Annotated in this window: 48 protein-coding genes, 2 tRNA genes, 1 other RNA gene and 1 pseudogene (2 of these 52 cut by a window edge); 26 read left to right on the forward strand and 26 right to left on the reverse strand. The window is 67.7% G+C overall.

The features are described 5' to 3' along the window. Together pheA and HW274_RS00685 are read left to right on the forward strand one after the other, a co-directional pair. Nucleotides 1-864, forward strand: the 3' portion of a protein-coding gene (gene pheA, locus HW274_RS00680) for a prephenate dehydratase (protein ID WP_185988978.1). 81 nt of this gene lie to the left of the window's left edge; the window shows 864 of its 945 coding nt (coding positions 82-945); its start codon lies off the left edge, out of view; its stop codon occupies nt 862-864. 282 nt (nt 865-1146) lie between these two features. Beyond that, nucleotides 1147-1704: a low molecular weight protein-tyrosine-phosphatase gene (locus tag HW274_RS00685; RefSeq protein ID WP_185989536.1), complete on the forward strand. Its 558-nt coding sequence runs from the start codon at nt 1147-1149 to the stop codon at nt 1702-1704. Nucleotides 1705-1728: 24 nt separating this feature from the next. Here the strand turns inward: HW274_RS00685 and HW274_RS00690 are convergent, their stop codons facing one another. Continuing rightward, nucleotides 1729-2724, reverse strand: coding sequence for an alpha/beta hydrolase (locus HW274_RS00690; RefSeq protein ID WP_010613221.1), 996 nt, complete (start codon nt 2722-2724; stop codon nt 1729-1731). Nucleotides 2725-2923: 199 nt separating this feature from the next. Between HW274_RS00690 and HW274_RS00695 the strand changes: the two genes are divergently transcribed. From HW274_RS00695 to HW274_RS00705, 3 genes are all read left to right on the forward strand, one after another. Beyond that, entirely contained in the window at nt 2924-4087 is a 1164-nt protein-coding gene (locus tag HW274_RS00695) for a methionine ABC transporter ATP-binding protein (protein ID WP_185989537.1), read from the forward strand. Further along, nucleotides 4084-4800 carry a methionine ABC transporter permease gene (locus tag HW274_RS00700; protein WP_075254464.1) on the forward strand — a complete coding sequence of 239 codons (717 nt, stop codon included), beginning with the start codon at nt 4084-4086 and terminating at the stop codon, nt 4798-4800. The genes HW274_RS00695 and HW274_RS00700 overlap by 4 nt, the downstream gene beginning before the upstream one ends. 128 nt (nt 4801-4928) lie before the next feature. After that, nucleotides 4929-5786 (forward strand): MetQ/NlpA family ABC transporter substrate-binding protein, encoded by an 858-nt coding sequence (locus HW274_RS00705; RefSeq protein ID WP_075254463.1) that lies wholly within the window; start codon nt 4929-4931, stop codon nt 5784-5786. Nucleotides 5787-6194: 408 nt separating this feature from the next. Here the strand turns inward: HW274_RS00705 and HW274_RS00710 are convergent, their stop codons facing one another. Then, complete coding sequence (locus HW274_RS00710) at nt 6195-6419, reverse strand: hypothetical protein (RefSeq protein WP_185988979.1); 225 nt, start codon at nt 6417-6419, stop codon at nt 6195-6197. Between HW274_RS00710 and HW274_RS00715 the strand changes: the two genes are divergently transcribed. The 4 genes from HW274_RS00715 (at nt 6399) to HW274_RS00730 (ending at nt 10639) form a co-directional block, all read left to right on the forward strand. Then, nucleotides 6399-7118: an ABC transporter ATP-binding protein gene (locus HW274_RS00715; RefSeq protein ID WP_185988980.1), complete on the forward strand. Its 720-nt coding sequence runs from the start codon at nt 6399-6401 to the stop codon at nt 7116-7118. The two genes, HW274_RS00710 and HW274_RS00715, sit on opposite strands and share 21 nt — an antisense overlap. Next, entirely contained in the window at nt 7115-8506 is a 1392-nt protein-coding gene (locus HW274_RS00720) for an FtsX-like permease family protein (protein WP_185988981.1), read from the forward strand. The genes HW274_RS00715 and HW274_RS00720 overlap by 4 nt, the downstream gene beginning before the upstream one ends. A 132-nt stretch (nt 8507-8638) precedes the next feature. Further along, nucleotides 8639-9943, forward strand: a complete 1305-nt coding sequence (locus HW274_RS00725; RefSeq protein WP_260679127.1) for a sensor histidine kinase — start codon at nt 8639-8641, stop codon at nt 9941-9943. 3 nt (nt 9944-9946) lie between these two features. Next, the gene (locus HW274_RS00730; protein WP_185988982.1) at nt 9947-10639 is read left to right on the forward strand and encodes a response regulator transcription factor; all 693 of its coding nucleotides are present in this window, start codon (nt 9947-9949) and stop codon (nt 10637-10639) included. A gap of 420 nt (nt 10640-11059) precedes the next feature. On the opposite strand, the gene HW274_RS00735 is transcribed toward HW274_RS00730, so the two are convergent. The 5 genes from HW274_RS00735 to HW274_RS00755 are packed head-to-tail and all read right to left on the reverse strand — an operon-like array spanning nt 11060 to nt 19408. Then, on the reverse strand, nt 11060-12661 hold the full coding sequence (locus tag HW274_RS00735; protein ID WP_185988983.1) for an RNA-directed DNA polymerase: 1602 nt from the start codon (nt 12659-12661) through the stop codon (nt 11060-11062). A gap of 31 nt (nt 12662-12692) precedes the next feature. Continuing rightward, the gene (locus HW274_RS00740) at nt 12693-15743 is read right to left on the reverse strand and encodes a type I restriction endonuclease subunit R (protein ID WP_185988984.1); all 3051 of its coding nucleotides are present in this window, start codon (nt 15741-15743) and stop codon (nt 12693-12695) included. Next, nucleotides 15740-16696, reverse strand: coding sequence for a GIY-YIG nuclease family protein (locus tag HW274_RS00745; RefSeq protein ID WP_185988985.1), 957 nt, complete (start codon nt 16694-16696; stop codon nt 15740-15742). The genes HW274_RS00740 and HW274_RS00745 overlap by 4 nt, the downstream gene beginning before the upstream one ends. A 4-nt stretch (nt 16697-16700) precedes the next feature. Further along, on the reverse strand, nt 16701-17852 hold the full coding sequence (locus HW274_RS00750; protein ID WP_185988986.1) for a restriction endonuclease subunit S: 1152 nt from the start codon (nt 17850-17852) through the stop codon (nt 16701-16703). Then, complete coding sequence (locus HW274_RS00755; protein WP_075254457.1) at nt 17849-19408, reverse strand: type I restriction-modification system subunit M; 1560 nt, start codon at nt 19406-19408, stop codon at nt 17849-17851. Before HW274_RS00755 ends, HW274_RS00750 begins: the two co-directional genes overlap by 4 nt. A 648-nt stretch (nt 19409-20056) precedes the next feature. Here HW274_RS00755 and HW274_RS00760 point away from each other — a divergent pair. Then, nucleotides 20057-20827 carry an MT-A70 family methyltransferase gene (locus tag HW274_RS00760; RefSeq protein ID WP_260679128.1) on the forward strand — a complete coding sequence of 257 codons (771 nt, stop codon included), beginning with the start codon at nt 20057-20059 and terminating at the stop codon, nt 20825-20827. A 130-nt stretch (nt 20828-20957) separates the two neighbouring features. Here the strand turns inward: HW274_RS00760 and HW274_RS00765 are convergent, their stop codons facing one another. From HW274_RS00765 to HW274_RS00780, 4 genes are all read right to left on the reverse strand, one after another. Then, the gene (locus HW274_RS00765) at nt 20958-22976 is read right to left on the reverse strand and encodes a hypothetical protein (protein ID WP_075254455.1); all 2019 of its coding nucleotides are present in this window, start codon (nt 22974-22976) and stop codon (nt 20958-20960) included. A 100-nt stretch (nt 22977-23076) separates the two neighbouring features. After that, nucleotides 23077-23715 (reverse strand): uracil phosphoribosyltransferase, encoded by a 639-nt coding sequence (gene upp, locus HW274_RS00770; RefSeq protein WP_003788190.1) that lies wholly within the window; start codon nt 23713-23715, stop codon nt 23077-23079. A gap of 605 nt (nt 23716-24320) precedes the next feature. Continuing rightward, nucleotides 24321-25214: a response regulator transcription factor gene (locus tag HW274_RS00775; protein ID WP_075254454.1), complete on the reverse strand. Its 894-nt coding sequence runs from the start codon at nt 25212-25214 to the stop codon at nt 24321-24323. Nucleotides 25215-25228: 14 nt separating this feature from the next. Further along, nucleotides 25229-26464 carry a sensor histidine kinase gene (locus HW274_RS00780; RefSeq protein ID WP_256692496.1) on the reverse strand — a complete coding sequence of 412 codons (1236 nt, stop codon included), beginning with the start codon at nt 26462-26464 and terminating at the stop codon, nt 25229-25231. A 428-nt stretch (nt 26465-26892) separates the two neighbouring features. On the opposite strand from HW274_RS00780, the gene HW274_RS12695 reads away from it, so the two are divergent. The 3 genes and pseudogenes from HW274_RS12695 (at nt 26893) to HW274_RS00795 (ending at nt 29651) form a co-directional block, all read left to right on the forward strand. Then, a complete protein-coding gene (locus HW274_RS12695) occupies nt 26893-27234 on the forward strand; it encodes a hypothetical protein (protein ID WP_075254452.1) in 342 nt (113 codons plus the stop codon). Continuing rightward, nucleotides 27231-27853 (forward strand): annotated as a pseudogene (locus tag HW274_RS00790) (ABC transporter ATP-binding protein); the annotation flags it as partial. The gene HW274_RS12695 and the pseudogene HW274_RS00790, both read left to right, overlap by 4 nt. 934 nt (nt 27854-28787) lie before the next feature. Continuing rightward, nucleotides 28788-29651, forward strand: coding sequence for an aldo/keto reductase (locus HW274_RS00795; protein ID WP_185988987.1), 864 nt, complete (start codon nt 28788-28790; stop codon nt 29649-29651). A 295-nt stretch (nt 29652-29946) separates the two neighbouring features. On the opposite strand, the gene betT is transcribed toward HW274_RS00795, so the two are convergent. Further along, entirely contained in the window at nt 29947-32181 is a 2235-nt protein-coding gene (gene betT, locus HW274_RS00800) for a choline BCCT transporter BetT (protein WP_185988988.1), read from the reverse strand. A gap of 156 nt (nt 32182-32337) precedes the next feature. Between betT and HW274_RS00805 the strand changes: the two genes are divergently transcribed. The 3 genes from HW274_RS00805 to HW274_RS00815 all read left to right on the forward strand — a co-directional run bounded on the left by HW274_RS00805 (nt 32338) and on the right by HW274_RS00815 (nt 33932). Then, nucleotides 32338-32931: a nucleoside deaminase gene (locus tag HW274_RS00805; RefSeq protein WP_185988989.1), complete on the forward strand. Its 594-nt coding sequence runs from the start codon at nt 32338-32340 to the stop codon at nt 32929-32931. Between the two features lie 122 nt (nt 32932-33053). Beyond that, nucleotides 33054-33142, forward strand: a tRNA-Ser gene (locus tag HW274_RS00810). Nucleotides 33143-33470: 328 nt separating this feature from the next. Beyond that, nucleotides 33471-33932: a nuclear transport factor 2 family protein gene (locus tag HW274_RS00815; RefSeq protein ID WP_185988990.1), complete on the forward strand. Its 462-nt coding sequence runs from the start codon at nt 33471-33473 to the stop codon at nt 33930-33932. A 204-nt stretch (nt 33933-34136) separates the two neighbouring features. Here the strand turns inward: HW274_RS00815 and HW274_RS12895 are convergent, their stop codons facing one another. Continuing rightward, nucleotides 34137-37046, reverse strand: coding sequence for an ATP-dependent RNA helicase (locus tag HW274_RS12895; RefSeq protein ID WP_185988991.1), 2910 nt, complete (start codon nt 37044-37046; stop codon nt 34137-34139). 143 nt (nt 37047-37189) lie between these two features. Beyond that, on the reverse strand, nt 37190-37558 hold the full coding sequence (locus HW274_RS00825; RefSeq protein ID WP_185988992.1) for a hypothetical protein: 369 nt from the start codon (nt 37556-37558) through the stop codon (nt 37190-37192). A 350-nt stretch (nt 37559-37908) separates the two neighbouring features. On the opposite strand from HW274_RS00825, the gene HW274_RS00830 reads away from it, so the two are divergent. The 6 genes from HW274_RS00830 to HW274_RS00855 all read left to right on the forward strand — a co-directional run bounded on the left by HW274_RS00830 (nt 37909) and on the right by HW274_RS00855 (nt 41739). Next, complete coding sequence (locus HW274_RS00830; RefSeq protein WP_260679129.1) at nt 37909-38304, forward strand: PTS sugar transporter; 396 nt, start codon at nt 37909-37911, stop codon at nt 38302-38304. Nucleotides 38305-38340: 36 nt separating this feature from the next. Beyond that, nucleotides 38341-38529, forward strand: a complete 189-nt coding sequence (locus tag HW274_RS00835; RefSeq protein WP_070658705.1) for a helix-turn-helix transcriptional regulator — start codon at nt 38341-38343, stop codon at nt 38527-38529. Between the two features lie 130 nt (nt 38530-38659). Then, nucleotides 38660-39034 (forward strand): hypothetical protein, encoded by a 375-nt coding sequence (locus tag HW274_RS00840; protein WP_075404701.1) that lies wholly within the window; start codon nt 38660-38662, stop codon nt 39032-39034. A gap of 247 nt (nt 39035-39281) precedes the next feature. Further along, nucleotides 39282-40103 (forward strand): purine-nucleoside phosphorylase, encoded by an 822-nt coding sequence (locus HW274_RS00845; protein ID WP_185988993.1) that lies wholly within the window; start codon nt 39282-39284, stop codon nt 40101-40103. Between the two features lie 67 nt (nt 40104-40170). Next, complete coding sequence (locus HW274_RS00850) at nt 40171-40905, forward strand: glutamine amidotransferase (RefSeq protein WP_185988994.1); 735 nt, start codon at nt 40171-40173, stop codon at nt 40903-40905. Between the two features lie 147 nt (nt 40906-41052). Next, a complete protein-coding gene (locus HW274_RS00855; RefSeq protein WP_185988995.1) occupies nt 41053-41739 on the forward strand; it encodes an SDR family oxidoreductase in 687 nt (228 codons plus the stop codon). Between the two features lie 193 nt (nt 41740-41932). Here HW274_RS00855 and HW274_RS00860 read toward each other — a convergent pair whose 3' ends face one another. From HW274_RS00860 to HW274_RS00880, 5 genes are all read right to left on the reverse strand, one after another. Then, the gene (locus HW274_RS00860) at nt 41933-42235 is read right to left on the reverse strand and encodes a hypothetical protein (protein ID WP_185988996.1); all 303 of its coding nucleotides are present in this window, start codon (nt 42233-42235) and stop codon (nt 41933-41935) included. 159 nt (nt 42236-42394) lie between these two features. Beyond that, nucleotides 42395-43204: a hypothetical protein gene (locus tag HW274_RS00865; protein ID WP_256692492.1), complete on the reverse strand. Its 810-nt coding sequence runs from the start codon at nt 43202-43204 to the stop codon at nt 42395-42397. Between the two features lie 669 nt (nt 43205-43873). Further along, nucleotides 43874-45322 carry an annexin A7 gene (locus HW274_RS00870; protein WP_075254438.1) on the reverse strand — a complete coding sequence of 483 codons (1449 nt, stop codon included), beginning with the start codon at nt 45320-45322 and terminating at the stop codon, nt 43874-43876. 90 nt (nt 45323-45412) lie between these two features. Continuing rightward, entirely contained in the window at nt 45413-46150 is a 738-nt protein-coding gene (locus tag HW274_RS00875; RefSeq protein ID WP_075254437.1) for a glutamine amidotransferase-related protein, read from the reverse strand. A gap of 46 nt (nt 46151-46196) precedes the next feature. After that, nucleotides 46197-46580, reverse strand: coding sequence for a DUF4190 domain-containing protein (locus HW274_RS00880; protein ID WP_185988997.1), 384 nt, complete (start codon nt 46578-46580; stop codon nt 46197-46199). Nucleotides 46581-46821: 241 nt separating this feature from the next. On the opposite strand from HW274_RS00880, the gene HW274_RS00885 reads away from it, so the two are divergent. Then, nucleotides 46822-48270, forward strand: coding sequence for a uracil-xanthine permease family protein (locus HW274_RS00885; RefSeq protein WP_185988998.1), 1449 nt, complete (start codon nt 46822-46824; stop codon nt 48268-48270). A 455-nt stretch (nt 48271-48725) separates the two neighbouring features. Here the strand turns inward: HW274_RS00885 and HW274_RS00890 are convergent, their stop codons facing one another. Continuing rightward, nucleotides 48726-49301 carry a LytR C-terminal domain-containing protein gene (locus tag HW274_RS00890; protein WP_081376246.1) on the reverse strand — a complete coding sequence of 192 codons (576 nt, stop codon included), beginning with the start codon at nt 49299-49301 and terminating at the stop codon, nt 48726-48728. A gap of 155 nt (nt 49302-49456) precedes the next feature. Continuing rightward, entirely contained in the window at nt 49457-49795 is a 339-nt protein-coding gene (locus tag HW274_RS00895; RefSeq protein ID WP_003788121.1) for a hypothetical protein, read from the reverse strand. Between the two features lie 389 nt (nt 49796-50184). Here HW274_RS00895 and HW274_RS00900 point away from each other — a divergent pair, with 389 nt between their 5' ends. Next, complete coding sequence (locus HW274_RS00900; protein WP_185988999.1) at nt 50185-51279, forward strand: hypothetical protein; 1095 nt, start codon at nt 50185-50187, stop codon at nt 51277-51279. A gap of 68 nt (nt 51280-51347) precedes the next feature. Here the strand turns inward: HW274_RS00900 and HW274_RS00905 are convergent, their stop codons facing one another. From HW274_RS00905 to HW274_RS00920, 4 genes are all read right to left on the reverse strand, one after another. Beyond that, on the reverse strand, nt 51348-52055 hold the full coding sequence (locus HW274_RS00905; protein WP_185989000.1) for a TetR/AcrR family transcriptional regulator: 708 nt from the start codon (nt 52053-52055) through the stop codon (nt 51348-51350). A gap of 211 nt (nt 52056-52266) precedes the next feature. After that, the gene (locus tag HW274_RS00910; RefSeq protein ID WP_185989001.1) at nt 52267-52737 is read right to left on the reverse strand and encodes a septum formation family protein; all 471 of its coding nucleotides are present in this window, start codon (nt 52735-52737) and stop codon (nt 52267-52269) included. Between the two features lie 246 nt (nt 52738-52983). Further along, nucleotides 52984-53595 carry a septum formation family protein gene (locus tag HW274_RS00915; RefSeq protein WP_185989002.1) on the reverse strand — a complete coding sequence of 204 codons (612 nt, stop codon included), beginning with the start codon at nt 53593-53595 and terminating at the stop codon, nt 52984-52986. 120 nt (nt 53596-53715) lie between these two features. Beyond that, a tRNA-Ser gene (locus tag HW274_RS00920) sits at nt 53716-53803 on the reverse strand. Between the two features lie 278 nt (nt 53804-54081). Between HW274_RS00920 and ffs the strand changes: the two genes are divergently transcribed. Then, nucleotides 54082-54176, forward strand: an RNA gene (ffs, locus tag HW274_RS00925) — signal recognition particle sRNA small type. Nucleotides 54177-54265: 89 nt separating this feature from the next. Here ffs and HW274_RS00930 read toward each other — a convergent pair. Then, a complete protein-coding gene (locus tag HW274_RS00930) occupies nt 54266-54772 on the reverse strand; it encodes a carbonic anhydrase (RefSeq protein WP_185989003.1) in 507 nt (168 codons plus the stop codon). A 111-nt stretch (nt 54773-54883) separates the two neighbouring features. Between HW274_RS00930 and HW274_RS12715 the strand changes: the two genes are divergently transcribed. Further along, nucleotides 54884-57325, forward strand: the 5' portion of a protein-coding gene (locus HW274_RS12715) for a DNA polymerase III subunit gamma and tau (RefSeq protein WP_260679132.1). Its footprint extends 1287 nt past the window's final position; only the first 2442 of its 3729 coding nucleotides appear in the window; its start codon is at nt 54884-54886; the stop codon falls past the right edge of the window.

Raw genomic sequence — 57325 nt, forward strand, 5'->3', positions numbered from 1 at the left:
GTCGACGTCGAGCTCGACCCCTGCCCGGACGTGCCCACCGCCCTGGACCACCTACGCGAGCGCACGGTAGAGGCCGCCGTCGTGCCCATTGAGAACTCCGTCGAGGGCGGGGTCAACGCCACGCTGGACAACCTCGTGGCCTCCACGCCCCTGGTCATCGCCGCCGAGATGGCCGTGCCGATCACCTTCGTCCTGGCCGGCCGCCCCGGCACCCGCCTGGAGGACGTGCGCGCCATCTCCACCCACCCGCACGCCTGGGCCCAGTGCCGCGGCTGGGTCCACCAGAACCTGCCCGAGGCCGTGTACGTGGCCGGAACCTCCACCTCAGCGCCCGCCCGCGCGCTGGCCACCACCGAGGGGGACACCGGCTTCCAGGCCGTCCTGTGCAACCCGTTGGCCGCCGAGCAGTACGGGCTGGAGGTCATCGCCGGGGGCGTGGCGGACAACCCCGACGCCGTGACCCGCTTCGTCAAGGTGACCCGGCCCGGCCGCGTGGGTGAGCCCACCGGCGCCGACAAGACCACCCTGCTCGTCCACCTCCCGCACGACCGCTCCGGCGCCCTGCTGGACATGCTCGAGCAGTTCAGCGCCCGCGGCGTCAACCTCTCGCGCATCGAGTCTCGGCCCGTGGGCGACTCCCTAGGGCGCTACCGCTTCTCCATCGACGTCGAGGGGCACGTGCGCGAGGAGCGGGTCCAGGCCGCCCTCATCGGGCTGCACCGCACCTGCCCGGTGGTGCGGTTCCTGGGCTCCTACCCGCGGCTGGACGCCCGCCCGACGGCGGTCCTGGCCGGCACCAGCGACAAGGACTTCGTCGTGGCCCGCTCCTGGGTCGCCGACGTCCTCGACGGCCGCGCGCTCTAGCCGAGGCCCGAGCAGCCGCCTCGTGCCGACGTCGCGTTCGTACGTTATGTCGCGCGTTCGAGGGGTAGAGGATACGAACGCGCGACCTACCCTACGAACGCGCGGACGCTTCAGCTCGGTTGACCTCGGTGGACAGCCGACCGCGGCGTGCGCAAGGCTCGGGATGTGAGCTCCTCCGACGCCAGCACCGAGACGACCGCCCCTGCCTCCGCCTCTTTCGCCACCTCCACTGCGCCCGCCGCGCTGCCCGGCCGCCGCGGCGCCGGCCCCTACCGCGTCATCATGGTGTGCACCGGCAACATCTGCCGCTCCGCCATGGCCGAGGTCGTCCTGCGCGACCGCCTCGCCGCCGCCGGCATCCCCGACTCCGGGTCGGGTGGCGTGACCGTCACCTCCGCCGGCGTCTCCGATGAGGAACGCGGCAACCCCATCGACTCCCGGGCCCGCCGCGTCCTGACCGAGGCCGGCTACGGCGTCGGCGCCGACGACGTCTCGCGCGCCACGGCCATCGCCATCGCCTCCCACACCGCCCACCGCGTCACCGACGCCGAGATCACCGAGGCCGACCTCCTGCTGGCCATGACCGACTCCCACTGGAACGTCCTCCAGCGCCGCGCCGTGGGCCTGGGAGTCGAGCCCGACCGCATCCGCATGTACCGCGAGCTCGACCCGGCCTCCGCCCAGCAGGCCGAGTCGGTCGCCGCGGGCGGGTCCTCCCCCAGCGTCCTCAACGTGCCCGACCCCTGGTACGGCACCATGGCCGACTTCCTCGACACTCTGGAGGTCGTCGAACGGGTCAGCGACGAGCTCGCCGAGCAGCTCACCGCGCCCCGTGACTGAGGCTCAGCGACTCAGTTCAGGCGCTCAGTGCAGGCGATTGTCCAGCCAGCGCATAACGGCCTGAAGGTACTCGGCGCGCGCCAGCGGCCCGGACAGGGCCAGGTCGTGGACGCCCTCGGGGATCTGGCGGACGGTCACGTCGTCGCCCAGGTACTGGGAGCGGTCGATGATCTGCTCCACGTCGAGGACGACGTCGGAGCGCTGCGCCTCCTCCAGGCTCGCCTTGACGCCGCCACTGGCCGTTGAGCAGCACACGAGGATCGGCACCCGGATCCCCAGCCCGTGGTGGACCTCGCGCTGCAGACGCCGAATCCCCGCCAGGAACCCGGCCCGCACCGGGAAGGACGGCGCCGGCTTGAGCGCCAGGTCCCAGTCCCACTCGCCGCGCCAGCGCCGGTGCAGGGCCGCCACGTAGTTGTCCTCATCGCCGCTGCCCGGCTCACCGATGACGCGCTCGGGGTCCCGCCGCGAGAGGAGGTCCACGAAGGCCGAGCCGTAGGAGCGCACCAGGGCCGACCCGCGCAGGTCCAGCCACGGGGAGTTGAGGACGAGCGCATCCACGGTCCCGGGGTGGTCGGCCGCCCAGATGACCGCCTGCAGCCCGCCGGTCGAGTGCCCGTTGAGGACGACGACGTCGTGCCCGTGCTCGGAGCGGATGATGCGCAGGGCCTCGGCGATCTCCTCGTCATGGACGCGCAGGTCGCGCACGTCGTGCGGGGAGGGGTGTCCGACGCCGGCCCGCCCGCAGGCCCGCAGGTCCAGCGCGTAGAACTCGAAGCCGGCGTCGAGATAGGCCTGGGCCAGGTGCGTCTGAAAGAAGTAGTCGCTGCGGCCGTGCAGGTAGAGGACCGCGCGCGAGTGCCGGGGTCGGCTGGCCCGGCCGGCCGCCTCGCGCTGGAAGACGAGCACGGCGTGGTCGGCGCCGGGCGCCTTCGTGGGTGACTCGGTCACCGGGATACGGCGGGCCACCCACGGCTCTCCCAGGATGTCGGGGGCGGTCGGCTCTGAGGTCGCACTCATGAGCAGATCCAAACACGTTGCCCTGTGCGGCGCGAGTAGCGGCGCCGACACGCGACCTGGGAATAGCCAGGATGTTGCGGGAGCGCCGGTGGCGGGTGGGCTGACGGCCGGGTCGAGAGGTGTCGAGTGGAGGGAGTGACCTCGGTCCCTTGAAGGTGGCCTCGCTTGCGTCACGAAGGTGGCGCTGCGTAAGTTACTCGTGGCCATCCAGAGCAACCGAGAGACCTGGCTCGACGACATTGCAGCAACCCCCTTCATGGTGCGGGTGCTTCCGCCAGGAACGATGGAGGAATACGTGACAACCAGTGAACAGTCGACCGCCGAGCCCGGCCGGTCCGAAGACGGTGACGTGCCCGGCTCTCCAAGCGAGCCCATGATCTCCCTGCGCGACGTCCACAAGGTCTACCGCCTGCGCAGCGGCAAGGAGGTGCGCGCCCTGGACGGGCTCAGCCTCGACGTCGCCGCCGGCTCCATCCACGGCATCGTCGGCACCTCCGGGGCCGGCAAGTCCACGCTCGTGCGCTGCCTGACCTCTCTGGAGCGCCCCACCAGCGGCCACGTGAGCGTCGCAGGCCAGGACATGACCGCCCTGTCGGCCAGCCAGTTGCGCGAGGCCCGACGCCGCATCGGCATGGTCTTCCAGCACGCCAACCTCCTGGACCAGCGCACCACGGCGCAGAACATCGCCTATCCGCTGGCGCTCGCGGGCGTCCCCGGCGGGAGGCGCCACCCGGTCGTCAAGCGCATGCTCGACCTCGTGGGCCTGGCCGACCGCGGCGGCTCCTACCCCTCCCAGCTCTCCGGCGGCCAGAAGCAGCGCGTCGGCATCGCCCGGGCGCTGGCCGACGATCCGGCCGTTCTCCTGTGCGACGAGCCCACCTCCGCCCTGGACCCGGAGACCACCCGCTCCATCCTCGACCTCATCAAGAACGTCCGCGACACCCTGGGCCTGACCGTCATCATCATCACCCATGAGATGAGCGTGGTCCGCCAGGTCTGCGACTCCGTCAGCCTGCTTGAGGCCGGGAGGATCGTCGAGAGCGGCCGCCTGGAGGACATCGTGCTCGACGTCGACTCCCGGCTCTCACGCGAGATCGTGCCCTTCCCGAAGGTGCCCGAGGCCGCCGTCGCCAACGGGGAGAGCGTCATCGACGTCTCCATCACCGCCCACCCGGGTCAGCCGGCCGCCGTCGCCCTCATGTCCATGGTGGCCGAGCTCGGCGGGGACATCGCCGCCGGCGTCTTCGAGACGATCGGGCAGGCCCAGATCGGGCGCCTGGCCGTCACCGTCCCCGCGTCCGAGACCGAACAGGCCGTGAGCACCCTGCGCCACGCCGGTATTGCTGCGGAGGTCCGCTCATGAACTCGATCCTCCTTCCGCTGAGCCAGGCAGCCGCCGTGCCGAGCAGCCGCACCTGGTTCGACAACCCGGCCATCCAGAACAAGCTCGGCTACGCCCTCGTCGAGACCCTGGCGATGACCTTCGTCTCCGGGGCCATCACAGTCATCCTCGGGCTTCTGCTGGGGCTGGCCCTGGTCTCCACCGGCAAGCGGGGCCAGTTCCGCAACCCGACCCTGTACTGGGTGCTCTCCCAGATCGTCAACATCGGGCGCTCCATGCCCTTCATCATCCTCATGGTGGCCCTCATCCCGCTCACCCGGTTGCTCGTGGGCACCTCCCTGGGATGGCAGGCGGCCTGCGTGCCGCTGACCATCGGCGCGATCCCCTTCTACGCGCGCCTGGTGGAGACGGCCATCAACGACGTCGACCGCGGCAAGGTCGAGGCCGCCCTCATGATGGGGGCCTCCGGGCGGCAGATCACCTGGGGGGTCCTCGTGCGCGAGGCTCTGCCGATCCTCATCCAGTCGGCCACCGTCACCATCATCACCCTCCTGGGCTACTCCGCCATGGCCGGCGCCGTGGGCGGCGGCGGCGTGGGTGACCTCGCCATCCAGTACGGCTACCAGCGCAACCAGGTGGACGTCATGGTCATCACCGTGGTCGTCATTGTCGGCATCGTCGGCATCATCCAGCTGGTCGGCGACATGCTCAGCCGGCTGGTGAACCACCGCTGAGGCGATCACCAGCCGGGTAGGCGCGCAGCCGCCTGGAACCGGGCAGCTGCGCCGTCGGCCCCAGCACTGTTCAAGACTTTCCTCTCTCCCGTCACTGGGGGCCACCCGGCCCCGCGAAAGGAACCACCATGTCCTCCGTCATCTCCCGGCGCACCGTCATCGCCGGTGGCCTGGCCACCGCCGCCGCCCTCACCCTGGCCGCCTGCTCCAAGTCCGGTAAGGGCGAGGTCAAGGGCATCAAGGTCGACGGCGACACCGCCACGATCACCATCGGTGCCACCCCCAAGCCCCACGTCGAGATCCTCAAGTGGGTCCAGGACAACCTCACCAAGGGCTCCGGCATCAAGCTGGACATCAAGGAGATCAACGACTACCAGACGCCCAACTCCTCGCTGGAGGATGGCTCGCTGGCCGCCAACTTCTACCAGACCCCCAACTTCCTGGCTCAGCAGAACAAGGAGAAGGGCTACGACTTCGTCTCCATCGCCGACGTCCACATCGAGCCCATGGGTATCTACACCTCCAAGGGCTACAAGGACGTCAAGGACATCAAGGAGGGCGGCACGATCGTCCTCAACAACGACCCGGCCAACACGGCCCGCGGCCTCAAGCTCCTGGCCCAGGCCGGACTCATCGAGCTGGACAAGTCCGCCGAGCTGCCCAGCGACACCGACGTGACCTCCAACCCCAAGAAGCTGAAGTTCACCACGGTTGACGGCGCCCAGGTCTACAAGTCGATGCCCGACGCCGAGGCCGCGGTCATCAACGGCAACTACGCCATCGACGCCGGGCTGAACCCCAAGAAGGACGCGCTCGTCCTGGAGAAGGGCGGCAAGGACTCCGAGTACCCCAACCAGCTCGTCGTGCGCAAGGAGGACAAGGACAACGAGCACCTCAAGAAGCTCGCCAAGCTCCTCAACGACGACAAGCTGCGTGACTACATCAACAAGACCTGGCCCGACGGGGCGGTCGTCGCGGCGTTCTGACGTCGAAAGGCTGCGGCTGAGGGCCGGTTGAGGCCCGTGCGCGGGGCCGGTTGTGGTTGGTCGAAGGGCCGACCGCGACCGGCCCTTCGTGTTGGTGCGGGCGGGGTGGGGCGCACGGGGTGTGGGCGGATGTGCGGCTCGGGCGGGGACATCCTGCGCAGCCGGGGACATGTCGTCGCGGGCGGGGACGTTCGACGCCGTCGGGGACGGGAATCCTGTCCCCGAACGCGTGGGCTGTCCCCGGCCGGAGTGGACCGCACCCCGCCGCGCGGAATGTCCCTCGCCGTGCTGCCTGTGGGGTCGGTTGTCATCATCTGTGGACAGTTCTCGGTCTGCGGGCCCGGGAGCCGAGGCGGCCGCCTAGGTTGATCCGCGGGCGTCCGACGGCGTCCCGCGATACCTGCGGATTCACAGGGGAGAGGACGGCGCAGGGCTATGGCAGATCGACGTGAACGGACGCAGTCGGACCGGTCGGCTCAACCAGTGCGGGGACGCACAACCGGGGGTCTCGGGGGCCCGGTAGGGGGCCTCGGCGGCCCGGTCGGGGGCCCGGGCGGCGCGACCGGGGAGGGAGACGTCGTCGGCGTCGGGGGCGCAGGTGGCCCGGCTGCTGTGGAGGCGCGCGATCTGCACAAGTCCTTCCCGACTCCCGGCGGGGAACCGATCGAGATCCTGCACGGCATCTCCTGTGCCATGATGCCGGGGCGGATGACGGCGCTGGTCGGTCCCAGTGGCTCGGGCAAGTCAACGGCGCTACTGTGCTTGGCCGGGCTGGAGCCGGCGACGTCGGGGCGCGTCTCGCTCATGGGGCGCGACCTCGGCGGGCTCCCGGCGGCGCGGGTGGCCGAGCTCTACCGCGACCGGGTGGGCTTCGTCTTTCAGGCCTACAACCTCGTGCCCTACCTGATGGTGCGGGAGAACATCACGATCTCCGACACCCTGGCCGGCCGGCGCCCCGACTCGGCGCGGGTGCGGGAGGTCCTGGCCGGGCTGGGACTGGAGTCGCGCGCTGACGCGGTCGCGACCACGCTCTCGGGCGGTGAGCAGCAGCGCGTCGCCCTAGGGCGGGTCCTCTACCGCCGTCCACCGGTCGTCTTCGCCGACGAGCCCACCGGGGCCCTGGACACCCACTCGGCCGCCTTCGTGCTCGCCGAGCTGCGGCGCCTGGCCGACGACGGGGCCGCCGTCATCCTCGTGACACACGACCTGGGGGCCGCTGCCCTGGCGGAGACCGTGCTCATCATGCGCGATGGCCGTATCGTCGACCGCCGCCGCGGTGCCACTCCCGACGAGCTGCTGGCCGCCGTCAATCAGACGGGAGATGCGGCATGACCCGCTACACGCTGCGCGCCCTGGCTACACAGTGGCGGGCCTGGTCGGGGACGGTGGCGGTGCTGGCCCTCGCCGCCGGGCTCATCAATGTCTGCCTGGTGCACCGCATGACCGTCACCCGGCCCGACGTCGTCGCCGCGGCGCGGGCGGCGGGCGTGGACCCGGCCGAGCTCACGGTTCCGGGCGTCTCGGTCGCCTTCTACACGGCGATGGTGACGGTTCCGGTGGTGGCCGTCGTCGGGCAGTCCTGCGTGCAGGCACTGCGCACGAGCTGGGCCCTGTGGCGGCTGGCCGGCGCCCTGCCTCGCCAGGTGCTCGCCGCCGTCCTCGCCACCGTGGCGGTGCTGGGACTGGTGGCCTGTGTGCCCGGGATCCTGCTGGGGCAGGTGGCGGCCCAGCCCTTCGCCTCGGTGCTCACCCGCCTGGCAGCCGCGCGCATGGGGCGCATCGAGGTCGCCCAGACCCCGACGACGCTCCTGCTCACCGTGGTGGTCGTGGTCGCCGTCGCGGTCCTGGGGGCCGTGGGCCCGGCGCGCGCCGCGGTGAGGACGCCCGCCGTGGAGGCGGTTCGCGATGCGGCCCCGAGTGGGCGACGGCGCATGGGTGTGGGGCGACGGATCCTGGCCGGACTCTGGGCGCTCGCATGCGCGGGGCAGCTGCTCCTCGCTTTTCTGGCTCCGCCGGGAAGGAAGATCGACGGATGGCCGACCGGTGGGGGCCAGGCGATCCTGGCATCGCTCCTGCTCGCGGTCCTCGTGGTGCTGCTGGCGCCCGCGCTCATCCCGCGGCTGCTGCGGCTGTGGTCGGCGCCGCTGGCGCGGCTGGGTGGACCGTGGCTCATCGCGCGGCGTTCGGCGCTGTGGCGCAGCGAGTCGTCGGCGAGTGCCATCGGCCTGCTGGCCCTGGCGATCTCCTTCACCGCGGCACTCACGACCAGTCTCGCCACGGGGCAGGCGGTGGTGGAGGCGGCGCGCCTGAACGTGGCGATCAACCAGGTGGACTCGCTGGTGCTGGCGACGATCCTCGGGGCCGTGGCGCTGCTGGGGGCCGTGGCCGTCGTCGGCATGTCCTCCCGGTCCCGGCAGCGTGAGCTCGCGGTGCTGCGCTGCGCCGGGAGCACGGTGCGCGGCGTGTGCCGGCAGGTGGTCGTCGAGGCGGGCCTGTACGTGGGGACGGCCCTGCTGATCTCGCTCGTGCCGCTGGTGGTGACCACGGCCGGCGAGTCCCTTTTCTACGTCAGGGCGGGGATGCCGCTGGTAGTGCGCCCCGGCGTCGGGCCAGTGCTGCTGGTGGCCCTCCTGTCCTTCCTGGCCCTGGTCGCGGTGCTACTCGCTCCGATCCGGGGCGCCACCCGGACCCCGATCGGCACCGTCCTGGCGGCCGAGTGAGACGGGCTGGAGTAGGTCGAGCAGAGGCCGCTGGTTGCCTGGGAATCGCGGTCGTCCCCAGGCCTCGCGAGCCGCTCTGGGGTTCAGATCTCGGGGCGTAGGGTACGGTCGCGACGGAGAGGAGGGACGTCGGTGTCCGGTGCAGAGCGCGGCTCGTCGTCGGTGATGAGGGTGCGGGTTGACTGGCGGACGCTGGGGGAGTGGGTGCGCCAGCCGGCGCCCGCGCAGCCCGGCCCCGGCATCCTGTCCACGCTGCTCCTCATCCTGTGCGCCACCTACCAGGGCGGCATGATCGGCAGCGCGGTGCTGACCGGCCGCGTCGGCGACGGCGGCCTGGTTGCAGGGATCGCCCCAACCAGAATCGGCTTCGCGATTCTCGTTCTGGCGGCCATGGGGTCCACGGCACTCCTCACTGCGAGACACAGGTACCCGCTGGCGGTCTTTCTGGCCGAGTGTGCCGTGTACGTGGTGGCCTCGGCACTGGAGCTCAACAATTTCTTTCTCTTCCCGGTGCTGGTGGCGCTGGGGAGCGCGGTGATTCGGCTCCCGCTGTGTCAGCACCTCGCGGTGATCGGCGCGGCCTGCCTCATGGCGACGGCCAGCGCGGTCCTGGTGGCCCCGCCCGGGGTCCTGATGGAGGAGTGGCTCAGCCAGGTGGTCGCCGTCCTGCTGACGGTCATCGCGGCAATGATGGCGCGCAGCGTCGCGAACTGGCGAGCGGCGCAAGCCGGGGCCAAAGCCGAGCGGGAGCGCTTCCGGGCGCTTCGGGCCGAGCGCGACCGCGCGGTGAACCGGGCCGGTATCGCCGCCGAGCTGCACGACTCCGTGGGGCACGGCTTGACCACGATCATCGCCCTGTCCGAGGGGCTGGCCGGTGGCGCCGACCCGGAGATCGATGAGGCGCTCGGCGGCATCAACGAGGTGGCCCGGGAGTGCCTGGAGCAGACGCGCCGGGCGGTGAGGGCCCTGGCCGACGGCGAGCGTGAGTCGGCGGAGTCGCCGGGCCGGGATGGTGCCGGGCACCGATCCTGGGATGAGATCAGGAGCGTCGTCGGCAGGGTCCGGTCGCTGGGCGTCACGGTCGTCTTCACTGAGACCGGGCAGCGGGCCGACGACGCCGGGCAGGCCGAGCTGTGCTTCGCGCTCACCCGAGAGGCGCTCACCAACGCGGTGCGGCACGCGCCCGCCCTGTCGCAGGTGCAGGTGTCCTGGGACCACGGCGAGTCGGCAGTCACGGTGACGGTTCGCAACGACGGCTCCTCAGGCGGTAGGGGCGGGGGCGACGACGGCCGCCGTGGTGGACCCGCGGAGGGGACCGGTCTGCTGCGGCTGCGGAGTCGGGTCGAGGCGGCGGGAGGCTCGCTGGACTGGGGGCCCGAGTCCGACGGCGGCTGGCTGGTCACGGCGATAGTGCCGAGAACTCGCGGTGAGGGCTGAGGCGTGGGCGCGGAATCGGAGGGGCTGAGGCCGACGTCGGTCATGATCGTGGACGACCAGCGCTACGCACGCCTGGGGCTGGCACTCATGATCCGCAAGGCGCCCGACCTGCGCGTAGTGGCGGAGGCCGGTGACGGTCAGGAGGCGCTGGAGGTCCTGGAGCAGCTGAACCGGTCAACGGGGCTGCCCGACGTCGTGCTCATGGATGTGCGCATGCCGGGGATGGATGGGATCAGCGCGACCCGGGCGATGGCGCGGCGGTTCCCGACGGTGAAGGTCCTGGTGCTGACCACCTACGACGAGGACGACTACGCCTTCGGGGCTCTGGAGGTGGGGGCGTCGGGGTTCCTGCTCAAGGATGTGCGCGCGGCGCAGCTGGCACAGGCGGTGCGGGCGGTGGCACAGGGCGATGCTGTGCTCACGCCGCGCGTCACCAAGGAACTCATCGCGCGTGGGGTTCCACGAGCGCTGTCTGGGGCGCAGCGCGAGGGGCTGCGGGAGAGGTTCGGGGTGCTGACGCCCCGGGAGCTCGAGGTGGCCCGGCTCATTGCGGAAGGGAAGTCGAACGAGGAGATCGCCGAGCGGCTCGTGCTGCAGCCCGCCTCTGTGCGCCGCAACGTCAGCCGCATCCTGGCCAAACTCCACCTGCGCGACCGCGTCCAAATCGCCGTCGCCTGGTATAAGAGTGGTGGGTGAGGCGTGTTGTGTCCTCGCGGGTGGTGACATCCTGCGCGACCGGGGACATGTCGTTGCGGGCGGGGACGTTCGACGCCGTCGGGGACGGGAATCCTGTCCCCGAACGCGTGGGCTGTCCCCGGCTGGAGCGGACCGCACCCGGCCGCGTGGAATGTCCCCGCCGGCGTCGGGTAGAGAGTGAAACTCTGTTGGACATGGTGGCCGATGCTCAGACACTGGGCATCTACAACGACGACCCCGCCGAGATTCGCTAGTTTCTCACTGCTGTCATCTGAAGAATCCTTGATTTATCTTGGCCAGAAGGGGTCGCCTGCATTTCTTCAAATATATTTTATTCCCTCCGAAATTCTATTTCGTATCCGCGATTCTTTGCGTTTGAACAGTTCCATGATAATCAACTCATTAAGGCTCTCGATGGATCTATTTTTCTTGTACTTTACTTGCGGAGAAAATGTGTGTTCGATAAGGCTCTATAAACAATGTTGTTTCTTCGATAGGAACTACTGGCGACAATGATTTAAGGGCGTCGGAGTCCACTATTGGGGTGCACTTTATGACTCGCTGCAGTTTTTTATCTACCCAACTGGTGTCCCAAAGTCGGTACTTGAGTTTGGGGCTCCTGCCATTGATGTGCTGGCATAGTTTTTCTTGGTATGGGAGAAATAATCTCCGAGGATGGGAGATTCGCTGTAACCATAAGTCGAAGTACCCTGTATTCGGTATTTCTTTCATTCGATTTTGTATCATATCCACCTGCCCTTCAACCTCTTTTGGCTCAAGAAAGTCAAAGAGTACAGACAGTAGGGACATACATTGTGCATAGGAGCGAGGGTTTCGTATCATTATGTCGAATACCAGAGATATCAATACGGCAACATCCGAAAACTTTCCACTATGCACTTCGGTAGATTCAATGCGCTTTCGAAAATTTGACACAAGCCGCTCGAGCCCGCCACTATTGGGGTGTTCGATAGCGAACTGACGTATGGCGAAAAGACGTTTTTGATGCCCTCCTACCGGGAATGAGCGTGGAAATCCCAGGCGAATTAGGTGTGCCTTATCTTTTTTTACAGAAGAAGAAATTATGTCGCTGGAAATATGTGTCTTAGTTTGGTTGAGCTGCATGTTGACCGATTGAAGGGTTTTAGTCAAATTTAAGAGAACTGTTCTGGCGTCCTCCGTTGAATGAGTGAATATCCGGTAATCGTCGCGATAGCGGATAATTTTATACCAATTCTCGGGCGGCCCGACTGTTTCATTGTCATCTTGTTCATTGTCATCTTGAAGTGCCGATGAAAGTAAACTGTCCGCGTAGCCTAGGATCAACTCAGCGATTATGTCGGAAATGACGTTACCTTGCGGAATCCCGTTCGTCTGCCCGTGCTGCATATCCTGTAGGATCTGGTCGATCTTCCCCCCGAGGAGTCGTGGCGGATGCTGTTTGCGATCTTCTTTTCCGGCTTCTTTTCCATGCAGGGCCCAAGATAAGGAGTGCGTGTATATAGAGCCGTAGCAGTTTGTGATATCAGTAATCGCGATACATTGGTATTCGATGGACTGTGCGATCGATTCCTGCTCGAATTTGCTCCAATAATCTGTGATTGAAGCCTCTGTTGTTTGTTTTGCATTTTTTTCGAAGGTTGGAAGTGAACAGCAAGTTATATTTGGAATCTGTTGAAATTCAAGAAATTTGTTCTTAATAAATGACCAGTTGTCTTTGTCTGTAATTAGGTTTACTAGTTCTATGTATAACACAGGGTTGATGAGTGAGAATGGGCGCCAAGATGAGCCCCCATCTTTGTTTGCTAAAAATAGATAATTCGCATCCTGTATGTCTCGTATGTCGGGGTATCCTGTTTTGTAATTGTCTCTAGTTCCTCCTAATTCTTCCATAACTTTTGAGGTTTGCGCCAATAGGTTAGTGAAGTCGAAATATGACGGAATAGGGAGGGATGAGTATGAGTGTGACGACATGAAATGTTGTCTTGCTTCTGATTCGGAAAGGTCGGTGATTTGTTGCATGTTCTACTGCTCCAATTGATGATATGTGGCGTTAATCATGCCCTAATCCCCGGAACCTTTCAACATAGGCGGCCAGGGCGGCTTGGACGCGGCGTTTCTTCTCGTCGTGGCTGTCGCTGGCTGAGCTACGGAATCTGGGGGTGGGCGGCAGGATTCTTGTGATCGCGGTGCCCTCAGTGGGCACGTACCCGTTCCGCATGGCGGCCTCCACCAGTGCCTTCGCTGGCCCTTCGCGCAGCTTCTCATCTCGGATGATCGCCGCCAGCTCCTCGCTGCGCCGCTGCTCAATGAACGCCCGCCACTGCTCGTCCACATCCCCGAAGGCGGACACCGCGTGCACGAACTCCTCAATGAGGTCCCGCTTGTTGTGCAGGCTGGGACTGGACATCACCGCCCGGCGGATCTCCACCGGGATCTCCTTGTCCTCCCCGTCGCCCGCCTCCTCGCGGTGCTTCTCCACCAGCATGAGGACGTAGTCGACTCCCACCTCCACCTGCTTGACCAGCTCGATCTCGAAGACGAGGTCGTCGTTGACGACCTCCTTCTCCACGTCGGCCCCTCGCCGCATCTCGGTGTACAGGTCCACGTACACGCTGCGGTAGTCCTGGAACTCGGCCTCGCCGATGACGTCGTCGTCTTCGAAGTCGTCAAAGCTTGCCAGGATGTTGCGCAGCCGCAAGATCTTCCCGAACCGCCGGATGAACTCCTTCTGCTCGGCCTCCGAGGCGATCATCTGCCCCGGCTCGAACCTGGCCCGCAGTTCGCCAATCTTCTCCAGATACTCCTCCAAGTACTCCTTGTACGGCTTGAGGAGCACCAGTCCGCCGGCGGCCTTGTTGCCGAATAGGGCGATGGCCTCATCGGTGTCCTCCTGCAGGTCCCGGAAGCAGACCACGTTGCCGTAGGTCTTGACTGAGTTCAGGATCCGGTTCGTGCGTGAGAACGCCTGGATGAGCCCGTGCGTGCGCAGTGATTTGTCTACCCACAGGGTGTTGAGAGTCTTGGAGTCGAACCCGGTGAGGAACATGTTGACCACGATGACCAGGTCGATGGTCCGCTCCGCCAGCCGCCGGGAAATGTCCTCGTAGTAGCCCTCGAAGCCCTGCGCGCTCGTGTCGTAGGCGGTGCCGAACTGCGCGTTGTAGTCGCGGATCGCATCATCGAGGAAGGCGCGGTCGTCGGCAGTCAGCTGCGAGGGGTCTACGGCCTCATCGGCCAGCGTCTCACCAGGCGCATCGGTGTTGGGCGCGTAGGAGTAGACGATGCCGACGCTCAAGCGCCGGTCCGAGGCCAGCCCCTCCTGCTGCCGCTTGAACTCCATGTAGTAGGCGCGCGCCGCCCGGATCGACGCCGTCGCGAACAGCGAGTTGAAACCCAGCACCCGCTTCTGCCCCAGCGTGTAGGAGGAGTTGCGCCGCGTCTTCTGGTCGAAGTGCTCACGGATGTAACCCACCACCTGGGCCAGCCGCTCGGGCGCCAGCAGCGCCCGTTCGGTGTCGATGCCACTGATCTCCGCGTCGCGCACGACGTCGGGCATCTTGATCGTGTCGATGTAGTCGATGCGGAACGGCAGCACGTTCTTGTCCCGGATCGCGTCCACGATCGTGTACGTGTGCAGCTGGTCGCCGAAGGCCTGCGCGGTGGTGCGCAGCTGGACGTTCCCGCTGGAGCCGGAGTTGGCTGCGAAGATCGGCGTGCCCGTGAACCCGAAGAGGTGGTAGTTGCGGAAGGCCTTGGTGATGGCCGTGTGCATGTCCCCGAACTGGCTGCGGTGACACTCGTCGAAGATGAGGACCACGTGCCCGGTGTAGATGGCGTGCTTGCGGTTGTGCCCCACGAAGTTGGAGAGCTTCTGGATCGTGGTGACGATTATGCTCGTGTCCGGGTCGTTGATCTGCCGGCTCAGCTGGTTGGTGGACTGGTTCGCGGAGACCGTCCCGTCGGCAAAGCGGTTGTACTCCTTGATGGTCTGGTGGTCCAGGTCCTTGCGGTCGACGACGAAGATGACCTTGTCGATCCCCTCCATCCCGGCGGCCAGTTTCGCGGTCTTGAAGGAGGTGAGGGTCTTGCCCGAGCCGGTGGTGTGCCAGATGTAGCCGCCACCGGCCACGGTGCCGGTCTGCTTGTTGGCCGACGCCGTGAGGATCCTCTGGAGGATCGCCTCGGTCGCGGCGATCTGGTAGGGCCGCATGACCAGCAGCTTCTGCGCGGTGGTGAAGACGCAGTAGCGGGTCAGTAGGGCCAGCAGCGTGTGCTTGGCGAAGAAGGTCCGGGTGAAGTCGACCAGGTCCGTGATCGGCTTGTTCGCCGCGTCAGACCACCAGGAAGTGAACTCGAAGGAGTCGGAGTTGGCGGCCTTGGACTCGCGCTTGCCCCGCGTGGACTCGGTGACGTGGTCGAAGCGGGTGGTGTTCGAGTAGTACTTGGTCTGGGTGCCGTTGGAGATGACGAAGATCTGGACATAGCCGAACAGGCCGGCGCCCGCCCAGAAGGAGTCGCGCTGGTAGCGGTTGATCTGGTTGAAGGCCTCGCGGATGGGCACGCCGCGGCGCTTGAGTTCGATATGCACCAGCGGCAGGCCGTTGACGAGGACTGTGACGTCATAGCGGGTGTGGTGGGCGCCGGTATCGACGACGTACTGGTTGGTGACCTGCAGGCGGTTGTTGTGGATGTGCTGCTTGTCGATGAGCCGGATGTTCTTGGACTCGCCGTTGTCCCGGATGAGGGTCTGGACGTGGTCCTCCTGGATGCGACGCGTCTTCTCCGCGATCTCGTCCCCGCCGCCTGAGCGGGTGCGGATCGACTGGGCGAAGAAGCGCTCCCACTCCTCATCGGTGAAGGTGTAGTCATTGAGGACTTCAAGTTGGGTCCGCAGGTTGGCGACGAGCTCACCCTCGCTGGCGAAGGAGACGTACTCGTAGGCTTGAGCCTGCAGTTGGCGGATGAAAGCCGCCTCCAGCTCGGCCTCCGACTGGTAGCCGGCGCGGTCAGTCTCCTCAGGCTCATAGAGTCCGACGACGGTGCTCTCACTGGTGAGAACAACCGGTTCGACTCCGACGGCGGAGGCTTCACGAATGGTCATGGGAGGACACTTTCGTCAGGGGTGGAGAGAATCTTCTGGGGTGGTGGAACCAGCGGCCAGGTCCCGTTCTCCCAGTCCTTGTAGGTGCCGCCCTCCCAGGTCCAGGCGATACGGCCGTTGCAGGAGTAGCCGACAGCGACAGAACCGGCGGCGGATGGTGAGGGGAAGGGGACGTCCCGTGTGAGAGTGCCGATTTCTCCCTCGACAGCGATACTTCCGTCATCGACGAGTTTGGCATGCCGATCCCGGTAGTTTCTGTAGGAGTTGCGGGTACTTGGCTTACTGCCCTCATTGCTCCATTCTCCGACGACGCGGGAGCCTTCCAGCATGATGAACTCGTACCCAACAACGCGAGCCCGGGCTTTAACTCCGCGCTTAGGAGCAGCGAGTGTGAAAATCGGGGAGTCGATATCTGGTGGAGGTGTTTGCCGTTCGGGAGGCCTGTGAGTGGTACGAAGAATGTTGACTCCGAGGACTGGGAGGACGCCACGAATCTGCTCGAGGAACGCCTCGGCATCTGACTGCTGGGCCTCTGAAAGTTTCCGGGGTTGTGGGGTTTGAACGTTATCTCGCAGGGTGCAGCGTTTGGTGGTTGCGGCGATTTCGAGAAGACGGGACTCGAGGTATCCCCAGTGACCTTCGTTGAAGGAGTCGTCAAGGCTGCTGACGAGGATGGCCCGGTCCCACCATTCCTTCTTGCGGTTGTGGTCAAGGAATCGAGCGGAGAAGTCCTCAGTTTTCCCGATATAGCAGGCGACGCTCTCGATCGCATCGGGGTCATCGCCAAGGAGAAGATAGACGCCGTTGCGGTGAGCCTCGTCTCGAGCGAGGATGCGAGTGAGGGCTGTGCGGGGGCCACTGAGGATGTGGCCCGTCCACCCCGAGATGTTCGCGGTCGTGATGCCTCCGGGCTCCCCGTCAACGAGGAAGAGCTCGATGTGTTTTCCGCTCATGAGGTCACTTCATCTCGGGGAAGGTGAGGAGGCGGTCGCGGTAGTACTCGTACTGCTTGCGACGAGCCTCGACCTCTGCGGGAAGGCCGGAGGTCAGATCGTTGACGAGGGCGTCAAAGTCGTCAAGAATGTCGGCGATGCGGCGTTGTTCGTCAAGCGTTGGAAGCGGAATTTTGATTTGCTCGATTCCCCTGGATGGGAGGCGCTTCACCTTGGCTCGTGAGACGAATCTGTCTTTCTGTCGGTGGTATTCACTCGTGCGGAGGGCGTGCGATATATATCGCGGGTCTTGCTCGTGGTGCAGAGCAAACGAATCGTCGTGATAGGCGACAGGTGTGGTTCCTAGCCAGGCGACTCCAGTTCCAATGTCGGCGACGGTCTCTCCGACAGCAGCAATGATGACATCTCCTGGCTGGGCAAATCGTAGCTGTGGCTCGATCTCCTCCTTTACGAATGAGGTGGCAGAGTCCGTTTTGTGGCCGTAGGTTGTGTAGATTTCTCCGTAATGAATCGCTGGGATTCCTTCGTCAACCATGTCGTTGCGAGTGAATCGCCGTCCCCTCTGGAGTTCGCCAATGTCCTTGATGGGTACAAGTTGCACATTTTGTGAACCGGCGACAATGTGGTCGCGATAGTAGGTAAACTGATGCTGGCGGGCCTCCAGCTCCGCCTCCAGCTCCGTCTCTAGTTCTGCCTTCAGTTGGGAGAACTGGTCTAGCACCCTAGCGATCTCCCGTTGGATTAGAATAGGGGGAGTGGGGATATGTAATTCATTTAGGGTGCGTTGGGCGAGGCTGGGTACTCCCCCTGCTTGGTTCATTTTTTCCAGATGCAGAGTCTGGAGGTAGTAATAGAAGTACTTTGGCTCCAACTGGCTGCTAATTTCTGTATAGAAAATTGTGTCTACAGTCCAGAAGGGTCCTTCGACAAAATAAATCTTATTTAGGGAGCCCTTTCGTGGGATAAGGACTGATGGACCCTCCGACGCGCTTTCATTTACATAAGATATGACCCCGCCTGATCCATATACAGGAATGTCTCCCTGCTTCAGGTGTTTGAAATCTCGTCCGTTCTTGATGCGAACAAGATCTTTGAGCAGCTTGTGCTCTACGCCGTCGGGGCAGAGGTCGCGAATGAGGTCGTCGATGTGGCTCACCGGGCACCGCCTTCAAGGTCGGCGACGATCTCATCGATACTCGCTCGCAGCACTGCCTGCCGCTCCACGATCTCCTTGATCCGGGCGTTGAGCTCCACGATGTCGACCTCCTGTCGAGTGTCCTCCGCCTCCACGTAGGAAGACACCGACAGGTTGAAACCGTTCTCCCTGATTGCCTCCGCGCTCACCAGTGCGGCCACGTGATCGACGTCGGCGCGCTTGGAGAGCGTCTCCAGGATCATCTCCTGATTCTCCGCCGAGAGCTTGTTTTTGTTGCCCTCCCGCACGAACTGCTTCGAGGCGTCCACGAACAGGACGCTGTTGTCCTGCTTCGACTTCTTGAGAACGATGACGCACGTGCCGATCGTCGTCCCGAAGAACAGGTCCGGCGGAAGTTGGATGACGGCGTCGACATAGTTGTTCTCCACCAGGTACTGGCGGATCTTGGCCTCGGCTGCGCCTCGGTAGAGCACGCCCGGGAACTCGACGATCGCGGCCGTCCCATCCACCGCCAGCCAGGACAGCATGTGCATGGTGAAGGCCAGGTCCGCCTTCGACTTCGGGGCCAGAACACCCGCCGGGGAGAAGCGCGGGTCGTTGATGAGAGCCGGATCGTCCTTGCCGACCCACTTCGTCGAATACGGAGGGTTGGAGACGATCGCCTCGAAGGGCTCGTCATCCCAGTGCGCCGGGTCCGTGAGCGTGTCCCCATGGGCGATGCTGAAGTCGGCGAAGTTGATGTCGTGCAGGAACATGTTTATCCGGCACAGGTTGTAAGTGGTCAGGTTGATCTCCTGGCCGAAGAACCCGCCGCGCACGTTCTCCTTACCGAGCACCTTCGCGAACTTCAGCAACAGCGAGCCCGAGCCACAGGCCGGGTCGTAGACGCGGTTGACGCTCGTCTTGCCCATGACCGTGATGCGGGCCAGCACCTCGCTGACCTCCTGCGGTGTGAAGAACTCGCCACCCGACTTGCCTGCATTCGAGGCGTACATCGTCATGAGGTACTCGTAGGCGTCGCCGAAGGTGTCGATCGAGGACTCCCCGTAGGACAGGTCCAGGTCCCCGATCGCCTGCATGAGCCGCGTGAGCTTGTCGTTGCGCTGGGCCACCGTGCGCCCCAGCTTCGTGGAGTTGACGTCCACGTCGTCGAACAGGCCGCGCAGATCCGACTCCGAGCCCGTGCCGGTCGCCGAGGCCTCGATGCTCTTGAAGATGCGCGACAGGGTCTCGTTGAGGTTCTCGTCGCGCGGGGCCCGCTCGCGCACGTTGTCGAACAAGTCCCCAGGAGCGATGAAGAAGCCCTTCTCCTCGATGATGCCCTCGCGGGCGCCCTCGGCGTCGGCGTGAGACAGGAAGCGGTAGTCGAAGTCCGGGTCTCCGGCCTCGCGCTCGCCGGCGTTGATGTACTCGGTGAGGTTCTCGGAGATGAACCGGTAGAAAAGAAAGCCCAGGACGTAGGCCTTGAAGTCCCATCCGTCCACGCTCCCGCGCAGGTCGTTGGCAACCTGCCAGATCGCACGGTGAAGCGCAGCGCGCTCAGTCTCTCTACTCACAGTCGGCCTCTTCGTCGTCAGGATGGGGGATCGGGCAGAAGTATCCCACCAACTGAGGACGTCCGATGACCACTCGCTGAGGTTGGAGAATGGCGGCTACAGTCTTCGCCGGGCAGCGAGCATCGGGTTTGGGCCGGTGCGCCTACTCCGGCGGTCCCGCACCTGAGATGTGGGGCCCGCTTGTTTGTGCCGCTGGCCGGCCCGTGGTGGTTGGAAGGGTGGAGTGCCGGTCGCTGGAGGTACGGCGGGCCGGGCGGCCTGTGCGAGTGCTCCCACTCATGGTCGGGGCCTACGTCGCGGGTGGGGATATGTCGTTGCGGGCGGGGACCTTCGACGCCGTCGGGGACCGGAAGCCTGTCCCCGAACGCGTGGGCTGTCCCCGGCTGGAGTGGACCGCACCCGGCCGCGCAGAATGTCCCCGCCGGCGTCTGGGATGTGGCCGTCCGTGGTCGCCGCGGAAGCGCGCGATCCGCGCCAGTCCCGCCGGCCCCCAGTGCGGAACTGCCGGGAGTCCGGCTGGATGACATGGGACGCGAGCGGTCCCCATCCATATAAAAGACCCATGTGACAAACCAGATCTATTTCTGGTACATCTAAGGAGTGTCCAAGGCTCTGGGATCCTCCGCGGAAATCGCTCCACTTCCTACAGTGGAAGGAGGATTCCAGACCGTTCTGGCCGACCCTCCGTGGCGATTCACCAATCGAACCGGCAAGGTCGCTCCCGAGCACCGTCGTCTGGGCAGGTACGGGACGATGTCCCTCAAGGAGATCAAGGAGCTCCCGGTCGGTGACGCGACCGCGGTGAATGCCCACCTGTACCTGTGGGTTCCCAACGCCTTGCTTCCGGAGGGCCTGGAGGTGATGCAGGCGTGGGGGTTCCGCTACGTCTCGAACATCATCTGGGCCAAGCGACGCAAAGACGGCGGGCCGGACGGCCGCGGCGTCGGCTTCTACTTCCGCAATGTCACAGAGCCGATCCTGTTCGGTGTTAAAGGAACCATGAGAACGCTGGCGCCGGGGCGCTCAACGGTCAATATGATCGAGACACGCAAGCGTGAGCACAGCCGCAAGCCCGACGAGCAGTACGACCTCATCGAGTCATGCTCGCCGGGTCCGTACCTGGAGATGTTCGCCCGCTATGCGCGACCGGGCTGGTCCGTGTGGGGCAATGAGTCGGATGAAGATATCACGCCGCAGGGGAAAGCTCAGCGGGGGTACGGCGGCGGTGATATCGAATCCCTGCCGCACCTGGAGCCAAATGAGAGGATGAGCGACTGGCTCTCGGATCGTGTCGCCCGGATCCTGGCAGATGAGTATGTGAAGGGGGCGTCAGTTCAGCAGATATCGACCCAATCGGGCTACTCCACCGCGCGGGTACACAGCCTTTTGACCAGGGTCGGGGTGGAACTGCGAGAGTGAGGGTGATCGACGCCGTCAGGGACGAGAAGCCAGTCACCCCGCGCGCGAGGCATCCCAGGCCGGAGTAGACCGCACCCGGCCGCGTGGAACGTTCCCGAAAATGTCGCATCAGTGCCGCTGCAGCACCACCCTAGGAGCCTGGTTTGAAGCCGATGACCTTGCCGTCAAACTTGTTGTAGCCGATGATGAGGTCAGGCTTGGCAATGATGAGCGTATCCTCATTCTCCAAGTTGATTCCGCTGAACTTAATCTCCTTTCCGGTCTTGACGTTGATAAGCGCGGTTATCGTATTGGCGTCCCCGCGATTCATGACCATCAACTTGACGATGCGGCCATCCTCAGAGCTCTTCGCCGAAGACGGGCATCCAGAGAAGATGCTGTTCGTGTCCGCCTTGGGGACGTTGATGGAACTGCCTTGCTTGGGCTTGATCCGAGTGATGCAGCCGTCGCTGTTGGATTTTGCGGTCAGGCTGGCGTCACTGAAGTCCTGGTCCTTGAAGTAGGCGCGATGCTCCTCGGCTGTGGGGAGTTTCTTGTCTTCCTCGACAACATTCTCGTGTGCAGGCAGGGTCTCTCGATAGCCGCCCTGTTTCTTCCCCTTGAAATCATAAACTGTCACTTTGTACTCCCTGTCGGCCGATGAACTCGAATCGGACTCAGAGTCACCCTCCATATCCAAGGTTCCCCAGCCGTCCTGGAAGTACCAGGTGACAAGGTTCGAATCGATCTTCGATCCCCCTCCAAGGAATAAGGTCTCGCCGTTATCGATGTTGATGACGGCATTGAACAGCGCAAGGTAGCGCTGCTCGTCCTTGACCAGAAAAGTTGCATTGAACATGTCCAGTGATTCGAAGCGACTTCCTGCTCCGGAAATCTTGCGCGACCACTTCTGTTTTTTGTTTGCCCCCCAGGCAGTGCACTTATCGCTTTCCTTGCAGGAAATAGCGATGTCGCCGACAATTAAAACAGGATTACTTTCTCCCCACGGGGCCTTCGAGGTCTCCCCGGTTTTCAGGTCAATGAGGGTGGACTTGTGAACCAGCGTATTGTCCCCCCATTTCAGGAGAACGGAGGAAGCGTCATATGATGAACTGAAGTCTCCGTCATCAATGGTCGTCTTCCATGCTTCCTTCATATTATCGCCCAGCGGGCTGTAAGCAGTCAGGGTGTCAGACCCCTTGTCGACTATCACCAGGTAATCACCGAATACGTAAGGATCCTCGTGAGGGTCGACGTCGAAGCTCCAGGCCTTGTCCGCACCGTTCGCCCAGGCCCCCGACGGAGTCACGTACGTCGAACCCAAGTAGGCCTCGCTGCGCCCCAGGAAGTACCAGGCGGCCGCACCTCCAGCGCCCAGAACGAGAATGATCGGCAGAACGATGGCGACCACTTTGAGCAGGCGGTGCTTTTTCGGGGCCGGCGCCGGCAGCGCATACATCGGTACTCCATAGGCCGGCGCGGCCGGCTGGCCCGGACCGTATGCCGGCCCCGAGTCGTAGGCCTGGCTCATTCCGTACTCCGACGGCACCCGGCTCGGCACCCCGGGCGGCATCGCAGTCTGTTGGTCCAGGGGCTGAGCCGCTGCCTGCATCGAGGACGCCGAGTACCCCTGGGCGGTTGGCTGCGGCGCGGCGGGCTGTGCCGCCTGGGCGACCGGGGAGGGCGGGCCCTGCGGACCCTGAGGCGCCGCGGCTCCATACCCCCGAGGGGAGGCCCCCTGAAGCGAGCCTCCCTGTGGTGCCGGACCGGGCGCCCCCGGCTGGTGACCGCCGTACTCCTGAGCAACCTGCGCGTACCCGGAACTGGTGGACGCCGCCTGCTGGGGCGCCGCACCCGCCGTCCCAGCAGCTGTCCTCACCGCCATCGTCGGAGCCATCGGGCCGATCTCGCCCGGGACAGGAGGCTGCGCCGGTTGTGCCGACTGAGCGCCACGACCGGCCTGGCGCGCCAGCACCTCCCGGACGACAGCGTCGTCGGACTGCTCCAGTATCTCGCGGACCCGAGGCGGGATCGACGGATTGGTCGCCAGGATCGAGTGCAGGTCGGGGCGAGTCTCAGCGATCCGCTCGAGGTCCTGCGGCGAGGCAAACCTGCTGAGGGCCGTTGTTGCGTCGTAGTCGCCAGCAGAAGGTGAGTGCCCCGTCGTCATGTCTCCCGAGCCTAACGAAATCTATGGCTCGAGGTCACAGAATGGGCACGTCAGCCTCCGACCGAGCCGTTGAAATAGTGCGGTCGGACGGGGCGGTGGGTCAGTCGACGATGCCGTAGAGGCGGTCCCCGGCGTCGCCCAGACCGGGCACGATGTAGGCGTGCTCGTTGAGGCGCTCGTCGACCCCGGCGGTCACCACCGTGACGTTCGCGCGCTCGCCGACCGCATCCTCCAACGTCTTGACCCCCTCGGGCGCGGCGATGAGGCACAGCGCGGTGACGTCGCGCGCCCCGCGCTCCAGCAGGTAGTCGATGGCGGCCACGAGGGTGTGACCGGTGGCGAGCATGGGGTCGACGACGAAGCACTGGCGACCCGAGAGGTCATCGGGCAGGCGGTTGGCGTAGGTCTCCACCTCCAGAGTGTCCTCGTCGCGCTTCATCCCCAGGAAGCCGACCTCCGCCGTGGGCAGCAGGCGGGTCATGCCCTCCAGCATCCCCAGGCCCGCGCGCAGGATCGGCACCACGATCGGCCGCGGGTCGGCCAGGCGGCGGCACTGGGCCAGCGCCACGGGAGTGCGGATCTCGACCTCCTCGGTGCGCACCTCGCGGGTGGCCTCGTAGGCGAGCAGGGTGACGAGCTCGTCCACCAACTGGCGGAAGACCGCCGACGGTGTCCTCTCGTCCCGCAGGACGGAGAGCTTGTGGTCGATGAGGGGGTGGTCGGCAACGTGGAGGCGCATGGGGACAGCCTAATGCCGCAGCCGGGTTCGCACCGTCGCAACGCGTGCGGGCCTCGCGTGCCCACGGTGGGGTCACGTTGCTCCGACGGGCTGGAAGCAGTGCCGGTGTCGGAGTCGCCGCCGAGATCCCGCGATGCCGGCCGTGTTGTGTCCAAATCGGATACAAAGGACGCTTCGCGTTCTTCAGGCTTGCAACGGAACCGCGGAATCATGCGGTTTCATTTCGCCCGTTTCAGTCCGGCACAGTCCTTTGTATCCAATTTGGACATTGGGTCCGCCGCAGGGGCTGTTTCGGCCACTGCGCGCCGCCGCTTTCCGATGCGCAACCCCGACCGAACCTGGGCCAGACACCCAACGTCTCTCTCCCGGGTGGCGGGTCCGCCAGCAGGCCCCATCCTGTGCTGTGCGGCCGGGGACATTCCGCGCGGCTGGGTGCGGTCTGCTCCGGGCGGGGGCATTCGACGACGTCAGGGACAGAAATCCGGTCCCCCGACGCGTGAGATGCCCCCGGCTGGAAGGAAGAGTCCCCGGCCGCGCCGGATGTCCCCGTTGGCGGCCAGGCGCAGGCCCGGATGTGTCCAGCTCAGGCCTGAGAGCGCCCTGGTTCAGGCTCGGGCGTGCAGCCAGGCCAGGACAGCTCGCACACGCCGGTTCTCCTCGCCGGGCTGTAGGTCCAGCCCCCGGAAGATGTTCGCCACATGCTTGGCCACAGCACCGTCGGAGACCACCAGTCGTTCGGCGATCTGCGCGTTCGACAGCCCCTGCGCCATGAGTTCGAGCACCTCCTGCTCGCGCCGCGTCAGCCGGTCGAGGCCCGCTCCACCCGGCGCCGCACTCGCGATCCCGCCCGAGGGGGTCGACGATGAGGCTGCTGCGGCCGGCACCGGCCCCTGCGCACCAGACCCTGTCGGTGCCGCACTAGGTACTGCGCCCACCATCGGCCCCACATCCTCACCAGTCCCGCAACCGGTCACCACCTGTGTGGTCTCCTGCGCGGACCCGGCGGCTCGGGCCGCTTTTATGAGGTGGGAGACCACCTCCGGGTCGATGACCACCCCGCCGCCCACGACGATGTCGAGCGAGTGCAGGAAGTCGGCCACCCGCCCCACGCGCTCCTTGAGCAGGTAGCCCACAGCGCCCCCGCTGCTAGCGCTGGGAGCTCCCAGCTCGGTCGGGGAGGTCGGCGACTCGGTCTCCTCGAGCAGATCCTGCACGTAGGGGCCGGCCACATAGGCGCTCAGCACCACCACCGGTAGCCCCGGGTAGGTCCGGCGCAGGTCGATCGCCGCACGCAGCCCGTCATCCGTGCCGGTCGGCGGCATCCGCACATCGGTGACGACGACGTCGGGCAGCTCCCCGGCGGCGGCCAGACGACTGACCTCGGTGCGCAGGGCGTCGGCGTCGGCCACCTGCGCCACGACCTCGTGCCCGGCGGTGGTCAGCAGTCCGGCCAGTCCCTCGCGCAGGAGGGCGGCGTCGTCGGCGAGCAGGATCCTCATGGCCTCATCCTGCCTCACCCGGCCGGATGGTCGCCCTGCGGCTCGTCCGTCCGCCCGTCCTGCGAGTTCTCCGTGCCCCACGGAGGTGTCAGCGGTGCTGTGATTGTCAGCTGTGTCCCGGCGCCTTCGGGAGAACTCACCTCCAGCCACCCGCCGATGGATTCCACCCGCTGCGCCATACCGCGCAGGCCGGTGGCGTTCTCTCGCTCCGGGTCGGCCCCGCCACGCCCGTCATCGGTGATGACGGCGCTCAGTCCGGCGCTCGTGCAGCGCAGCGCGACCGTGGCGTGCGAGGCCCGGGCGTGCTTGGAGGCGTTCGTCAGCGCCTCGGCCACTGCGAAGTAGACGACTGTCCCCACCGGCTGCGAGATCAGGGCCAGGTCGGCCTTCTCCGCCTCGACGACGACGCTGGTCGGCAGCGGGGCCCGTCCCGCCAGGTCCTTCAGAGCCGGTGCCAGTCCGCGCTCGGACAGCACCGCCGGTCGGATGCCGCGCACCGTTTCACGCAGGTCCTTCAGGGCGGACTCCGCGCGGTCCTGCGCGGTATCGATCCCCTCCAGCAGCGTGATCCGGGACGTGGAGGCGGCGTCGTCCTCGGGCAGGGACTCGGCGGCCAGGCGCAGACTGCCCAGGTTCATGGCGAGGGCGACGAGCTCCTGCTGGGTGCCGTCATGCAGGTCTCGCTCGATGCGAGTGCGTTCGGCCTCGAAGGCGTCCATGAGGGTGGCTCGGCTGGCCGTGAGGTGGCCGACCTCGGCGGTCAGCTGCTCGAGGCGCTGCGTCTCGCGTTCACCCGACAGCGCCTTGACCAGCAGCAGCCGTAGTCTCCCCAGTCCCCAGAGCGCGCCGAGGAGGAGGCTGAGGGCGATCAGACCGACCGGTAGCAGCAGTGGGGCGGACTGCAATCCGGATACTGCTATCTCGGAACCGCCGAGGTCCACTCTGATGGGGGCCTCAGAGGATGACATGAAGGGCGCCAGCACGCTGACGGTGAGCAGGGCTCCAAGGAGCGCGGTCAGGAAGAATGACGCCGTGCTCAACGCCATGCCTCCCACGCACAGGGGCAGGTCCTGGCGCCAGAACTCCACGTGAGCGACGCGTGCCAGCAGCCACGGGCTCCTACGCTGGCTCTCCTTGTGGCCTGACGGAGCGTCGGTTCCCAGCCTGCGTGCAACGGCGCGCTCCAGCGACGCCCCCAGGGGGACTGTCAGGTGGAACAGCAGGATGGAGGGCACGAGGAGAACAGCCATTGGCATCCACAGTGCGGCGTGCAGGAACTCCCAGCCGATGATGCTGATCCACCTGAGGCTCTGGCTCGGACGGCGCTCCGGCGAGGAAGGGGCGGAGCGCGGGCCTGCCGCGGATGGGGCGGTTGCGGACGTGCCGGCAGCCGATGGAACGGGGATGGTCCTGTCCTCCGGGCCCCCTATGGGTGCGGTTGCAGGAAGATCGGGGAGGGGGCCGAGTGATGATGTCGAGGTCATGCCGACGACGCTAACGGGCTCGGCCCTGGGGGTGCACTCGTGCTGTCTCCCCAATACCTGCCGCATGCGAGCCCCCCGGGGTGGTGCTGGCACCCCCGAGGTGGTGCGCGCTCGACCGGGGGTGAGGTGGGATCAACCCGACTCGAAGACGGGCATGGGCACCAGTGCGCTGGCGGCCGGTGATGAGTGAACTGGTGAGCATGAGCCTTGACCTGTTCCGTTCGCCCCTGTCCTATCCCTGCGCCGTCGACGTCGCAGGCCTTCTCTCGCCGGTACCGGCCCGTTTCCAAGGGCTCGCTCGCACCGAGGTGCTTGGGGTGGTGACGATCTGGATGCACGACCCGCTGGCCAGGATGAGCGACGCCGAGGTGCGGACCTGGCTGCCCTCGGTCCTGGTCGCGCTGCTGATTATCGGGGGGCCCTGGCTGAGGCGTCCGGCCGCGCGATGGGGGCTGGGCGCCCTGGCGGGAAGCCGGGCGGTATCCGTCCTTATCTGGATCGTCCTTGCGGTCGCAGGGGTTTGGGGGCTGTCATGATCCGTCGTCAGGGCCATCCCGCCGCAGTCAGTGCCGACCATCAGGGGCCGCAGATACCGCCGGCCATCGAGGTAGCCGGACTCACCCGAGTCTTCCGCGTCCAGGGCCGCCGCAACGCCGATGTCATCGCGCTCAACGGTGTTGACCTCTCCCTGCCCGTCGGCAGCTTCACCGCTCTGGTCGGCGCCTCCGGCTGCGGCAAGTCCACCCTCCTGCAGTGCATCGCCGGGCTCGATGCCCCCCACCGACGGCACCGTCCAGCTCCTCGGTACCCGGACGAATTCGCTACGTCCCCGGCCCGCTGCCCGCTTCCGGGCTCGGCACGTCGGCTTCGTCTTCCAGGATGACAACCTCGTCACCTCCCTGTCCGCGCGCGACAACGTGGCCCTGCCTGGCCGCCTGCGTCGCAGACCCCTGAGCCGCAGCGCCGTCGACGATGCCCTCGAGCGCGTGGGGTTGAGCGAGCAGGCCCGCCACCTGCCTCATCAGATGAGTGGTGGTGAGCGTCAGCGTGTGGCCATCGCCCGCGTTCTGGCCTCCCGCCCCGACATCGTCTTCGCTGATGAGCCCACGGCCGCCCTCGACGTCGCCGCCGCTGCGACCGTTCTCGGCCTGTTCGTCACCCTGTCCACGGCCGTTCTGGTGGCGGAGGCAGTGCACAGGCCGCTGGCCAGCATCTTGCAGGGGTTCCCCTGGGGGACGCTGGGCCTCGTGTGTGCGGCGACCCTGGCGACCACCTGTCTGGCCGTTGTCGTCTCCGCTCGCGCCGGGGCACTCGCGGGCGAGCAGAGCCTGGGGCAGGTGCTGCGCGCCCGCGACTGACCTTCACCACCGGTGTCCCCGCTGAGATCTTGCGACGCTGACCGTGTTGTGTCCAAATCGGATACAAAGGACGCTTCGCGTTCTTCGGGCCTGCAACAGAACCGCGGAATCATGCGGTTTCATTTCGCCCGTTTCAGTCCGGCAAAGTCCTTTGTATCCAATTTGGACATCGGGCCCGCTGCAGGGGCTGTTTCGGCCACCGCGCGCGGCCGCTTCCCGATGCGCAACCCCGGCCGAACCTGGGCCAGACACCCAACGTCTCTCTCACGGGTGGCGGGTCCGCCAGCAGGCCCCATCCTGTGCTGTGCGGCCGGGGACATTCCGCGCGGCCGGGTGCGGTCCGCACCGGGTGGGGGCATTCGACGCCGCTGGGGACAGGAGTCCGGTCCCCCGACGCGTGAGATGCCCCCGGATGGAAGGATGAGTCCCCGGCCACGCAGGATGTCCCCGCCGGCGGCCAGGCGCAGGCCCGGGGTGTACGGCTGAGCTCAGGCCTGAGAGCGACCAGGTTCAGGCTCGGGCGTGCAGCCAGGCCGGGTTCGAGCTTGGGGTTGGGCTTCAGGTTCGGGGTCACGGCCGGGTTTAGGCTTGGGAGTGCGGGAAGGTCCAGATTCGGGCGTGCAGCCTGGCCAGGATGGCCCGCACGCCAGTTGGGCCCGGCGCGAAAGGGGCGACATCGCGCCCGCCTGCGGGGCTAGGTTGCTGACACCGACCGCATCGAAGGAGAACTTATGGCTAACGGCCCCACCCCCACCATCACTCTTAACAATGGCGTCGACATCCCGCAGATCGGCTACGGCGTCTTCCTGACCCCGCCGGAGGAGACCGAGCGCGCTGTGCTCGAGGCCTTCGAGGTCGGCTACCGCCACGTCGACACCGCCCAGGCCTACCGCAACGAGGAGGGTGTGGGCGCGGCCGTCGCCGCCAGTGGACTGCCCCGCGAGGACATCTTCCTGACCACCAAGGTGTGGATCTCCAACGCCGGGGAGGAGCGCGCCGCCCGCTCCATCGACGGCTCCCTGCGCCGCCTGGGCACCGACTACATCGACCTGCTGCTCGTCCACCAGCCCTTCGGCGACTACTACGGCACCTACCGCGCCATGGAGAAGGCCCTGGCCGCCGGCAAGGTCCGCGCCATCGGCGTCTCCAACTTCTTCCCCGACCGGTTCGTGGACCTGGCGCAGCATGTCGAGGTGCCGCCGGCCGTCAACCAGATGGAGACTCACGTCTTCAACCAGCAGGCCGACAACCGCGCCTGGTACGCCAAGTACGACACCGCCCTGGAGTCCTGGGGGCCGCTCGCCCAGGGCCGCAACAACATCTTCACCCACCCGGTGCTCACCGCCGTCGGCGAGAAGTACGGCAAGACCGCCGCCCAGGTGGCCCTGCGCTACCTCATCCAGCTCGACATCATCGTCATCCCCAAGACGGTCCACCGCGAGCGCATGGTCACCAACCTCGACGTCACCGACTTCCAGCTCGACGACGCCGACATGCGGGCCATCGCCGCCCTCGACGAGGGGCAGGGCGTCGTCAACCACTACGACCCCGCCTTCCAGGAGCGCCTCGCCTCCTACACAGTCGAGGCGGACTGACCTGCGGCTACCGGCGGCCGCATCCGGCGGAGGACATTCGACGCGGCCGGGTGCGCGTCGTTCCGGGTGGGGACGTTTGACGCCGTCGGGGACAGGAATCCCGTCCCCGCACGCGCAGGATGCCCCCGCCCGGGAGAAAAAGTCCCCGGCCGCGTGGAGTGTCCCTGTCAGCGTTGGGGCGGTCCGGGAGGAGACCGGTCGACGGCGGTGAGGAGACGGTGGGCTGGGGCAGACCCGACGGCGGGGAGGTGATGGTCGGCCGGGGCAGCCCCGGCAGCGGGCGCGGGAGTGCGCCTCAGAGCCGACGGGAGAACCGGGACTCGCTCTTCTCGGAGGTGCCTACGTACTCCAGCCAGCGCTCGTAGTGGTCGAGGACGTCGTGGGCCACCTGGTCGGAGTTCCAGTCGACGACGTCGTAGCCCTGGCCGCCGCTGTGCGGGCGCACCTCGAGGCGCACCGTGAGGTCGTCGGCCTCGTGGACGGCGAAGCCGTAGGCGGGGACCGGCGTGACCACCATGCGCACCACGTAGCGGAAGGAGTCGATGGAGCTGGACTGCTCCTCGCCGCTGTCGGTGGCCGGGTGGGAGGAGACCACCAGGCTGGCACGCCCCAGGAAGGTGCGCTCGTCGTCGGGGTCCTGGGCCTCGGGGCCCTCGACGAAGACCTCGGCGGAGACGTTCTCCTTGCGCAGCTCGGTGGCCACCGCCTCCAGGGCCGGCACGATGCGCCGCTCCATGGCGTTGCCTGCCTCGTCGGGGGAGACCGAGTTGAGGGTGTGCGTCAGGCGCTCGCGCCAGGGCGTCTGCTCCAGCCCCGCGGCCGAGCCGTTGAAGCCCAGGGCCCGGTTGCGGTCGGCCCGGCTCAGGGCCTGGTTGTAGGTGTCCTCGGTGCTCAGGGAGCGCCACAGGGTGTACATGATGAGGATGAGGACCCCGGAGAAGGGCAGCGCCATGACGATGGTGGCCTGCTGGAGGATGGGGATGCCGCCGGCCACGAGCATCGCGATGGTGAGGATCCCGGTCAGGGCGGCCCAGAAGATCCGTAGCCAGGCGGCGGCGTCCTGGCGTGCCGAGCGGATGCGGCTGGAGAGGTTGGCCATGACTAGGGCGCCGGAGTCGGCGCTGGTGACGTAGAAGAGGATCCCCACGAACAGGGCCAGGGCGATGAGGATCTTCTGTCCCGGCAGGTGCTCCAGGATCCAGTACAGCCCCTGCTCGGGGCGCTCCAGGGTGATGTCCCGGAACTCGCCGTTGCCGCGGATGACCAGGTCCAGGGCGTGGTTGCCGAAGATCGCCACCCACATGAGGATGTAGCAGAAGGGCAGCAGGAGGCTGCCGAGCACGAACTGGCGGATGGTGCGGCCGCGTGAGATGCGGGCCAGGAACATGCCCACGAAGGCCGCCCAGGCGATCCACCACGCCCAGAAGAACAGGGTCCAGGCGTTGAGCCAGTCATCGGGGCGGTTGTAGGCGTAGGTCTCCAGCGTCAGCTGCGGGAAGCGGGTGAAGAAGTCCCCGATGGAGCCGATGAGCGCGTCGATGAGGAAGGCGGCGTCACCGGTGACGAGCACCCACAGGGCCAGGCCGATGGCCAGCAGCACGTTGATGGTGGACAGGATGCGCACTCCCCGGTCGACGCCGGAGACGGCCGAGACGGTGGCCATGATGACGGCCAGGGCCGTCAGCCCGATCTGGGTGGGGAAGCCCTGCGGCAGCCCGAACAGGATGTTGAGGGCCACGTTCAGCTGGACGACGCCGACCCCCAGCGAGGCCGCGATGCCGAAGACCCCGCCGACCAGGGCGGCGGCGTCGACGATGTCGCCGATGACGCCCTCGGTGTGCCGCCCCAACAGCGGGCGCAGGGTGGAGCGCAGCGTGAGGGTGTCGCGGCGTCGGTAGGCGAAGTAGGCCATGGCCAGACCCACCAGGGCGTACAGGCCCCAGCCGGAGATGCCGTAGTGGAACAGGGACAGGACGATGGCCTCGCGGGCGCGGGCGGCCGGGGGGATGGCCTGGGCGTCGCCGGTGGGCGGGTGCACGTACTGCTCGACCGGCTCGGCGACGGCGAAGAACAGGATCTCGGTGCCGATGCCGGCGGCGAAGAGCATGGCCGTCCAGGCGAAGGTGGAGAAGTCCGGTGTCGAGTTGTCCGGGCCCAGGCGGATGCGCCCGAAGCGGGAGAAGGCCAGGCCCAGGATGAAGACGAGTGCGGCCGTGATGAGCAGGATGTAGAAGGAGCCGAACCACCGGCTCGTCCAGGTCACGGCCGCCCCGAAGGCGCTCTTGACGAGGTCGGGGGCGATGAGCGCGGCCAGGGCGACGATCGCGATGATGGTGGCCGACACGAAGAACACCATCGGGTTGAGGGGCTCCTTGCCGGGCAGCTTGCCGATCAGCGCGCCGGGGAGGGAGCCGCCGGGGAGTCGCAGCACTGAGAAGCGGTCCGACGACGGGGCCGGCCGGGTTGAGTCCTTGGAGGGGCCGTCTGGCACGGACTCGCTCTCATCGCTCGATTCGGGGGACCGGCTCACCGACCTGCTCCGTTCTTCGTGGGGTCTTCGCGGGGGGCTATGGGATCGTCGCGGGGCTTGGGGTGCTGGTCCCGGGCGCGGCGCCGGGGCCGCCGAGGCAGTCGGCCGTCCGAGCTCGGGCATGTCGTCGGGAGCCTATAACGAGATAATGAACTCGTGACGTCTTCACCTTCTTCTGCGCAGCCGTTGAGTCCGTTCAGCCCGGGCTCCGACGCCGGCGCGCTCGGTGGGCGGGCGGATGTCGCCGTGGGGCGGGGCGGCGGCACGGTCATCAAGCCGACCCTCAGCCCGGCCACCAGTCCGGTCATCGACGCCGCCATGGTGCGTGCCTTGGAGCTGGCCCGGGCGGCGGGTGCGGCAGGGGAGGTGCCGGTGGGCGCCGTCGTGCTCTCTCCGGAGGGGGCGGTCCTCGCTGAGGCCGCCAACGCCCGCGAGGCCGAGCATGACCCGACGGCGCACGCCGAGATCCGCGCCCTGCGCGCCGCCGGCGCCGCCCTGGGTGACTCCCACCTGGACGGCTGCACCCTCGTGGTCACCCTCGAGCCGTGCACCATGTGCGCCGGCGCCATCGTCCTGGCCCGGGTGGCCCGACTCGTCCTGGGGGCCTGGGAGCCGCGCACCGGGGCCTGCGGCTCGGTGCGTGACGTCGTGCGCGACACCCGCGCCAACCACCAGGTCGAGGTGCGCGCCGGCCTGCGCGCCCAGGAGTCCCAGGACCTCCTGGCCGCCTTCTTCGCCGACCGTCGCTGACGGGGCCTGCTGGCTGGCCCCGCCGGGCTCGGCTAGTTCGCCGGGCACGACGTCGGTCGTGACTGATACCGCAGGACGTCGCGTTGGGGAGCGGGGCAACGTCCGTGTAACCTCGTGGGCGAGGTAGCGTGTCCGAGCGGCCGAAGGTGCAGATCTCGAAAGTCTGTGTGGTTCATAGCCACCCTGGGTTCGAATCCCAGCGCTACCGCCACGGGAGGGCCCGCCGAGCAGCCAGGAGCTGTACGGCGGGCCCTTCGCGTTCCCCGTTTCGGTGCTGCCCGTGTTGACGGCCGGTGGCTGCTCGACGTCGTGAGACGCCTGTACTGCACGAGGGCCGGGGGTCACTGGGGGAGGGGCGGGTGTACTCCACGTAGGCCGGGGGTTCGTCCAGTACGCACAACCTTCGGGCAGTAGATCCCCACCCTCGTGGAGCAGCCGCCTCATGCGGCCCGTTGTGGCCGCAGGAGCCCTGCGCCCCGACCTGGCCGCCGGAGCTCTTGGTCCCTCATATATTCGGCGTCGGGCCGTACTCTTGGCCTATGAGTCGCCGTCCCCACGAATCCCGACCCCTGTCCCGTTCCCGCACTCAGGTCCCGCACCCCCACGCCTCCGAGATCGCGCCGCGTGCGGCCGCTGACCTCTACTCGCTCCTGTGCGACGCCATGGTCGCCGCTGACACCAAGGCCATCGACGCCCTGCTCACCGACTACTGCGTCCTGACCCACATGACCGGCTACCCCCAGCCCAAGGTCGAGTGGCTCGGCGACATCGCCAACGGCGCCATGCGCTACCACTCCCACGAGGTGGTCTCCGTCCAGCCCGACACCATCGCCGGCTTCCCGGTGGTGCGCGGCCGCACCCGCACCACGGCCACCCTGTGGGGCGGGCGCGGCACCTGGAACCTCCAGATCGTCGGATACGTCGTGCCCGACGCCGACCCCGACACCGAGCGCAACCCCACCGGCTTCCGCTTCAGCCGCCTGGACGCCTCCACCTGGTGAGGCCCCGCCACTCGACCGGTGGCCCTCCGCGCCGGTGAGCCGGCCGGGGCGGTTCGTGAGCGGCCCGGGTCGGGGCTCGGCGGGGGGCGGTGGTGCCAGCGGTGCCGACAGGGCGGGTAGCGCCGGTCCGCCGCGGTACTCGTCTCCTGATGCGCACTCGCCCGCCCATCGTCCCCGGGTGGCCCGGGTGAGCTTCGCCCCCACCTACCGACGTCGTCCGGTCCCCCTCGTGGCGGGCGCGTTCCACGGGTCCTCCGGCCAGGCGTGCTTGGGGTAGCGGCCCCGCATCTCGGCGCGCACCTGCGGGTAGCCCTGCTCCCAGAAGGAAGCCAGGTCGTCGGTGACCGCCACCGGCCGGCGCGCCGGAGAGAGCAGGTGCAGCAGCACCGCCACCCGGCCCTCCACGATCCGTGGAGTGGCCGCCCAGCCGAAGCACTCCTGGACCCGCACCGCCAGCACCGGCCGACCCGCCTTCCCGGCCTCGGCCGGGTCCACTGGGCCCGCACTCCCAGCCGCCCCGCCGACCGCCGCCGTGTAGTCCACCCGCACCTGTGAGCCGGAGGGGACCTCGATGCGTTCGGGCACCAGCTCGTCCAGGCGCGACGCCTGTGGCCACGGCAGCAGCGCCCGCAGCGCCTGGGCCACGTCCAGCCGCTCCAGGCTGAAACGCCGGCCCCCCGAGCCCGACGCCGAGCCGCCCGGCCCGTTTGCTCCGTTGGCCCCGCCGGCTTGCCCGGCCAGGCTCGTCACTGCCGGTGCCAGCCACTCCTCGGCCCGCTCGGCCAGGGCCGCATCGCTCATATCCGGCCAGGGTTCACCCAGGTGCTCGTGCAGCAGGGCCAGTCGGGCGCGCAGGCCGAGCGCCTCCTCACCCCACGGCAGCACGCCCAGGCCGGCATCAGCCCCCTCGGCGCGCACCCGCGCGATGACGGCCTCCGCCACCGCCGTCGGACCCGGCGGTGGCCCCGGGGTGGTGGTGAGTGTGATGGCCCCCAGGCTGCGCAGGCGCTCCGTGCGCAGGCGTCCGCCCTCCCAGACGGTGCGCTCCTCCTCGGCCAGCCAGGCCCCGGCCAGCTCCAGGGCCGCCTGCTCGGCGAGGGGCGCCGCGGCCCGGATGAGTGCGTCGCCGCGCCCACTGGTCAGGTCCACGCCCGCCACCGCCAGCCACTCGGACTCCGCCAGCGCCGAGCCCGCCGGCAGGCGCAGCCCGGTCCCGGCGACGCTCGCGTAGTGCGCCTCCTTGCCCGCCTGCGGAGCCGGCCCCCGACGTCGCGCGATCCACTGCGGCTGCGCCGTCCCGGCCACCAGCGCCACCGTCGACTCCAGGTCATGCGCCCCGGTGCCCTCGCCGACGGCGTCGGGTCGGCCAGTCTCCTCCCGGCCGCGTCCGGTGCCCGGCGCCTGAGGACCACCGCTCGCGAAGTCCGGGGCCTCAGGGTCCCCCGACTGCTCTAAGGCTGCGCGCCGGCAGGCCTGCTCCAGTCGGCGCGTCTCCGCCTTCCAGGCTCCCGACCCGGCACCGCCGCCGCGCACCTGTCGGGCCAGGGCTGTCAGGTCCCCACCGGGCGCGCGCAGGTCGGCGGTCAGCAGCGCCGTCGCCCGCGCCGCCTGCCGCGTCCCCAGGACCGGTGCCGTCGCCAACAGGGCCCGCGCCTCCCGCACGCCCGCAGGTAGCCCGGCCACCGCCCGACCCAGGGGTGTCACGCCATCGGCGCCGGCCAGGCCCAGGCGCTCCAAGGCCTCCCGCGCGGCCGCCAGCGCCGCAGCCGGCGGCTCATCGACCCAGGCCAGTCCCGCGCCGTCGGGAACTCCCCACACGGCCAGCTCCAGGGCCGCACCGGTGAGGTCGGCCGAGAGGATCTCCGGGGTCGGAGCCAGCGGCGAACGCGCCCAGTCCGTGGGCGAGCAGCAGCGGTAGACGACGCCGGGCCCCTCGCGCCCCGCCCGCCCGGCCCGCTGCACCCCGGCCGCCCGCGAGACCCCCACCGTCACCAGTCCACTCATGGAGCGGGCCACGTCCAGGCGCGGCTCGCGTGCCAGCGTGGAGTCCACCACCACCCGCACCCCGGGCACCGTCAGCGAGGACTCGGCCACGTTCGTGGACACCACGATGCGCCGCCGCCCCGCCGGGCTCGGGGCCAGGGCCGCATCCTGGGCGCTCGCGGGTAGGCGGCCGTGCAGCGGCAGGACGCCCACGCCCTCAGGGACCGCACCGCGCAGACGGGAGACGACGTCGTCGACCTCGCGGGCCCCGGGCAGGAAGACCAGCACGTCGCCGGAGCGCTCGGCCAGGGCCCGCTCCACGGTGGCGGCGACATGGGCGAGGAACTCCCGCGGCACCCCGCGCGGCCCCAGGCGACCGGTGCGCCCCGGCGGTGCCCACACCTCCTCAAGGGGGTGGAGGCGCCCAGGTACCTCCACCAGCGGCGCGGCTTCGCCCGACGAGCCTGCCGACGAGCCGCCCGAGGAACCGCCCAGGATGCGGCGCAGGCGGTCGGCGTCGAGCGTGGCGGACATGGCCACGAGGGTGAGGTCCTCGCGCAGGGCGGCGCGCGCGTCCGCCAGGAGAGCCAGGAGCAGGTCGCTGTCCAGGGAGCGCTCGTGGACCTCGTCGAGGATGACGGCGTCGACGCCGCTCAGCTCCGGGTCACGCTGGAGACGGCGCAGAAGAAGCCCGGCGGTGACGACCTCGATCCGCGTGCTTGGGCCGGCGCGCCGCTCCCCGCGCACCGCGTATCCGACGGTGCCGCCAACCTCCTCTCCCAGGAGGTCGGCCAGGCGGCGGGCGGCTGCGCGGGCGGCGATGCGCCGCGGCTGGGTGACGATGACGCGGCCCGGCCGGCGTTCCTGGGCGCGCTGTGGGGCATCGGCAGGGACGTCGGTAAGGACGTCGGCCAGGAGCGGCGGGACGAGCGTCGTCTTACCGGTGCCGGGCGGAGCGGTGAGGACCAGGCAGGCGCCTGCGTCGTCGGAGGCGGAGGGGCCGGGGGAGAGGCGCTCGCGCAGCTCGGGCAACACCTCGACCACCGGCAGGTCCGGGGGCGAGGCGAGCAGCGCCCTGATGGGGTCGGTCTGCGGAGGCTGCGTGCGGCCCTGCGGCCCGGTGCGAGTCATGCCCCGATTGTGCCCGGTGGGGGAGTGGACGGGGCCGACGTCGGATCGGGGGAGGGGCTGCGCAGCAGGTGGCCCCCGGTCGGTGGAGGACCGGAGGCGCAGTGGGCGGATAGGGGTGAGGGGAGACGCGCAGGAGCCGGCGGCTACCGGATGCTCATGAGGATGTCTCGCGCCTGTAGGGTGTCGGCGAGCTTCTCGGCGTACGCGGCGTGGGTCTTGACGGCCTTGCGCATGCCCAGGGCGCCGCCGATGATGGCTGACCCCGTTGAGGACAGGTAGCGCACCAGGGTCTCGCCGTGCGGGCCGGTCCCGAACTGAAGGTTCTGCGAGAGATAGAAGCTCCTGCCCATGAGGGCGCCGAAGGCGATGGACATGCCCTTCTTGCCGCGGGTGATCTGCAGGGTGTCGGCGGAGAAGGGCGCGACGGTCCAACCCTCCTGAGTGAAGAACTCGGTAACGATTGATCGAACTTGATCGATTGGTGCATTAATGGTGTACGTGCGCTCAGCCATGAGGGGATGTTAGGCGACATTCCTTTGTTCTTGCACGTCACGTTCAATAACGTTTACGTGAAGGTGGAGCGCTGCTGGCCTGCGCGCGCCCGGCGCACCGCCAGGCAGTCCGCACGCACGCGCTCGGTGCGCCGGCCTGGCCCGCACACAGATCGACAGAATCTTCAAAATCGACCCGGAGCCGCGTCGATTCTGAAGTTTTGGTTAGTGGGCGTGGGGTGGATGTGGGCGGCTCGGACCCTTCGAGTGAAGCACGCTTGACATGGTCGACCCTGTCAAGCACACTAGACATGTCAAGCAAACATGACACCATCTCTCGGGGGTAAGTGGCTAATCAAGGGATGATCGCCATGCTCTCCGCCGTCTCCGCTCCTTCTGTCCTGGCCGCCACGTCGTCGACTCCCCCCGCTGTCACCTTCGTTGCTGGGGTGGTCGGTGGCATCGTCGCCGGGATCGTCCTCTACCAGCTCGTCTACCGGTACTCGGCTCGCCATCTGTCTGAGGTCCGTGTCGAGGAGGCGTCCGAGCTCCTCAAGAAACTCGGTGAACAACAAGTCGGCTTCGTCTGCGCCCTCCCCACCGGCATCATGGTGGGCTTCGTGTTCCCGGCGACCAGTCATCTCTCCACCGGACCACTTCTGCTGGTCGTTCACCTCATGGGCGCCGCCCTGATCGGTGTCTCCATCGTTGGTGTCGCGTGGCTGTCCCCGAGACTTCGTGCCGTCCGGAACACGGCTGCGGCATGAGCCGGTTGTCTCGCCGCGCCCCGGGCGGTGAAGACCATGGATAACGACGTGCGCAGCCTGCGCGAGGCTCGCGGTCTTACCCAGGCCCAGCTCGGAGTCGCCCTGGGTGTCTCCAGACAGAGCATCAACTCCATTGAGAAGGGTAAGTACGACCCCTCCCTTCCCTTGGCCATCGCCATCGCCCGTTACTTCGAGACCACTGTTGAGGAGATCTTCCATGTCTGAATCAGAGCCCACGCCGCCCACGCCCACTCCTTCCTCCGCTCCAGCGGCCAGTTCGTCCTCCCCGGGGGCGACGTCGAGTGCTCGGGCAAGCCAGAAGGCTACCAAGCGGCGGCGGTCCACCATCGGGGGCATGGCCTGCGTTGTCGCCGTCGTGATCCTTCTGTGGGTGGCGGCGTTGACGATCCCGATGTCCAACGGCTTTCTCTATGGTGGCGCTAGTGGGGCGTCAGTCGTGATGCTCGTCTACGTCGCCCTGATCGTCGCCAAGAGGCGCGGATACGAGACCTTCGTCGTCCGTGAGCTTGAGAAGCGGGGGGACGAGCGGGACAGGGCCGCCTCGCAGCGAGCCTGGGCACTCACTGGCGTCGTAGGGTTCTTCGGCAACGTTGTCGTAGGCGCCGTCGGTGCCTTCGGGGGGTCGATGAAACTGGCCCTGGTGGTCGTCCTGTGGCTCCAGCTGGTCAGCTTCATCGGAGGGAACATCTACTTCAACCGCACGATGTAGATCGTGGAGGTGTGCCCGAGCCTGCCGCTCGCTCGGTGCACCGCCTGGCCCGCACGCAGATCGACAGAATCTTCAAAATCGACCCGGAGCCGCGTCGATTTTGAAGTTTTGGTTGGTGAGCGTGGGGTGGGCGCCGGCGGCGACCATCGGCGTCTTCGCGTAGACTTCGCTCCACCGTGACCGGCGCCCCGCGCCGGCCATCGTTCCCTGTCCCACCGCCCGCCCCGGGCGCACCCGAGGAGAATCCATGGTCCAGCAGTCCGCCCCACCAGGAATCTGGGACGAGGACCCCGACGGCGCCTCCATCCTCCTGGCCACGGGCCGCGCCCGCCACGACCTCCTCGTCATCGCCGAGCCCGCCTTCCTGCGCGACCTCGACCAGGCCTGGGGGCGCCCCTCGGCCCGAGTGCGCCTGTCCTTCCTGCCCGGCGTTGAGGCTCCGAGCGCCCCCGGCCACGAGGACGCGCTCATGTCCTATGAGCGCGGTGGCTTCGGCGTCCTCGTCGCCCGTGGTCGCACCAGTGTGTACGAGGGCGGGGCCGTGCGTGGTGCGACGGCGCTGGCCCGGATCGCCAGCGGGGCCCGCCTGCGCGCCGCCCTGCTCGTCACTCGCGCCACCCCGCTGCGCGGCTCCGGTGATGTGGCCGGAGGCTCGGCGCCGGGACAGGTGCGCGTCGTTGCCGACCACCTCAACCTCTCCGGTGGTTCCCTCTTCCCGGCCCCCGGCATGGTCTCGGCTGGCTGGGACGCAACGCTCACCGAGCGCCTGGGGGGCCTGCGCGGCGTGAGCGGCAGCTCCGTCGTCGCCCTCGTGCCCGGGCCACTGCGCCCGAGCCCGGCCGAGTCCCGCGCTCTGACCTCCCTGGGGGCCGACGCCGCCGTCACCGACTCCGTGGCCGAGGCCATGATCCTGGCCTCGAGGGGAGTGTCGGTCTCCGCCCTGACCTACCTCGACGCCCCGGCCGCCGGCGGCAACCTCGGGCGGGCGCAGCTCTCCCTGAGGCAGGCCTCCGGCGTCACCCTGGCCGCCGTCGAGGAGATCCTCAGAGGCCTGCGGGCCGGCTCCTGAACGTGATTCTGGGAACGGCGTGGAAAAGGATGCTGCCCAGGCGGTCAGCCCCCGTTAAGGTCGTCTCGTGAAACCCTTCCTCTTCCTGGCCACCCGCAGCGACGATGAGCCCGCCGACGCCGAGTACGAGGCGTTCCTCAAGCGCACCGGCCTGGAGGAGTCCACGCTGCGTCGCCTGCGCCTGGAGTCCCAGCCCCTGCCGCAGATCGACTTGGACGACTGGTCCGGAATCCTCGTGGGTGGTTCCCCCTTCAACGCCTCCACCCCGCCGGAGAAGAAGTCCGCCACCCAGAAGCGCGTCGAGGCCGAGCTCTCCGGCCTGCTCGACCGCGTCGTCGAGGCCGACTTCCCCTTCTTCGGCGCCTGCTACGGCGTGGGCACGCTCGCCTGCCATCAGGGCGCCGTCGTCGATACCACCTACGGCGAGGCGGTCACCGCCCCTGAGGTCACTCTCACTGAGGCTGGCCTGGCCGACCCCGTCTGCGCGGGCGTCCCGAAGGTCTTCCAGGCCTTCGTCGCCCACAAGGAGGCGGTGACGACGCTGCCGCCCCACGCCGTCGTCCTGGGAACCGGTGAGGCCTGCCCGGTCCAGATGTTCCGGATCGGGTCCAACCTGTACGCCACGCAGTTCCACCCCGAGCTCGACGGCGACTACCTCGCCCACCGGCTCGGCTTCTACGCCGGTCACGGCTACTTCGCCGACGACGAGCTCGCCGACCTCCAGGCCCGCGTGCGCCTCGACGACGTCTCCGACTCCTGGAAGCTCCTGGCCAACTTCGTGGCCGTTCACGCCCGCGACTGACGGGCTCGCTGTCGGCGCGATGCCCCAGTTCGCGCAGCGCGGGAGGGGGTGCGTGCGGTGCAAGCGGGGTGGATAGTGGGGCACCACCCGGGGCGATGTGTCTGATCGGCCCCGAATGTTCTAGGAACGTACAGAAAGGACCCGCTTATGTCCCGCATCGTCATGATCGGAGGTCACGGCAAGGTCGCGCTGCTGGCCGCCCCGCTGCTCGTGGAGGCCGGCCACGAGGTCGTCTCCCTCATCCGCAACCCTGACCAGTCCGCCGACGTCGCCGCCACCGGAGCCACCCCGCTGGTTCTGTCCGTTGAGGAAGCCGATGTCGCTGAGCTCACCCGGGTCTTCGCCGGAGCCGACGCGATCATCTGGTCCGCCGGTGCCGGTGGCAAGGGCGGTCCGGAGCGTACCGACGCCGTCGACCGCGCCGCAGCCATCCGCTCCATGGAGGCCGCCGCCGCAGCCGGGGTCAAGCGCTACATTATGGTCTCCTTCATCACCGCCTACGGCGAGGTCCCTGACGACCACCCGCTGCGCGCCTATGCCATTGCCAAGATCGCGGCAGATCGGTACCTCCAGACCACCGACCTGGACTGGACGATCCTGGGGCCGGGTCTGCTGACTCTGGAGGAGCCCACCGGTGCCATCACGGTGGCACGGCTGGCCCCCGGAGCAACAACTGGTAGCGGGCGGACGTCGCGTGGGAACGTCGCCCGCGTCATCGCCGCCGTGCTCGCCGAGCCGGCCAGCGTCGGTAGGGTCATCCCCTTCTACGACGGCGACACCCCCATCGCGCAGGCTGTTGCTGACGTGCCGCAGGAGTACGCCGACCTGTCCTGAGGGCCGTTGTGGCCGTCATGCTCCAGAGCCTCTGATCGAGCTCGTCTGTGGAGGCGTGGTCGGCACTGCCGTTCCAGAAGAGCGCGTCAGTTCCTGCAGGGGGCGTGCTCGGCTCGTCCGCCAGAGCGTTGGCCCGTACCCGTCGCAGTGGGTACGGGCCAACGTCATGCGGCTATCCGTCTGGTGGCAGCTCCTACTTGCTGTCCGACATGGTGCTGGCCGAGGGGGCGGCCGACATCTTGTCGTCGCTCATCTTGCCGTCCGACATGCTGCCGGAGGTGGGGCTGTCGGACATCTTGCCATCCGACATCTTCCCATCCTCGGTCTTGCCGTCGCTCATCTTTCCATCGGACATCTTGCCGTCACTCATGGTGCCGTTCGGGGTGGAGGTCTGCTCCATCTTGTTCTTGTCGGCATTCGTGGAGCCGCAGGCGGCGGTGCCGACGGCGAGGGCGGCAACGAGCAGGGCGGCTGACACGATCTTGCGAGTACGCATGGGAGAACTCCTTGGTGACATGGGCTGGCGACGTGGCCAGGTGAGTGGTGGCGCACCGACGTAGTGCGTCGTCACCAGGAGTTCGGAACCGATGGGTTTACGGATGGGGGTAAGTGAGTGACTCTGCTCACTGTAGGTAGTGATGGGCGGAGGTCTCCCCTACATGTAGGACCGGTAGCTCGCGTACTGGGGCGGTTGCGTGCTTGAGACCGCCGGTGCGAACTGATGCGTCGTATGCCTCGTGGCGGGCGTGTGTCGGTGTAGTAGCACGATAATCCCGACGGCGATGGCGCCCAGCAGGATCGATGCAGCCCACGCTCGGAAAACGGCATACGGGAACGACTGTCCAATGCTGCTCAGCCCGAGCGCGGAGCCAATGGAGGTAGCGGAAATACCATATGCGAGGAGGATGTACATGTTCGTGAGAGCCATGATGAATGGGGCAACGCCGACGATGCGTGAGAACGCCACTCTGTGACGGCTCTGAGAGCCCAGGTAGAGGCTGATGGTCGCGATGAGGGCTGTGACGATCATGAGGATGATACCGCTGACGAGAGGTGCTCCTCGATAGTTAGGTGCGGCTGAGACCGAAAACCAGATATTGATCGTTCGCTCACTTGCGTTGGTGCCGCTCAAAAGGTAGCGCGCAGAATTCCCCAACTGGTGAAGAGCTGTGATGAGCATGAAGAGATTGACTGCTGATCCAAGTGTGACGAACCATGGTCGCGCAGTGGGTGTGTGTTGATTCATGATGGTTGCGGCGATTGCTGCGCTGCCGGTTGTCAAGAGGCACAGAATCGGCATCGGAGTGACAATGATACTGTCGTTGAATATGAGGATGTCGATGAGCAGTATCTGCAACGTCGCAGCGACCATGACTGAGGTGGGGCGATTCTCAAAGATAGTTTTCAGTGACGAAAAGTGAAGGACGAACCACCAAACACCCGGGGTGCTGAGTGCATAGAACATCAAGTACAGGATGAAGTTCAGTGTGAAACCCGGAGGGGCGGTGAATCTGGGTTGCCTGTGGAGGTCGTAGAGGACCCACGCGACCTGAGTTCCGCAAGCGATCAGGGCTGTGACGAGGGCGATGACCCGGTCTCGCCTCCAGCGGGTGGGTGAGGGCAAGGCGGTCGTGCGGGTGACGTCGAGCGGTGGCGCGCTGACCAGTGCTGGTGGCGTGAAAGGCTGTGGGGGCGCGGGGAGGGGCCCGGGGGTTGGGGCAGGGGCGAACCTGGGAAAGCTGGCAGTGGGCCCTGCCGAATAGGGATCGATATCAGCGCTGTTGGTGACGATGCTGCTGGCGGGCTGGCCGATGCTGGACAGGTGTGGCGCCACCGGCTGCGTCGGAGGAGCGGTCTGGGCCTGGAAAAGGTAGGGGTAGTCGACCTGCTGCCCGCTCTGGGGGCCGTAGCCCGGCGTGAGGGCCGCAGGCGGCGACGACGCGGGGGCGTGCGGTCCGTGTGGCACCACGCCGTATGGCGTCGCCGGGCCGTATCCGTCAGTGCCCGACGGCGTCGGAGTGGAGCTGCTCTGAGGTTGAGGTGGCTGCCGCATATCGGCATTGTGCTTGACCTGTCGGTCGGTGTCGATGACCGAGGTGATGTCGTGTGCCGACCCTGCGGCGATGGGGCGGGATCAGTACCCGCTCCCCCACTGCGACTGGGAGCGATGCTGCCTGCTGAAGCGGTTCTGCATGCCGTGGGGGCCGGCTGCGCCCGCGACGCCATACTGCTGCTGGATGTGGCCACCGGGAGGAGCGGCTGCGGATCGGCGTCCGGCCATCAGCGTTGAACCGATGAGGAGGGCTCCCTGGCCGATGATGATCGCCATCGCGATTCCTGTGCTGGATGGCTGAAAAGCGTACTCGCCAGCGGTGGGCAACCCGTAGGCGAGGACGACGACGATGTTATAGAGCGTCAAAAGTGAGACGGCGCTTGTGGACACGATTCGGAACGATGTGCTGGAAGGGCGCCGCATTCCCAGGAACAGGCCTGCGGTGGCCAGGGAGGTGACGATGGTGAAAATGAGTAGCCCTGCCGCGATGGGGAGGCCGGCGCCCCCTGATTCTGACCATATGAACCAGGCGCTGGTCGTGTAGTTACTGAGGCCCCTTCCTGCCGATATGCTCACGTAGGCCGATATGGCGAGGTATGAAATGTGTACGGCGCTGTTGATGAGAACGAACTGGCAGGCGCCCATGGCCAAGGTGGTGGGCCACGGCTGCGGAGTCCTTAGGCGCTGATTGAGGCGGATGGTGAGGATGGCGCCCACTGCGGTGACGATGAGTAGGAGGACAAAGGTGACGTTCTGCACGCTGGTGTACGGGTCCTGACTGTCGCCGGCGATGGGCATGGTGACAACGCCGTAGCCGAACCACAGTGCGAGCCCTAATATCTCAGTGACTGGCCGGTTGTGGAAGAGGTGTCGTAATCCGAAATAATGCCACCAGATCACTGGTGTGGCGATAATGAATAAGAGCGTCGAGATGATGGCTGTGTTCCACACGCTGCCCCGCGCCAAAGCGAGAAGAAAGGTGACATAGATGACGCCCTCAAGGGCGCAGCCAACGATCATGATGACCAGTGTCGCCGCCTTCAAACCGCGCCATGGCACATGGTGTGGTGCATCCAAGGGTCGGGATGATGTCGTTCCCGGGCGCGGGCTGCCCACCTGCGGTGGTCTGGCAGGAGAGGAGTAGCCCGGTGCGGTGACTGCTCCGCTCAGGTATGCCGACCCGGTGCTCGAGCCCGCGCCGTGCTGAAACTGCTGGAACTGCTGCTGTTGCGGTTGGTACGGCTGATATGGCTGATACTGCGGCGCGGAGGCCTGCACGGGCGCAGGCGGATAGGGCTGGCCCGAGAAGGAGGGAGCCCCGGGTGGGCGCAGCACTGACTGGGTTGGAATCGCGCTCTGCGCGGGAGGCATGTACGCGCCGTGACCGGCCGGCGTCGGCGCCTGCCCGTAGGTCGCCCCGTTCTGCGGGGCGCCCGCCGGGACAGAGCCATAGGCTGCCTGCGGCGGGTACTGCGGGTTGGCTGGGCCGCTGTATCCCTGTGGCGGCGGATAGGCGGGCGGGTAAGTCATGAAAACGTCCTGATGATCGTGGCTCTCAGCTCCAGAACCGCGCCTGGACCGCCGAGTCGTTCGGGGCGTGCGGCCCCAGGGAGCGGCAGCTCAGCTGCGGGAGAAGCGCGAGACGAAGTTACGGATGATCTGTCCGGCGTCGTGCGCCTCAGAGGACCGGGCCTGGGTGAGGATGTCCTCGCTCATGTCCGGGTCACCGTAACCGGCCTCGTCGTAGATACTGACACGCCGCTCGAACTGGACGGCGTCGAGCTCGGGGTTGAACTGGCAGGCGTAGACGTTCCTGCCCACGCGCAGCATCTGGACCGGGCAGTCCGGCGAGCTCGCCAGCAGGGTCGCGTGCGCAGGCACCTCCCCGACGCCCTCATAGTGGCCGGCGAAGACCGTGACCGCCTGGGGGAGCCCCTTCAGGAGCGGGTCCTCGCGGCCCTCGGCCGTCAGGAACAGGTCGACGGCGCCCAGCTCTTCACCGAACTCCTCCTGCGTCCCGGTGCCCAGGTAGGCGGCCAGCACCTGGAGCGCGACGCCCGTGGCCAGAAGGGGAATGCCCTCCTTGAGGATCACCCCGAGCAGCTCGCGGATCTGCTCCTCGACATTGAGCTGACTGCGGGTCTTCTCGGCCGCCGGCGTGTCCGCGTTGTAGGGGCTGGCCCCGATGAGGACCCCGGAGACATCGGCCGCAGTGAAGGAGTCGAGGAAATCGACCTCCTCCAGGGCGATGTGCTGCAGGTCATCGCGCGATAGACCGCTCTGAGTCAGAAAGGACTCGTACTCGTCCTGCGCCGCCTCGTGCTCGGGGCGCGTGGTCACCATGATGAAAGGCTTCACGGGACCACTGTAGGGGACCGGTTGATCGGGCGTGGCCGTGTGACCTCTAGACCACGAACAGTATGAGGATGAGGAGGCAGAGCCACAGGATGACGGAGATGGTGCCCAGAATGAGGCCCAGCCAGGCCAGTCCCTCACCGGAGTTGTAGCTGTGGTGCAGGCGTCGCAGCGCACTGATGCCCAGGATGATCGCGGCGACACCGACGAGGGGGATGAAGCTGAGCAGTCCGCACACCAGGGCGGCCGTCGCCCCGGAGTCGCTGCGGGGGCGGGGTGCGGTGTAGCCGGGGCCGGAGAAGATTTCTGCCGGATCGAGATTCTCGGTTCCGGGGAAGACGAATCCTGGGGGGAGTCCGTCGACGTACTGCTCCGAGCTCGGCGAGAAGCGTGGCGCGCTCTGTCCTGGCGTGGAGGTCCCGACGGTGCTCATGACCACATCATGCACTGTTGGCGCCCGCAGGCGGCATCCTTCCCGCGGACGAATCGGGTGGCACCCGGCAGGTGGCCGCCAGGTACCCGCGAGGAGCCTGGTCCGCGGGTCCGCCGAGCACGGGCTATGCTGAAGTCCCGGCAGGCTCTGCCGGGTCCTGCCGAGCGTCCCGCGGGTCTCCCGCGAGAGGATTTCCCACGGGACACAGTCATTCTCTCGTTGCTTAGGCAGGAGCTCACTCGTGTCCTCTTCCTCCTCTCGTGGCTGGCGCCTGCACGGCGATGGCCGGTCCATCGCTCCGGGCGAGGTCGTCGCCCCCGGTGAGCGCCTCACCTGGCCGCGAACCATCGGCATCGGTGTCCAGCACGTTGTCGCCATGTTCGGCGCCACCTTCCTGGTGCCGCTGCTAACCGGCTTCGACCCGGCGACGACGCTGTTCTTCACCGGTGTGGGCACCCTGCTGTTCCTGGGCATCACCTCCGGGCGCCTGCCCAGCTACCTGGGCTCCTCCTTCGCACTCCTCGCCCCCATCGGAGCGGTGACCGGCTACACGCGCGACAGCGGTGCCCCCCTCGACCCCCACAAGGCCGCCCTGGCGCAGGGCGGAATCATCTCGGTGGGACTGTGCCTGCTGGTGGTGGGCGTCATCGTCCACCTGGTCGGCTCGGCCTGGATCGACCGTCTCATGCCCCCGATCGTCACCGGCGCGATCGTCTCCCTCATCGGCTTCAACCTGGCCCCCGCGGCCTGGGGCAATGTCACGAAGGGCCCGGTGACCGCGGTCGTCACGATCGTCTCGATCCTGGTCATCACGGTGCTGTTCAAGGGCATCATCGGGCGCCTGGCGATCCTCATCGGCGTGCTCATCGGCTACGCCACCGCGGTGCTGCGCGGGGAGGTCAACTTCGACGCCGTCGCCAAGGCCCCCGTTCTGGGGCTGCCCGACTTCCAGGCCCCGGCCTTCGACGTGCGCTACCTGGGCCTGTTCATCCCCGTGGTGCTCGTCCTCATCGCTGAGAACATCGGTCACGTCAAGTCCGTCTCGGCCATGACCGGGGAGGACCTCGACGACGTCACCGGCCGCGCCCTGTTCGCCGACGGCCTGTCCGCCGTGCTCGCCGGCAGCGGCGGCGGCTCGGGCACCACCACCTACGCGGAGAACATCGGCGTCATGGCCGCCACCCGCGTCTACTCCACCGCCGCCTACGTGGTGGCGGCGCTCAGCGCCCTGGGCCTGTCCCTTCTGCCGAAGTTCGGCCAGATCATCGCCTCGATCCCCGCCGGCGTCCTGGGTGGGGCGGCCACGGTCCTCTACGGCATGATCGGCATGCTGGGAGTGCGCATCTGGGTGCAGAACCGCGTGGACTTCTCCGACCCGGTCAACCTCAACACGGCGGCCGTGTCCATGGTGGTGGCCATCGCCGACTACACCCTGGTCTGGGGCGACATGACCTTCAAGGGCATCGCCCTGGGCTCGGCCGCGGCCATCGGCGTCTACCACGCCATGCGCTGGATCTCGAAGCTGCGCGGCACCAACCTCGAGCAGGCCTCCCCGGCCTCCGCCCCCGCCGGCACCGAGCTGGAGGGCCCTGCCTACTCCAGCCGCGCCGCCCACTCGCCCTCAGCCGCCTCGGCGGCCCAGGCTCCGACGTCGTCGAGCGCCGATAGTGCTGGTGACAGGCGCGCCTGAGCTCCCCGCGGAGTCAGCTCCGCCAGCAGTCCAGTGTCCACAGCGCTGACATCAACCAACCAGCCGTCAAAGCAGTCAGTGGAGATCGTTGTCATTCTGCGGTTTCTTCTCGGCGTGCGGCGCTGGTGCACCTGTGATGTCAGCACTGTGGACACTGCTGGCGCGCCGTACCTCTGACATGGGCCCTTACAGGGAACCCGCTGTCGCTCCCGGCAAGACCGGCCTGATCCCGGAACCCCACCCGAGCCTGCGTCTCAGACGCTATGACGCTCTGAATCGGGAACTGCGTTTCCCGCCCAGGACGTCCCTCTCCTCCAGATAACTGAGGTCAGTCCCCAGTCGTCTGGAGGACAGCGCAGTCCTCGTCCGAGAAGGACGTCCTCGATCGAGGCGGGAAACCATCGAGGCAGGGCGTCGTCGTCGAAACGCTCCGGGTCGGACCGGTGGCCCGGGAGTCAGCTGGGCTTCTTCGTGGCGGCCTTGTCCGCCGGGACGCAGTCGTTGGGGGCGGTGATGGGCTTGTCGGCGCCGAGGAGCTTGATCTCGTCCGACTTCAGTGCGTTCTGCAGGTACTCCTTGCCCAGGACCACCGAGACCGTGGTGTCGTCGTCGGACAGGCTCTTGTCGAGCTGGACCGTGGAGTTGGGGAAGATCTGGGCCAGGGAGTAGGCGTTGGTCAGGCCGCCCTTGGACGCCATGATCTGGACCTCGCCGTTGTAGATGCCTCCCGGCCAGTCGTTCGCCGAGGTGATGTGCAGGTGCGCCTCCTCCAGCTCCTGCTGCACCGTAGCGGCCAGGCCCACTGATTCTGAGCCGTTGTAGATGTTGATCTTCTCGATCGTGGTGACGTCGACGGTCTTGGCGCCGCTGGGCGGGCAGGTCTGGGGCACGTAGGTCGCCGTGCTCTTGGGCTGCGAGAAGCCCGGGTTGTAGGCGGGCAGGATGCCCAGCGATACCAGGAGGCTCACGGCAACCGCGACCACCATGACGGCCAGGATGGCGCCGATGACGGTGGTCTGACGGTGCTGCATGTGCCGCCGGTACTCGGCGCGCGGATCTGCGGGACTACTCACGTGATCCAGGGTAATGGACGACGGCGCTCATCGGGTGGTGGTGGGCTCGATGTGACATGGGACCGAGCCGTGGGCGGGGTGTCGGGCGGGTTGCTGAGTGCTTCCGGTGAGTATCAGGCGCTCGGCGGTGCCGGGGCGAGCCGCGGCACCCCTTCCTCGGTGACCTCCAGGATGCGGGCGTGGATCGCGGTGCGCCCCTGCAGGGCGGCGCGCAGCGCTCGGTGCAGCCCGGTCTCCAGGTAGAGGTCTCCCTTGAAGGAGACGACATGGGCGAACAGGTCGCCGTAGAAGGTGGAGTCGTCATCCAGGAGGCTGCGCAGATCGAGGGTCGCGCGGGTGGTGGTGAGATCGGCCAGGCGGATCTGTCGAGGTGCGATGACGGCCCAATCGCGCTGAGTGGTGACCCCATGGTCGGGGTAGGGGGGCCTCTCGCGTACTGCCTTGAAGATCACGGCAACATCCTAGTGAATGAAGCGGCCGCAGGTGCGTGGGGGAGCCGTGGGTCGTCCAACATCGACGACGTCGACTGCATCAACAGCGTCAGCAGGATCGACTCGTCCCGGGGTGTCGGTCCGCTGGGTTCAACGGGGCCGGACCCTTCCGAGGTGGGGACACACTTCCGTTATCTGTCTCACTAGTTGGAATGTGGCCGACAGGACGGCGATTTCGTCATCTCTTTGTGATTGGCGTTATCGCTGCGATATCTGGTGGTTTACTGGGAAGGTGGGATGTCTGATGCCGGAAATCGGCGGCATGCCTGACCTTCGGACTGTTCCCCTCTGCTTCGCGGCTCTAGTACCGTGTTCGCTGCACCGACCTCGACCGAAAGGATGCCGCAGCCATGACCATCGCGGTCCGCCGAAGCGGCTTCACCATTCCCCTGTCCCTTGTTGTTCTCACCTCGACCGCCATGCTTCTGGCCGGTTGTCAGTCCGGTGGTGCCTCCAACGCCAATCAGCAGGGCACCACGGGTTCATCGTCATCTGCGAAGGCGCAGTCGACGGCCAGTGCCAAGGCGACCTCCGGCCAGAAGTCGGGGCACGCCTCTCCTCGCATCCCCAGTCCCACCGGTAAGGGCCCCGCCGACTCCTCCACGTCGCAGTCCTCCGGCTCCCAGTCCCGTCCCGCGAGCCCGCGGGCTAACGAGCCCCGTCCGGCCGCCAGCGGGACCGACGCCACCAGGGCGTTGGCCCCCGGCAAGACGGACGCTCCGAAGCAGCAGAACGGTGGCGCCTCCAAGGCCCCTCAGGCTCAGGGGAAGTCCGACGACGCCGGTAAGTCCTATGCCGGATCCACTCAGGCGCCGAGCTCCCCGGCCCCTGAGACTCAGAAGCGCTCGGAGCAGCCGGCGCCGGCCGAGAAGCCGGCTGACAAGCCCGCCGAGAAACCGGCTGAGGCGCCTGCCGACAAGCCCGCCGACAAACCGGCTGACGCGCAGCCTGCACCGGCCGACAAGCAGTCTGAGGCGCCGGCTGACAAGCCCGCCGAGAAGCCGGCTGAGCCGGCCGCCCCCGCCGACGAGCAGCCCAGCCAGGCAACGTCCTTCGTCCCGGGCAACCTCGTCTCGGAGAAGACCGCCATGATCGTGTCGCCGTCGGGCAATATCGGCTGCGACCTGTCCGCCCACTACGCGGGCTGCGGTGTGCTGTCCTACCGCTCCAACGGCACCTACGGCAAGGATGAGGCGGGCTCGCCGAAGTGGTGGTTCGATCTCAGCTCCGGGGGAACTCCGCAGCTCGCCGGCCGCAGTGAGGGTGCCTTCTCTCTCGACGAGGCCTTCCGCGGTGGCGGCTCCTCGCCCGAGGTGGTGGAGTATGGCCAGTCCGTCACCTTCGGCTCCTGGGTGTGCAGCTCCGAGGAGACCGGCATGACCTGCCGCAACACCGAGACCGGTCACGGCGTCTTCCTCAGCTCGGGGCGCTACGAGACCTTCTGAGCCGAACCCGAGACATCCTCGGTACGCCTGTGTTCGCCCTGGTGACCAGTCACCGGGGCGAACCCTGTTCACGCGGACTGCAGCGGGCCGGTGAGGTAGCGCTGGATCGTCGGTCCGACGACCTCCGCGAGGTGGTCGATGCTCGCGCTGGCGATGGGCTCCAGGCGCAGCACGTAGCGGATCATGGCCAGTCCCACCAGCTGGGAGCCGGCCAGGGTGGCCCGTTCGCGCGGCGAGGCGACTGACAGACCCGACTGCTCGAGGGCCTCGGCCATCGGGGCCGCGATCTGCTCGGTGGCGTAGTTCTGGATCGCTTCCGGGCTGCGGGTGTCGGTGGCCATCCACTGCAGCAGGCTGCGGAAGGTCGCGCCGTCGGCGTCGTCGTCCCAGGCCGTCAGCGACAGGCGCACCAGGCGGGGGCCGGCCGAGAGGAGATCCCCGCTGATGGCGGTGGCGATCTCCTGACTCGCCCGCATACGCAGGTTGACCGCCGCCCCGAACAGGTCCCCCTTGGAGCCGAAGTAGTAGGACACGAGTGCCGGGTCCACGCCGGCCGCCCGGGCCACCGCGCGGATGGTGGTGCCCTCATAGCCCTGGGTCAGGAAGGACTCGCGTGCGGCGGTCAGGATCGCTTCCTGGGTGGAGGACGGTCGGCTGCCGCCTTCGCCCGGGCGACGTCTGGGGCCTCGACGGCGCGAGCGGCCAGGGCGGCGCTCGGAGGGCTCGTCGTCGAGCGGAGCGCCGGGCTGCGGTGCACTGAGGGCGTCACTGGTCACTCCAGGAGATTACGAGCGCTGCAGCTGCGCGTGATGCCGGCCTCCTCTCCAACTCGAGAAGTTCCGGAAGAACGCGGCGCTTGATCGGGGTCGGCGTTCCCGGAAAAGTGTGACGGCTGGCCTCATTTTATGAAAGGCTATCGACGCGATATTCAGTATTGTTCAGGGTTTCGGGGTGGCCGCAGCCGCTCGGAAAGACGGTTCCAGGGGGCTACTTCTTGGAGTTCTTGGCCGAGCCCTTGACCTGTGACTTGTCCCCCTGGGTGACGACACAGGTGATTTTGCGGTCGCCCTGGGCCCAGGTGCCTTCGCCCGGCGTGAGGTACTCGACCTGGTAGCTGGTCTTGCCGGACTCGATCCCGACGTACTTGGTGAAGTCCTCGCCCAGGCAGAAGCCCTGACCCAGGGAGTCACGTGCCTGTTGCTTGGGGAAGTCCTTGATGTCATCGCTGAAGGTGGTCTGGGCGATGACCTCGTAGGTGTGAGCCTTGGAGCAGTCGACCACGACGACCTCGCCGATCGCCTGATCCCCGCCGGAGTCCTTGCTCACGGTGTTGTAGCACTGCCCGACCTCAAGGTCCTTGGTGGCGGTGGTGGTCTGCGAGGAGAACAGGCTGCAGGAGGTCAGCCCCATGGTGACGGCGGCGACGGGGAGGGTGAGGAGCGTGGTCCGGGTGCGCATGGGTCGAACCGTAACAGTCGGAATGGCGGCATTGTGCCGGTTTTCTGCAGGCTCCTGGTTGCGGCCGGAAAGGCGGCTGAATAATCCGGGATAAGGACCGGGTGGCGACATGAGACGGAGAGACGGAGAGTCGCCACCCGGCCGGAGTGGGAGGCTGGACAGTGTTCACGAGGCGTGGGAAGGGAGAAGTGATCCCCTCCATTCGTGGTTCGCCCGTGTGCGGCCGTCCTGCTCGTTGGGGACAGACTAGGAGTTCTTGATGGAATTATTCAATGGTGTGTTATCCCGGTTTTGGGCGAAGCAGACCAACGAGTGGTCCCCCTGGTCCCAGGAGGACTGTGAGGGGGTCAGGGCCGCCGCCCGGTACTTCTTGGCCTTGGATGAGGAGCCGACGTACTTCTCCAGCACCGGGTTGCAGACGGCGGTGACCTCATCCGAGGTGCTCGCCTCGGCGTAGGTGGAGGCTGTGGACTGCCCCGTCCCGGTCACCTCGTACTGGTGGGGCGTGGAGCAGTCGACGAGCGTCGCGCCCGTGGCATCCGTTCCGCCCTGCTCGGTCCCGTTGACCATCTCGGAGATGCAGTTGCCGGTCTTGAGGTCCTGGATGCTCGCGGTCTTGGCCCCGCCCTCCGCTTTAGCGCTGGAAGTGGCGGAGGCGTCGGGCTGAGGAGTGGCCGAGGGGGTGGCGTCGGAGCCTTGAGAGGGCTCGTCCTTGGACGAGTCCGTGGGGTCGGCCGTGGCCGAGGAGGAGGGAAGAGTGGAGGGGGTGCCCACCGCCTCCTCGTCGCAGGCGCTGAGGCTCACGGCGAGGAGGAGTGCTATCGGGAGGGCGATGAGGGATGGGATGTTCGTGCGCATGGGGCCATCGTGGCAGGAGTGGGAGGCGGCGTCGATGGGGAGGAGACCTGATCGGGAGCCTGCTGCGGACGGCGGAGGGGAGAATGGAAAAACCCCGGAATCACACGGATTCCGGGGTGGTGGCGGAGGATGGGGGATTCGAACCCCCGAGGGCTTGCACCCAACACGCTTTCCAAGCGTGCGCCATAGGCCACTAGGCGAATCCTCCAGGCGCTCCACGCGGCGACAACCACGTGCAACGAGAAAGGAATATATCGGAACGCCCATCCCCGGGGCCAGCCCGGGGTGGTGGGATCTGTCACGCGAAGCCGGTTGTGCGGCGTCGACCCCGCCAGGACGCACCAGAGGCCTTCAGGGCGTACCTCCCAGGACCGTCCTCAGGCCCTCCTGTCCCTGCTGTGCGTCCTCGAGCTCAGGGATGGGGTGAGCGCGGTGGGGCCGCACGCGGGCGGTTCGCAACCGGGGGCCGGATCGGGTAGTCTCTCGCTCGGCCCCTCGTGCGGCGTCATCCAGTGAATCCCCCAGGACCGGAAGGTAGCAAGGGTAAGCAGGCTCTGGCGGGTGCGCGAGGGGTCCTCACGTCTTCCAGCAGTGGCGGGGCGGTCTGCTCGGGCGGTAGGCCGGCGGGCTCGACGTCGCCCCGCGGTCCCACTGCTGTTGTAGGCCAGGGTCACGCCTCGGCGGCGTCGACCTCCTCCAGGCGGCCGGTGGCCAGGTCCAGGACGAAGCCGCGCACGGCGTCGGTGCGGGGGATGAAGGGCGAGGCCTTGATGCGGGCGATCGACTGGCGCACGCTGTCGGCCAGGTCGGTGAAGGCCCCCGGTGCCCAGGTTGGCCGCGCGCCGGTCTGAGCCTCCAGGGTGGTGCACAGTTCGTCGTCGGTGAAGGAGAGCATGCCGCAGCCGGTGTGGTGGATGAGGAGGATCTCCTCGGTGCCCAGCAGGTGCTGGCTGATCGACAGGGAGCGGATCGTGTCCTCGGTGACCAGGCCGCCGGCGTTGCGGATGACGTTCGCCTCGCCCGGGGCGAGCCCCAGGGCCGCGAAGACGTCCACGCGCGAGTCCATGCAGGCCACGACGGCGACCTTCTGCTTCCCCTTGGCCGCCAGGCCGCCCCGGGCGAGAACCTCGGCGGAGTAGGCGGCGTTGCGGGAGACAAGAGCCTCGGTGACGGTCATGGTTCCTCCGTTCCTCCAGGCGGCGACGCGCCGGCCCGTCCATCGTGCCAGACGGAACCCGACCCGCCCGGTCCCTCGCACGGTGTCGGCCCGGCCGATTAGGCTCGGGCCGTGACCACCGCTCTGTACCGCCGCTACCGCCCCGACACCTTCCAGGAGGTCATCGGGCAGGACCATGTCACCGCTCCGCTCATGGCGGCGCTGCGGGCCGACCGCGTCACCCACGCCTACCTCTTCTCCGGCCCGCGCGGCTGCGGCAAGACGACGTCGGCGCGCATCCTGGCCCGCTGCCTCAACTGCGCACAGGCCCCCACCGACACCCCCTGCGGCACCTGCCCCTCCTGCCGGGACCTGGCCACCGGCGGCCCCGGCAGCCTCGACGTCGTCGAGATCGACGCCGCCAGCCACAACGGCGTCGACGACGCCCGCGACCTGCGCGAGCGCGCCGCCTTCGCGCCGGCCCGCGACCGATACAAGATCTTCATCCTCGACGAGGCCCACATGGTCACCGCGCAGGGCTTCAACGCGCTGCTCAAGCTCGTCGAGGAGCCGCCGGCGCACGTGAAGTTCATCTTCGCCACCACCGAGCCGGAGAAGGTCATCGGCACCATCCGCTCGCGCACCCACCACTACCCCTTCCGCCTCGTCCCGCCCGATGTCCTCGAGGGCTACCTCGCCCACCTGTGCCAGGCTGAGGGCGTCGAGATCGGCCCCGGCGTCTTCCCCCTCGTGGTGCGCGCCGGCGGCGGCTCCGTGCGCGACACCCTTTCGGTCATGGACCAGCTCATCGGCGGGGCGCACGACGGCGGCGTCGACTACCAGCGGGCCGTCGCCCTGCTGGGCTACACCGACACCACCATGCTCGACCAGTGCGTCGACGCCATCGCGGCCTCCGACGGCGCCGGAGTCTTCCGGGTGGTGGACCGGGTCGTCTCCTCCGGGCACGACCCCCGTCGTTTCGTCGAGGACCTGCTGGCCCGGCTGCGCGACCTGCTCGTCATCGCCCTGGCCGGCTCCGAGGCCGGCGCGGCGCTCGGCTCCCTGCCGGTCGACGAGCTCGAGCGCATGGACCTGCAGGCCCGCACCATGGGGGCCGCCGCCCTGTCTCGGGCCGCCGACACCACCGCCCAGGCCCTGACCGCCATGGTCGGCGCCACCTCCCCGCGCCTCCAGCTCGAGCTGCTCGTGGCCCGCCTGCTCATCCCCGCCGGCGGCGCCGCCAGAGGTGGTGGCGTTGCGGCCGGGGGTGCGGCCGGGCCTGCTGGGAGCGCCGGACCGATGGCCTCGCCTGCCCCCGGTGGTGCGGGCGTCGGCGCGGGCACGGGAGCGGCCGGCAGCACCGTCGGCGCCGTGCCCGCCGGGTCGGGACGCGAGATGGCCGCCCAGATCGCCCGCCAGGCCTCCGCAGAGGCCGCCGGCCGGCGTGGAGGCCAGCGGCCCGAGAACGCCGGAGGAACGGAGGGAGTCGGGAGCCCGGCGCCCGCCGCCCCTCAGGCGCCCCACTCCGACGCCGGTTGGGGAGCAGCCCCCGCCGCGCCCTCGGCGCCCGCTGCGGGCCCGACGTCGACCGCACCGGCCTCGCAGGCCGGCCCCGCCGTCAGCTGGGACGGCCCGCATGACGGCGCCTCCGCCTCGCCGGGGCCCTCCGCACCCTCGGCCGCGGCGGCCTCACGACCGGCCGAGCAGCCGTCACGCGCGGCCGAGCCGGCCAGCGCCCCGGCCGCCCCGAGCGCACCCGCCGCGCCCTCGGCACCCGCTGCCCAGGCAGGCGCCGGTTGGGGGGCAGCCCCTGCTGCGGCCTCAGCACCCGTCGCCCAGGGCGGTGTCGCTGCTGGCGGCTCTGGTGGGGGCGAGGCGGCCGACGCGGAGATGATCCGCACCCGCTGGGAGGAGGTCCTCGAGGCGGCCAAGCGTTCGCGGCGCGCCACCTGGGCGCTGGTCGGCCCCAACTCCCGACCGGGCACCGTCTCCGGAGGCGTCTTCACGCTCCTGTTCGCCGCCCCCGGCCTCGTGGGCGCCTTCGAGAATGGCGGACACGGCCCCATTTTCTCCGCGGCCCTCCACCAGGCCCTCGGCCTGCGTCTCGAGGTGCACGCCATCGTCGCCGGCGACGACGGGCCGGGCGGTTCCGAAGGCCCCGGCAGCCCAGGCGGCTCTGGTGGCTCAGGAGGCCCGCGAGGACCGCAAGGCCCCGGCGGCCCCGGAGCTGCCCCCTCCGGAGCGGAGACGGCACACAACCCCGGCCCCAGCGTCAGCTCCGCCGTCGGCCACGACGCCGGTCACGGCGGGCCGCAGGGCTTCGACGGTGGCGGCGCCCCGGGCGCAGGCCCGAGCGGACCGGGACCACAGGCCGGCGCCTTCGACTCGGCGGGCTCGGCCGCCAGCAGCGTGGCACAGGACGTCAACGGCGCCGGGACGCACACCGGCGGCCAAGGCCCGGCCGAAGCGGCGGTCCCCAGCGTTGGCAGTGGCACCGACAGCTCTGGCCCCGGCGTCGACAGTGCGGAACTGCACGGCTCCACGGGTGAGCCGGTCGCCGCATCCGCTCCCGCC

The organism is Actinomyces sp. oral taxon 169, assembly GCF_013394715.1.
In the GTDB taxonomy this organism is placed as follows: Bacteria; Actinomycetota; Actinomycetes; order Actinomycetales; family Actinomycetaceae; genus Actinomyces.

What these genes read in the sequence shown, in the direction of transcription:
- HW274_RS00685 (WP_185989536.1), top strand. Translation starts at nt 1,147, where the DNA reads ATGGTGTGCACCGGCAACATCTGCCGCTCCGCCATGGCCGAGGTCGTC.
- HW274_RS00690 (WP_010613221.1), bottom strand. Translation starts at nt 2,724, where the DNA reads ATGAGTGCGACCTCAGAGCCGACCGCCCCCGACATCCTGGGAGAGCCG.
- HW274_RS00700 (WP_075254464.1), top strand. Translation starts at nt 4,084, where the DNA reads ATGAACTCGATCCTCCTTCCGCTGAGCCAGGCAGCCGCCGTGCCGAGC.
- HW274_RS00705 (WP_075254463.1), top strand. Translation starts at nt 4,929, where the DNA reads ATGTCCTCCGTCATCTCCCGGCGCACCGTCATCGCCGGTGGCCTGGCC.
- HW274_RS00720 (WP_185988981.1), top strand. Translation starts at nt 7,115, where the DNA reads ATGACCCGCTACACGCTGCGCGCCCTGGCTACACAGTGGCGGGCCTGG.
- HW274_RS00735 (WP_185988983.1), bottom strand. Translation starts at nt 12,661, where the DNA reads ATGCAACAAATCACCGACCTTTCCGAATCAGAAGCAAGACAACATTTC.
- HW274_RS00740 (WP_185988984.1), bottom strand. Translation starts at nt 15,743, where the DNA reads ATGACCATTCGTGAAGCCTCCGCCGTCGGAGTCGAACCGGTTGTTCTC.
- HW274_RS00745 (WP_185988985.1), bottom strand. Translation starts at nt 16,696, where the DNA reads ATGAGCGGAAAACACATCGAGCTCTTCCTCGTTGACGGGGAGCCCGGA.
- HW274_RS00765 (WP_075254455.1), bottom strand. Translation starts at nt 22,976, where the DNA reads ATGACGACGGGGCACTCACCTTCTGCTGGCGACTACGACGCAACAACG.
- upp (WP_003788190.1), bottom strand. Translation starts at nt 23,715, where the DNA reads ATGCGCCTCCACGTTGCCGACCACCCCCTCATCGACCACAAGCTCTCC.
- HW274_RS00775 (WP_075254454.1), bottom strand. Translation starts at nt 25,214, where the DNA reads ATGAGGATCCTGCTCGCCGACGACGCCGCCCTCCTGCGCGAGGGACTG.
- HW274_RS00780 (WP_256692496.1), bottom strand. Translation starts at nt 26,464, where the DNA reads ATGGCTGTTCTCCTCGTGCCCTCCATCCTGCTGTTCCACCTGACAGTC.
- HW274_RS00795 (WP_185988987.1), top strand. Translation starts at nt 28,788, where the DNA reads ATGGCTAACGGCCCCACCCCCACCATCACTCTTAACAATGGCGTCGAC.
- HW274_RS00815 (WP_185988990.1), top strand. Translation starts at nt 33,471, where the DNA reads ATGAGTCGCCGTCCCCACGAATCCCGACCCCTGTCCCGTTCCCGCACT.
- HW274_RS12895 (WP_185988991.1), bottom strand. Translation starts at nt 37,046, where the DNA reads ATGACTCGCACCGGGCCGCAGGGCCGCACGCAGCCTCCGCAGACCGAC.
- HW274_RS00825 (WP_185988992.1), bottom strand. Translation starts at nt 37,558, where the DNA reads ATGGCTGAGCGCACGTACACCATTAATGCACCAATCGATCAAGTTCGA.
- HW274_RS00830 (WP_260679129.1), top strand. Translation starts at nt 37,909, where the DNA reads ATGCTCTCCGCCGTCTCCGCTCCTTCTGTCCTGGCCGCCACGTCGTCG.
- HW274_RS00835 (WP_070658705.1), top strand. Translation starts at nt 38,341, where the DNA reads ATGGATAACGACGTGCGCAGCCTGCGCGAGGCTCGCGGTCTTACCCAG.
- HW274_RS00840 (WP_075404701.1), top strand. Translation starts at nt 38,660, where the DNA reads ATGGCCTGCGTTGTCGCCGTCGTGATCCTTCTGTGGGTGGCGGCGTTG.
- HW274_RS00845 (WP_185988993.1), top strand. Translation starts at nt 39,282, where the DNA reads ATGGTCCAGCAGTCCGCCCCACCAGGAATCTGGGACGAGGACCCCGAC.
- HW274_RS00855 (WP_185988995.1), top strand. Translation starts at nt 41,053, where the DNA reads ATGTCCCGCATCGTCATGATCGGAGGTCACGGCAAGGTCGCGCTGCTG.
- HW274_RS00860 (WP_185988996.1), bottom strand. Translation starts at nt 42,235, where the DNA reads ATGCGTACTCGCAAGATCGTGTCAGCCGCCCTGCTCGTTGCCGCCCTC.
- HW274_RS00865 (WP_256692492.1), bottom strand. Translation starts at nt 43,204, where the DNA reads ATGTTCTATGCACTCAGCACCCCGGGTGTTTGGTGGTTCGTCCTTCAC.
- HW274_RS00870 (WP_075254438.1), bottom strand. Translation starts at nt 45,322, where the DNA reads ATGACTTACCCGCCCGCCTATCCGCCGCCACAGGGATACAGCGGCCCA.
- HW274_RS00880 (WP_185988997.1), bottom strand. Translation starts at nt 46,580, where the DNA reads ATGAGCACCGTCGGGACCTCCACGCCAGGACAGAGCGCGCCACGCTTC.
- HW274_RS00890 (WP_081376246.1), bottom strand. Translation starts at nt 49,301, where the DNA reads ATGCAGCACCGTCAGACCACCGTCATCGGCGCCATCCTGGCCGTCATG.
- HW274_RS00900 (WP_185988999.1), top strand. Translation starts at nt 50,185, where the DNA reads ATGACCATCGCGGTCCGCCGAAGCGGCTTCACCATTCCCCTGTCCCTT.
- HW274_RS00910 (WP_185989001.1), bottom strand. Translation starts at nt 52,737, where the DNA reads ATGCGCACCCGGACCACGCTCCTCACCCTCCCCGTCGCCGCCGTCACC.
- HW274_RS00915 (WP_185989002.1), bottom strand. Translation starts at nt 53,595, where the DNA reads ATGCGCACGAACATCCCATCCCTCATCGCCCTCCCGATAGCACTCCTC.
- HW274_RS00930 (WP_185989003.1), bottom strand. Translation starts at nt 54,772, where the DNA reads ATGACCGTCACCGAGGCTCTTGTCTCCCGCAACGCCGCCTACTCCGCC.